The following is a 56,893-nucleotide window of genomic DNA, read 5'->3' on the forward strand; positions in this document are numbered from 1 at the left end:
CCGCCAAGGCAGCGTAGGTGGATAATTGTCCAACCTTCGGGGGTCACACCACTCCAGCGTGGGAATGCAGTTCTCGACGCTCTGCGTCGCCAGGAGGGCGCAGAACGTCGCACGATAGTTAGAGCACGCCCAGCGCCGCGCCAATGCTGGCATCTGTTGCGAAGACATCAGAAAGCGTAATCTGCCGGGTCACACGTCAACCCTCCAGGAGATCCCACATGTACTGGGCAGAATTTCTTACCGTTGCGCTGATTCACTTGCTGGCGGTGGCCAGCCCCGGTCCGGATTTCGCGGTGGTGGTGCGTGAAAGCGTCACTCATGGGCGCAAGGCAGGGACCTGGGCGGCGTTGGGCGTCGGCTCGGCGATCTTTCTGCATGTGGGCTATTCGCTGCTGGGGATCGGGATTATCGTCTCCCAGTCCATCGTGCTGTTCAACGCGCTGAAATGGGCAGCCGCGGCCTATCTGCTGTACATCGGCATCAAGGCGTTGCGCGCCAAACCAGCCGCTGCAACGGGGGATACCGCCATCAAGGCCACTCCCGGCGAGCGCACGGCACGCGGTGCCTACATCAGCGGTTTCGTCACCAATGGCCTGAATCCCAAGGCGACGCTGTTCTTCCTCTCGCTGTTCACCGTGGTGATCAATCCGCACACGCCACTGCTGGTGCAGGGCGGTTACGGCGTGTACCTCGCAGTGGCGACGGCGGTATGGTTCTGTCTGGTGGCGCGACTGTTCAGCCAGGCCCGGGTGCGCGCAGGATTCGCGCGCATGGGGCACTGGTTCGACCGGGCCATGGGCGGCGTGCTGATCGCGCTGGGCATCAAGCTGGCGCTGACCGAAGTGCGCTGAAACCTGAGTTCAGTACGCCGCTTACCGAACACATGCAGCAGTCCGGACGCCCCTTGCAGACAGCGCGGGGCGTCTCGAAAAATCATCCCTTTTACTGATTTCACTGGCAGCCCGAAGCCCTAGAGTGCATATTTTTCAGCACGCTTATGGACTTTGAAAAAGGGCTTCATATGTTACAGACTCGCGTTCTTCCGCCCGCCGATGGCGCGTATCAGTGCCCTCTGTTGATCAAGCGCCTGCTGCTGTCGGGCGGTCGTTATGAAAAGACGCGCGAAATCATCTACCGTGATTCGGTCCGCTACACCTACGCGACCCTCAACGAACGCATCTGTCGCCTGGCCAACGTACTGACAGCGGCGGGCGTGAAGGCTGGCGATACCGTGGCGGTGATGGACTGGGACAGCCACCGCTACCTGGAATGCATGTTCGCCATCCCGATGATTGGCGCGGTCATCCACACCGTCAATGTGCGACTTTCTCCCGAGCAGATCGCCTACACCATCAACCACGCCGACGACCGTCTGGTGCTGGTGAATAGCGAGTTCACGGGACTCTATCAGGCGATGTCCGGACACCTGAGCACGGTCGAGAAGACCCTGTTGCTGACGGATTTGCCAGACAAGACTGCCGAGCTGCCCAACCTAGTGGGCGAGTACGAGACCCTGCTGGCGGCGGCCAGCCCCGAATACGTGTTCGAGGATTTCGACGAAAACTCGGTCGCCACCACGTTCTACACCACCGGCACCACTGGCAACCCCAAAGGGGTGTATTTCACCCACCGCCAACTGGTGCTGCACACCATGGGCGTGGCGACCATCATGGGCTGTATCGACAGCACCCGGCTGCTGGGCACCGATGACGTCTACATGCCCATCACGCCGATGTTTCACGTGCACGCCTGGGGCATTCCCTATGCGGCAACCATGCTCGGTCTGAAACAGGTGTATCCGGGCCGCTACGATCCCGAGTTGCTGGTGGAGCTCTGGCGCAGGGAGAACGTCACCTTTTCCCATTGCGTGCCGACCATCTTGCAAATGCTGCTCAACGCCAAGTCTGCCCAGAACGTCGATTTCGGTGGCTGGAAGATCATCATTGGCGGCAGCTCCCTGACCCGCAGTCTGTATCAGGCCGCCAAATCCCGCGGCATCCAGCTCACTGCCGCCTACGGCATGTCTGAAACCGGACCACTCATATCCGTAGCGCACATCAACGAAGAGTTGAAAGCCGGCAGTGAAGACGAGCGCATCACCTATCGGATCAAGGCCGGCGTGCCGGGAATGCTGGTGGAAGCCGCCATCATCGATCAACAGGGCAACTTCCTCCCGGCCGACGGCGAAACCCAGGGAGAGCTGGTGCTGCGTGCGCCCTGGCTGACCGGAAGCTATTTTCGCGAGCCCGAAAAAGGCGCCGAGCTGTGGGCGGGCGGCTGGCTGCACACCGGCGATGTGGCGACGCTGGACGGCATGGGCTTCATCGACATTCGCGACCGCATCAAGGACGTGATCAAGACCGGTGGCGAATGGGTTTCGTCGCTGGAACTCGAAGATTTGTGCAGCCGCCATCCGGCAGTGCGCGAAGTGGCAGTGGTCGGCATCGCCGATCCGCAATGGGGAGAACGGCCGTTTGCCTTGCTGGTGATTCGCGATGGCCACCAGCTCGACGCCAAGGGTTTGAAGGAGCACCTCAAGCCGTTTGTCGAGCAAGGTCACATCAATAAGTGGGCGATTCCCAGCCAGATCGCGCTTGTTACCGAAATTCCCAAGACCAGCGTCGGCAAGCTGGACAAGAAACGCATGCGCCTGGACATCGTGGAGTGGCAAAGCAGCAACAGTGCCTTTCTCTCGACCCTCTGACACCTCGGGCATGGCGTATCCGTTGGCGACGGCACGTGTCTGCGCTGCAGGTCCTGCTCTGTGACTTGCCAAATTTGCAAATTACGCCATCCTCCCCGCCACATGTTTTTTGGCGGCTTCCCGGAAACGGTCGGTCCAGAGGCGTTGGTCGTGCAAATCACACTTTAGAGGGATCTAGCGTCAGAGCGTGCTGGCTATAGTCAGCACCGGGAATGGCAAGAACGGACCTGGCGCGTGTGTTGATTCGATGACTGATTCGTTTCTGGATTTCCCCACCGCCATAACAATAAAACACAAGGAGTAGCGTCGATGACAAGCACATCCCCCTTCTGGCGTCGGGCCAGGCTGCCTCTGGCCGTCAGCCTTGCCTCGTCGCTCGCCGGCCCGGCCTTTGCCGTGACCTTCAATGTCGGCGAGATCGAAGGCAGTTTCGACTCGTCGCTGTCAGTGGGGGCGAGCTGGTCGACGGCCAATCCCAACAAGAACCTGATCGGCGCCAACAACGGCGGGCGTGGTCTGTCGCAGACGTCCGATGACGGTCACTTGAACTTCAAGCGTGGGGAGACGTTTTCGAAGATCTTCAAGGGCATTCATGATCTGGAACTGAAGTACGGTGATACCGGTGTGTTCCTGCGCGGCAAATACTGGTACGACTTCGAACTCAAGGATGAAAACCGCGAGTTCAAGGACATCAGCGACTCGGGCCGCAAGGAGGGCGCCAAGTCGTCCGGGTTCCAGCTGCTCGACGCCTTCGTCTATCACAACTATTCGATTGCCGATCAGCCGGGCGCGGTGCGCTTCGGCAAGCAGGTCATCAGTTGGGGGGAAAGTACCTTCATTCAGGGCGGCATCAACAGCGTCAACCCGGTCGATGTTTCGGCCTTCCGGCGACCCGGTTCGGAAATCAAGGAAGGCCTGATTCCGGTCAACATGTTCTACCTGTCCCAGAGCCTGACCGACAACCTGTCTGCCGAAGGTTTCTACCAGCTGGAATGGGATCAGACGGTCGTCGACAACTGCGGCACTTTCTTTTCGCAACCCGATGTGATTGCCGATGGCTGCAACAACAACCTCGCGGTCTTGCGCAGCCGCAGCGGCCTGAACAGCTCGCTGACGGCGGCCGGTCTGCCAGCTGGCGCGCGCGGTGCGGTGTTCAATTCGCTGTCGCAGCAGGGCGTGGTGTTCGGCAACCCGGATGAGGGCGCGGTGGTGCGCCGAGGCCCTGACCGCGATGCGCGCGACAGCGGCCAGTTCGGTTTTGCCTTGCGTTACAACTTCGAACCGCTGGACACCGAGTTCGGCGCGTACATGATGAATTACCACAGCCGTGCACCGATTTTCAGCGGGCGGGGCGGCTCGGCTGCTTCGTTCAGCCCGCAAGGGCTGGTCGGTTCGCTGGTGCGCAACGGCATTCCTGCCAGCACTGCCGCCGCGCTGGCCCCCAGCCTGCTGCCGGTGGTGGTGGCGGGCAACTCCAGTTACTACGTCGAATACCCCGAAGACATTCGTCTGTACGGCCTGAGCTTCTCGACCACGCTGCCCACCGGCACGGCGTGGAGCGGCGAGATCAGCTACCGCCCCAACGCGCCGATCCAGGTCAATACCACCGACATCCTCTATTCGGGCATTTCGCCGCTCAACCCCAACGTGTCGCTGCTCAGCGGGCAGCCGAATACGGATCAAGCCGGTTATCGCCGCAAAGAAATCACCCAGATGCAGACCACATTTACCCAGTTCTTCGATCAGGTCATGGGCGCCGAGCGTCTGACGGTGGTCGGTGAAGTGGGCTGGACTCATGTGGGCGGGCTCGAAAGCACATCCAAAATCCGTTACGGCCGCGATCCGGTGTACGGCCCCGGGCCGCTGCCTGGCGGCCAATGCGCAACGTTGAACGCTGGCACGCTGACCGGTGCCGAGCAGAACAACCTGACCCGCTATTGCGAAGACGACGGCTTTACCACGGCCAACTCCTGGGGCTATCGCGCCCGCGCCATCTGGGATTACAACAGCGTGTTCGCCGGGGTCAACCTCAAGCCGAGCGTGGCTTGGTCGCATGACGTCAAAGGCTATTCACCCGGCCCTGGCGGCAACTTCGAAGAGGGGCGCAAGGCGGTCAGCCTGGGGCTCGATGCCGAGTACCAGAACACCTACACCGCGAACCTTTCCTACACCAACTTCTTTGATGGCAAGTACACCACGGTCGATGACCGGGACTTCGTGGCGCTGAGCTTCGGCATGAACTTCTAAGAACATGGTTTTCAGGATGACGATGAACATGAAAATAACAAAAAGTCTGTTGCAGGCCGGGGTTCTGGGGATGTCGCTGCTGGCGACCGGTGTGATGGCGGCGGTGTCCGAGTCCGAAGCGGCAAAGCTGGGCACCTCGCTGACGCCGATGGGCGCGGAAAAGGCCGGTAATGCGGCCAACACCATCCCGGCCTGGAGCCCGATGCCGAAAAACGCCGGGGCGGTGGACAGCAAGGGTTTTCTTGCCAACCCGTACGCCAGTGAAAAACCGCTGTTCATCATCACCGCGGCCAACGTCGAGCAGTACAAGGACAAGCTGGCGCCGGGCCAATACGCGATGTTCAAGCGCTACCCGGACAGCTACCGGATTCCGGTCTACCCGACCCATCGCGGTGCCACCGTGCCGGATGACGTGTTCGCCGCGATCAAAAAAAACGCCACCACCAGCAAGCTGGTCGGTGGCGGCAGTGGCCTGGAAAACTTCGATACGGCCATTCCGTTCCCGATCCCGGCCAGTGGCGTCGAGGTCATCTGGAACCACATCACCCGCTACCGCGGCGGCAGCGTCAAACGTCTGGTCACCCAGGCCACGCCACAGCCCAACGGCTCTTACAGCCTGGTGTATTTCTCCGATCAGTTCGTGTTTCGCGACAAGATGAGGGATTTCGACCCGAAAAATCCGGGCAACGTGCTGTTCTACTTCAAGCAGGAAGTCACCGCTCCGGCGCGTCTGGCCGGTGGCGTGTTGCTGGTGCATGAAACCCTGGACCAAGTGGCCGAACCACGCTCGGCGTGGCTGTACAACGCCGGTCAGCGCCGCGTGCGTCGTGCGCCGCAGGTGTCCTACGACGGCCCCGGTACTGCCTCCGACGGCCTGCGCACTTCCGACAACCTTGACATGTACAACGGCGCGCCGGATCGCTATGACTGGAAACTGATCGGCAAGCAGGAAATGTACATCGCCTCCAACAGCCACAAGCTGGACGATCCGACGCTCAAGTACGCCGACATCATCAAGGCCGGCCATATCAACCAGGACCTGACCCGCTACGAGCTGCGCCGCGTCTGGCACGTGACCGCCACCCTCAAGGAAGGGCAGCGTCATATCTATGCCAAGCGTGACTTCTTCATCGACGAAGACACCTGGCAGGCTGCGGTCATCGACCATTACGACGGGCGTGGTCAGCTGTGGCGCGTGGCCGAGGCGCACTCGGAAAACTACTACGACAAGCAAGTACCGTGGTACGCGGTAGAGACGCTGTACGACCTGCAATCGGGTCGCTATGTGGCGCTGGGCATGAAAAACGAAGAGAAGAAGGCCTACGAGTTCGGCTTCACGGCCGGCACCAGCGACTTCACCCCCAACGCGCTGCGTCAGGAAGGGGTGCGTTGATACCTGACCGATACACGCTGTAAATCAACGTCTCGGTTATGTGCCTGAAAGACCATTGATTGGATAATGTTGTTCACTTATAAGCGGAGCAGTCTTACGGTTCACTGGAAACCGGGTCTTTGAAAATTGCCACCGTCCTTGGTCTTGAAGGCCAAGGACGGTGGTCCAGGGCAGCCCTCCCGACGCGAGTTCAATCGGAGTGCTCATTTACAACACTAGAGTCGAACGCGCGCCGCCGCTGTTTCTCGCCTGTTTTTGCCCTGCCTGACCTTCTCTAGCCGACGTTTCGTACAGAGCCACGGGCGCTTCTGGCTGAAATGCTTGGTTATATTGATTCCGCTAGCCCACGGTGCTCCATGTATTCGCAAGTCGACGAGGAGGCTTATTGGACAACACTATCGGGGGTTGAAATCCTATGTTTGATGGTGCTTTATAATATTGGAAGGTTTTGCATCAGTTTATATTCCTTGTTGTTATGTCTCACTGTTAGTTTTGACAGTTGTCTGTGGGGGCGGGAGGGGTTATTTTGAACGCTTGTTATCCATGGATGGAGTAGTATGAAATGAAGAGCGTCGAGTTTAGTTGTTTAATGTGGGACAGGGTAAGCGGGAGCTTGGCTAGTGGTTTTGATGCTGTTTTAATTGAGGAGATTGTAAACGGCGTCTTAGCTGCTTCGACACCCCCTCTTGATAAAACGGATGTAAGAAATACGTTAAGGGATGAGGGGGTTGATGGGGTAATTGGACTCTTACAATTGGACACGGATGCAAATAGCGTGGATGGTAAAAAACGGGCGACGCTCATGAAGTCTGTTGCGGGTAAAGTTATTGAAAGATGTCGAGGTCCGATTTACCAAAAATGCACGAGTCTGAGTAGGCTTTCAATTGGTTCAGAGGCGGAATTGAAGAAACTGGCGGATGAATACCTGTCTGATTTTGATACTCGCATCACTAATGGCAGTAGGTCTGTCGAAGACATCGTACCCGTCTGTGAGGTGATCGGTAAAAGTGAGCTGGTTAGAGAGGTTGCTCGACGCAGCGAAGCGTTATCCGCTATTCTTCGTGAGCCTTCATTAGACGGCATCATGGGCAATCACTATGGCGAGGTTTTCAAAAGTGTAAGGATGCTTATGGCCTCTGCTTGTGACCCCTTGATCGTCGACGGAGAATTTCATAAGGAATTGGCAACGGACTCATCTACCGATGTTTATGTCGTAAAATTAAGAGAGTCTATATTTAGAAGCTGGGAGCCACAAAAAAAACTTGTTGACTGTTTTCCAGAGATGGTCGATGTGTGGACTAGTGCGCGAAAAGGTGACGCTGGTTGGCTCTGGAAGCTGGTAGGAGATGGCGTTGCTGTAGAGGTGTTGATTACGTATGGTCATTCTACCTGGGATCCGAAAAAAGGAGGCGGACCTTTGCAAGTATGGTCGAATGGGAGTTTAATTACTTATTAATTAAAGCTTATTAATGAAATCCGCCAATTAGCGTAATGTTCACTCAGGCGGAGCAGCCTTACTGTTCACTGGAAACCGGATCTTTGATATTTTCACCGTCCTTGGCCTTGAGGGGCTGGGACGGTAATCCAGAACAGCCGCCCCCCAGCTCTAAGAGCCGTCTTTCGGTCGCGGAAACAGGATTGGCTGCGGCCATCACAATCAACTGCACCGCGATGTATTGGTATGCGGGTTTGCAGCGGATATCTGACGGTGCTCGTCAGAACGCCATCGCGGCCTGACTGGCCTCTCGACGGATCACGTCGTAAGTCAGTAATCGCCTCCACGCCTCTTGATAGATCAAGTCGATTTTCTTGCGATGCAGCGTCACTGCGTTCTTCTGCATCAAACTTTTGATGTCCCTGAACCCCGGTTCAATTTCCCGTCGTCGGTTCAAATGCTTGAGTGAACAATATTACCTCGGATCGGGGCTTTTTTGCGCGTACGCAATCGCCTCATAATCTGTAGGAATTTTGTTACAGTCTTTTCCGTGATGACCTTCAAAAGCAGCGATTTACCCGCTAGTCTCCGAACACCGTGACGCCGTACCAATGATTCCCGCACGGATTCCCACACGAGCCGGCCATGACTGATCTGTCCCGAATGCAAGGGTTTGCAGACGGCGCGATTCCTGCGTTGGAAGGGCGGTTTTTCCGTCCACCTCTGCCTGAGGGTTATGTTCCCCGTGCGCGCCTGTGTCAGCGTCTCGATGCCGGGCTTGGCGGCCGACTGCTGCTGGTCTGCGCCCCGGCCGGGTTCGGCAAGAGTTCGCTGGCTGTCGAGTTCTGTCAGGGGTTGCCGGACAACTGGCAAAACGTATGGCTGGGTCTGAGCGCGCGGGACAGCGACCCGGGTCGTTTTCTCGAGCGTTTGCTGGCCAGCCTTCAACAGTTCTTCCCGCAACTGGGTACTCAGGCGATGGCTTTGCTGAAGATGCGCCAGCGCCACCAGCCGTTTGCCTTCGAGGAGTGGCTCGACGGCCTGCTCGACGAGTTGGCCATGCACCTGATGCTGAGCAAGCCGCTGTTGCTGGTGCTCGATGACTATCATCTGGCCCAGGGGCCGGTACTCGATCGCTGCCTGCAGTTCCTTCTCAACCATCTACCGGCCGGGCTGGTGGTCATGGTGACCAGCCGGCAGCGCCCGGACTGGCATCTGGCACGCTTGCGTCTGACGCGGCAGTTGCTGGAAATCAACGAACAGGACCTGCGCCTCACGCACGCCGAATCCATGGCAGTGCTGGAGCGGCACAGCGGATCGCTCGACAGCGAGGCGTTGCAAAGCCTGATTCAGCGCAGCGAAGGCTGGGTCGCCGGGCTGCGCTTCTGGTTGCTGGCGGCGTCCGAAGCCGGTGATGAAAGCGCCTTGCCCCAGACGCTGCGCGGCAGTGAGGTGCTGATTCGCGAGTACCTGCTGGAAGAAGTGATCGACTGCCTGCCGGCCGATGTTCAGGCGTTTCTCTACGACACCGCCTGCCTGGAGCGTTTTTGCGCCGAGCTGTGCGACGCCGCGCGGGATGGTCACGACAGCGCCGGGATGCTGGGTTATCTGCAGGCGCATCAGGTCTTTCTGGTACCGCTGGACGAGCAGGGCCACTGGTTTCGCTATCACCATCTGTTTTCCGATCTGTTGCGCGCTCGGCAGGCGGCCGGTGCACCACCGACCCGCCTGCACCTCAATGCCTGCCGCTGGTTCAGCGCTCAGGGCCAGCTCGACGAAGCGGTCGAGCAGGCGTTGCGCGCCGGGCATCTGGATGTGGCGGCCAATCTGGTGCAGAACCTCTCCGAAGAACAGCTGCTGGCCGAACAGAATGTCGGCATGTTGCTGCGCTGGAAGATGGACTTGCCGGACGACCTGTTGACCAGCACGCCACGCCTGATCGTGCTTTACGCTTGGGCGTTGGGGCTGGCCTGCCAGCTGGATGCCGCCGAAGAGCTGGCCAATCAACTGAGCCGGTTTCTGCCGGCACCCTCGGCAACCGCTCAGAAATCCATGCTCGCCCAATGGCTGGCGCTCAGCGGCATCATCGCCCGTGGCCGCGGAGACAGTGAAAAGACTCAACATTATTGCACCGAAGCCCTGCTGAGCCTGCCGGAAAAACGCTATGGCCAGCGGCTGGTGTGCCTGTCGACACTGGCCAACCTCGCGGTCGCCAGCGGTGATCTGTGGCGCGCCCGCGTGTTGAATCGCGATGCGCTGGAGCTGGCGCAGCGGGTCGCCAATCCGTTGTTCGAGGCGCTGGCGCATTACGACCGCGCCAGAGTTCTGCAGGCGCGTGGCGAAATTCTCCGCGCGCTGGAGGAAGTGCGGCAGGGGCAGCAACGCCTCAAAGGCTTGTCCACCGTTCGGCTCTACGCGGTCCGCGCGCGCCTGACGCTGTATGAAGGCTACTTGCTGACCCTGCGTCTGCAGGTGGACGAAGGGCGGGTGTTATTGCTGGCCGGTCTGGCCGAGGCACGCGCCTGCCGCGACATCAGCGTGCTGATCGGTCACTGTGTAATAGCCACCATGGAAGGCTGCACCGGCCGCTTTGCCGAAGCCTTCGCCGAACTCGCCGAGGCCGAACGGCTGATGCACATCTGGGACGTGCCGCCGATCTACTACCTGGCGATGATTACCCTGGTCAAATGCGAGCTGTGGCTGTTGCAGGGGCGCATGGACCTTGCCGAAGCGTGGCTGCTGCGCCTGACGCAGACCTACAACGGCGGTCTCGGTGCTGCGGCCCCCGAGTGCCATCCGCAACTGCCGCAATACATTGAGTTGCAGCGTGCCGTACTCGAACGACAGCAGGGTGACGGCGTTGCCTGCGAGCAGCGCTTGCAGGCGCTCGAGCGGCGCGCTCAGGAGGTGGGGGCGAAACTGCTTGGACTGATCGCCATGACCCAGCAGATCGGCTTGCTGCTGAGTCAGGCGCGACGCGACGAGGCGCGGGCATTGTTGCTGCGCAGCCTGCCCGCAGCGTCCGGCGGTGCATTGATGCCGTTCAAGGCGCTGCTGGGCGAGCACCCCGAGTGGCTGCATGAGCAACTTGTGCAACTGCCACCCTGCCGGGTTCAAGCTGCATTGCTGGAAAAGCTTCCGGCCTGTTGCACGCCGTCGCCCGAGGCGGCACATGGCGGCGATTGCCTCAGCGTGCGCGAACTGGGTGTGCTGCAACTGATTGCACAGGGCTGTTCCAATCAGGAAATCAGCGAGCAGCTGTTCATCTCCCTGCACACCGTCAAGACTCACGCCAGTCACATCAACAGCAAACTGGGGGTCGAGCGTCGCACTCAAGCGGTGGCGAGGGCCAAGACACTGGGCTTGCTGGGTTGACGTCAACGGCGTTCACCGGGCCACTCAGGCCGGGCTGCCCGCCCACAGCGTATCGACTTCTTCCAGCCCCCAGTCGGTGGTTTTTTCGATTCTGGCGATCCTGTCCGGGTCGGAAGGGCAGTCCAGGTCGATGACTTGTGCGGCGAACGTCTTGCCGGTGCGCGCTGACATGAAAACCTTCACTTTCGGTTTCAACAGCGACGCTTGACCTTGTTCGACCACCACGCCGAGGCGCCCGCTTTCCAGGCGTACCAGTGTGCCGATCGGGTAAATACCCACGGTCTTGACGAAGCTTTGAAAGACCACGTCGTCAAAATGTCCCTGCCACGACGCCATCTCGCGAATCGAATGGGCAACGCCCCAGCCCTTTTTGTAGGGGCGGTCGGAGGTGATGGCGTCATACACGTCGCAGACCGCGCCCATGCGCGCGAAGATGCTGATCTGGTCGCCTTTCAGGCCGTGCGGGTAGCCCGAGCCGTCGACCTTTTCGTGGTGATGCAGGCAGACGTCAATCACCGACGCGGCCACGGGCTGCGTGTCCATGAGGATCTTCACGCCCAGTTCGGGGTGGGCCTTCATGATCTCGAATTCGTCGCGGGTCAGGCGGCCCGGTTTGTTGAGCACCGCCGGGGCAATCATCATTTTGCCGACATCGTGCATCAGCCCGGCCACGCCAGCTTCACGGATCTGATCGTCAGGCATGCCCATGCGTTTGGCCAGCGCGACCATCAACGCGCAGACCGCCACCGAGTGCATGTAGGTGTACTCGTCGGACGTTTTCAGGCGTGACAGGCTGATCAGCGCGTGCGGATGGCGCAGGATCGAGTTGGAGATTTCCTCCACCAGCAACTGCACATTGTCGACATCCATGGCCCGGCCCATGCGCGCTTCGGTAAACATGCACATGACCGCATCCCTGGCCCGTCCGCAGATCAGCCTGGCGCGCAGCATTTCCTTTTCGAGGCTGGCCGGCGTTGTATCGTCGCTGGCCGATGGCGCTGAGGGCCGGGGGGCCAGGACGCGGCTTTTGCCGGTTTCGATCCAGACTTCTTTGGTGCCTGATTGCTGAATGCGCTCGAGCACTTCAACGTCATCGAGCATGACTTCGACCAGGCCTATCCAGAATGGATCATTGCTCCAGCGGCGGCAGATTTTGTGGATATACATGCCCAGGGCAAGATCAGCCACCGGTATTTTCTTCAGCATGCTCAGCCACCTGCGTGCGTAGGCATGCCAGGTGGCGGGTAAGCGCAACGAGCATACGATGGACTGCTGGCGGCTATCAGCAGAATGCAGGCGCTGTTGATCGACATGACTTCACCTCGTTGACTGCAAGGATTGTTCTGATCTCACAGTGCCAGTATACGGGGCTGTCGCAAAAAATCATGTCTATTTGGTACATTCCGGCGGGCTCATTCTGGCTGGTTCATTCTGGAAGTCTGCAGTCAACCGGCAAAGCCCTCAGGCCGCTGGCGTTTCGCTCGGCAGGTGATGATAGCGACGGCCGAAGTAGACCAATGCATCTGCACCGCTCTGATGCCTGATATCCACCACCTCGCAGAACAGAATGTCATGCGTGCCGACGCTGACTGACTGGCTCACTTTGCAGTCGAGCGCCAGTTTTGCACTGTCCAGGACCGGTGCGCCGGTCACGCCGGCCTCCCACTGCCCGCAGGCAAAGCGCTCCTGCTGGGAGCTCTTGCCGCCGAACAGGTTGGACAAGTCCTGCTGACCGTTGCCCAGCGTATTCACGCACAACGTGCCGTTCTCGATGAAGGCGTCATACACCGACGCACTGCGGTTGATACAGACCAGCAGCGTCGGCGGTTGATCCGTCACGCTGCACACGGCGGTCGCGGTAAAGCCGGCGCGTCCGCCAGGGCCGTCGGTGGTGATGAGGTTGACGGCGGCTGCCAGGCCGGACATCGCATCGCGAAACGCCAGCTGGCTGACAGCGGCGATGGGCAGAATGGCGGGAGTTGTAGAGGAAGTAGGCATGGGATGAGTCCTTTCAGGGTTGTGTGTCAGGGTTGTGTGCTGAGAAAAGCGCGCAGGGCGCGTTGGAAGGGCAGTGGATCGGTAATGTTCGAGGCATGGCCGCCATATTCCAGCAGCACCAGCGTTGCATTCGGCAGGGCGTTGGCCAGGTGCCGGGATTGCTGCCAGGGCACCAGCATGTCGTCGCGGTTGGCAATCAGCAGGGTCGGGGTGTGAATGCGTGAAAGCTCGGCCGCCACGTCGAAGGTTTCCAGCGCATGGATGCGCCGCAGCAGGTTGTCGGTGTCGGGGAAATGCGCCAGAGCGTGGGCTTCGTCGTCGGCCAGCCGCGGGCCGTTGGCGGCGATCCAGTCTGCCGGGTAGAGGAACAGCGCCTGAGCCTGTACGTAGGCCTCCGGTCCGCTGTTCAGCAGCAGTTTTTTGCGCACTGAAAAGCAGCGCGCGCTGTGCGGGTTCGGATTGCTCCAGGCATTGATCAGTACCTGGCTTTGCAGCAGTTCCGGGCGCAGCAGGGCCAGTTCCAGACCCACCAGGCCGCCCAGTGCATGGCCCATGAAATGGCAGCGCTGGATATCGAGTGAGTCGAGCAGGGCCAGCAACTCGATAGCCATGTGCCGGATCGAGTAATCCGCCGGCAACACCGCAGGGCTGCGCCCGGTTCCGGCATGGTCATAGACGAGCACGCGGTAGTCGCGGGTCAGCAGTGCCAGGTCATCCGCCCAATAGCGGCCAGACCCGCCCAGCCCGGAACTGAGCACCAGGGTCGGTGCATCGGCATGCTGGCAGGCATGAAACTCATGGAACATGGGTTTTCTCCGGGTGGGCGTCAACTGCCCACGGTCGCGATTCAGCCGATGTGGGCGATGCTGGCGATTTCGATCAGCGCCTCGGGTTTGACCAGACCGCACTGGATGCAGTAACGGGCTGGCTTCTCGCCCGCGAAATACTCGGCATACACCTCGTTGACCTTGGCGTAGTCGGCCCAGTCACGAATCATGATCATGTTGAAGGTGACATCGTCCAGCGTCCCGCCCGCGGTCTCGACCACACTTTTGATGGCTTCCAGCACGTGACGGGTCTGCGCGGTGGCGTCGCCGACGTGCACCACGTTGTTGTCCTTGTCGAACGGCAGCGTGCCCGAGACATAGAGCACGCCGTCGGCCATGGAGCCCGGTACGAACGGCGCGATGGGTTTGCTGGTGCCGGCAGGGATGATCGCTTTCTTGGTCATGCTGGTGTCCTCACGAAGGTTGCCCGACAGGGCTGAAAGTGGTGCAGAAGTCATCGACGCTGGAAACCCAGCCAAAGAAGGTTTCGATGTTGAACAGCGCGGCTTGCTGAGCGAATTCGGGGCCTGCCTGATGGGTCGCGTCAGCCAGCACCACGCCGAAATATTCCAGGTGAAAGCCGTCGCGCAGGGTCGACTCGACACAGACATTGGTGGCGATGCCGGTGAACACCAGATTGCGAATGCCGCGGCTGCGCAGCACGCTGTCGAAGCTGGAATTGAAGAAGCCGCTGTAGCGGATTTTCGGCACCACGATGTCGCCAGGCTGTGGCGTCAGTTCGTCTACCAGCTGGTAATCCCAACCGCCCTTGGCGAGCAGTTGCCCTTCGAGTTCCGGGCGCTTGCGCATGGTTTTCAGGGCGTTGGACTTGTGCCAGTTCGGTGAACCGGGGCCACCGGCTTCGACATAGGCCGGGTCCCAGCCATTCTGGAAAAAGATCACCGGAATGCCTGCTGCACGCGCGGCGGTACAGGCCTTGTTGATATTGGCGATAACCGGCCCGGTGCTGCTGACATCGAACCCGGCCAGATCCAGGTACCCACCGAGCGAGGCGTAGGCGTTCTGCATGTCGACCACCACCAGCGCGGTTTCGCCGGGTTTCATGCGCAGCGGCTCGGGACGGGCGGGCAGCTCGCGGGCGGGCTGCAGGTCCGGCAGGTCAACGCCTGCGACGGTTGTCGGGGTTGTCATCAGATCACCTCCCTGAGCTGCGCGATGTGCTTGCGGCTGGTCATCAGTGGCTGGATCTTCTCGCCGAAATCCTCGACCCCTTTGACGAAATCATCGAACGTCAGCATCACGCCCTGAGTCCCCGGCACACTGGCCACCTCGTCGAGCATTCTCGCCACCGTGGCCCACGAGCCCACCAGCGTGCCCATGTTGATGTTGACCGCCGAGGTCGGGTCGGCCATCTGTCGCAGGTTGGAGCCGGCACTTTTATCCGCCGAGCCTTTTTCGCTCAGCCAGGCAATGGCTTCTTCGTCGGCACCGTCCTTGATGTGCTCCCAGCGAGCGCGTGCGGCTTCGTCGGTATCGTCGGCGATGATCATGAACAGCACGCAGGAGGTGACATTGCGGCCGGTCTTTTCATTGGCTTCGAGCAGTTTCTGTGCGGTCGGCGCGAAGGCCGTGGGCGTGTTGACGCCTTTGCCGAAGCAGAAGTTGTAGTCGGCGTATTGCGCCGAGAACGCCATGCCCGCTTCACTTTGACCGGCGCAGATCAGCTTCATGTCGGCCTGTGGGCGAGGGCTGACGCGGCAGTCCTGCATGCTGAAATGTTCGCCCTTGAAGTCGCTGCTGCCGGTGGCCCACAGGTCGCGCAGAACCTGAGCGTACTCGGCCAGGTATTCATAGCGGGTGTGGAAGAACTCGTCGCCCGGCCACAGCCCCATCTGCTCGTATTCCGGCTTCTGCCAGCCGGTGACGAGGTTGATCCCGAAGCGGCCATTGGAGATCGAGTCGATGGTCGAGGCCATGCGCGCGGCAATGGCAGGCGGGATGGTCAGAGTGGCAACGGTGGCGAACAGCTGGATCCGGCTGGTGACTGCGGCCAGGCCGGCCATCAGCGTGAACGACTCCAGGTTGTGTTCCCAGAACTGCGTCTTGCCGCCGAAGCCACGCAGTTTGATCATCGACAGCGCAAAGTCGAAGCCATAGCCCTCGGCCTTCTGCACGATCTGTTTGTTCAGCTCGAAGGTCGGCATGTACTGCGGAGCATTGCTGGAAATCAGCCAGCCGTTATTGCCGATGGGGATGAAGATTCCAATGTCCATATGAGGCCTCTCTGCGTGGGTCGATGCGTGCCAAAGCGCGACTGGCGGCACTTGAATCGTCGTTCAATCGCCTTTCAATCGTCTCTCAATAAGCTTTTGCATTAAGCGGGCCATAAATTTTTATTGTTTTTATTCAGTAGCTTGTGAATTTTTCCTGTTTATTTCAGACCATTTGGTCCGAATCAGAGCACTTGGTTTGTGCGCGGCGCACGCAGATGGGGCAGGGCGGACGGCGCAGGCAATCCGTATCGACAAAACAGCTGCGCCCGTTAAGATGCCCGCTCATTTCGGCATCACTGGATGGATGTGCGTGAACAAGAAACCTCCCCTGGCTGACCCGGCGAACAAACGCGTGCGCAAGGCCAAGCCAGAGACCGTGGTCAAGACGACCCGCGAACCCAGTGCGACGTCCCTGAAGCGGCGCATGCGCCTGATGGAAAGCAAGCGCACGCTGATTCTCGATGCGGCGCTGGAGATATTTTCCCGCTATGGCGTGCATGGCAGCAGCCTGGATCAGGTCGCGAGCCTGGCGGATGTCTCCAAGACCAACCTGCTGTATTACTTCAGCAGCAAGGACGACCTGTACCTGAACGTGCTGCGCCAGCTGCTCGAGGTATGGCTGAGCCCGCTGGTGCACTTCACCGCCGACAAGGAGCCGGTGCAGGCGATCAGCGCCTACATCAAGGCCAAGCTGGAGATGTCCCGCGATCACCCGGCCGAATCCCGGCTGTTCTGCATGGAAGTGATGCAAGGCGCACCGCTGATTCAGGGCGAGTTGCAGCACCCGTTGCGTGACACGGTGCAGGCCAAGGTGGCGGTGATTCAGCACTGGATCGACAGCGGTCAGCTGGCGCCCATCAATCCGCACCACCTGATTTTCACCCTATGGGCGACCACCCAGCATTACGCCGACTTCCGTACTCAGGTCGAGGCCGTGACCGGCAAGACCCTGGATGATCCGGCGTTTTTCGACGAGGTGCTGACGAGCCTGCGCAGCATGGTTCTGGACGGGATCCTGCCGCGCAAGGCGTGAATGGACCTCGCCGGGCCTGACCCGCGCACCCCGCTCGCGCAGTGCGCGGGCGTCCTGCACAAACCAAGTGCTCCGATTCAGACCATTTGATCTGCTTTCTTCGTCTCGATGGCGTCAGGTCGTTGTTCCATAGCGCTTTTCCTGTACTGGCATGGATGCTGCTAATGCCTGCCTGTGCGGTCCTCATCGGCCATTACCCTCAGGAAAACGTCTATGTACAAGAAACTGTTGCCCGGGACATTGTGTGCGGCCGTAGCGTTGGGAGCGGTCAGCCTTGCTCAGGCTGAAGGGTTGACCCTCGAAGGGAAGCCGAAAATCGCCATGGTGTATATCAGCCCGCGCAATGATGGCGGCTGGACTCAGGCCTTCGACGAAGCGCGCGTGAAGCTGGAGAAGGATCTGGACACAAAAATCCAGTACGTCGAGAGCGTGCCCGAGAACGCTGCGGCGATTACGCCGGTGGTCGACCGACTCATCGCACGCGGTGCCAACATCATCGTCGGTACTGCATTCGGCTATTCCGACACCTTTCTTGCACTGGCCAGGAAATACCCGAAAGTCGCGTTCCTGAATGGCTCGGGCACCACCAATGCGCCCAACCTCGAATCGTTTTACGGGCGTACCTACGAGAGCCAGTACCTGTGCGGTATGGCCGCAGGCGCGGCCTCGAAGACCGGCAAGCTGGGCTTCGTCGCCGCCAACCCGTTCGGCCAGGTCAACTGGACCATCAACGCCTATGAACTGGGCGCCCGGCAGATCAATCCGAAGGCCACCGTCACCGTGGTCTATACCGGTGCCTGGAACGACCCGGTCAAGGAACGCGCAGCAACCATGGCGCTGATCGACAATGGTGCCGACGTGGTCGGTCAGCACGTCGACAGCCCGACACCGCAGATTGTCGCTCAGGAGCGCGGCATTCATGGCACCGGCCACCATCGCGACCTGAGCGAGTTCGCCCCCAAGGCGACGGTCTGTTCTTCGCTGTGGGTCTGGGATCGCTTCCTCGGGCCTGAGCTGAAGAACATCATTGCCGGCAACTGGACGCCGCCCGCCAACGGCGCGCTGCTGTCGATGCAGCAGGGCGGCACCGATATCAAGCTGACTGCGGACACGATCATTTCCGATGCGGACCGCAAGAAGATCGAGGCCGAGCGCGCCGAGCTGCTGGCCGGCCGGAAAATCATCTACAGCGGCCCGCTGGCCGATCGTGACGGCAAGGAGCGGGTGGCGGCCGGTCAGCAGTTGTCTGACCCGGATCTGTGGAAAATGGACTGGTTCGTCGAAGGCGTGAAGACTCAGCAATGAGTCAGGTCAATGCGCTGCAACTCACCGGCATCAGCAAATCGTTCGATGGCTTCAAGGCGCTGATCGACGCCGACTTCACCGCCTGTTGGGGTGAAGTGCATGCGCTGCTGGGCGAGAACGGTGCAGGCAAGTCCTCGCTGATGAACATCGCCGCCGGGCTGTATGCACCGGAAACCGGCACCCTGCTGCTGGACGACAATCCGGTTCAGCTTCAGGGCCCGAGGGACGCCAGCCGCTACCGGATCGGCATGGTTCACCAGCACTTCAAGCTGGTGAAACCGTTCACGGTGGCGCAGAACATTCTCCTGGCACTGCCCGAGCAACCCGGCGAAGGCAGCTATCGCAAGCGGCTGCGTACGCTGGAGCAGGAGATTATCGGCAAGGCCGAGGCGCTGGGTTTTGCGATTGACCCGGCGCGCACCGTCGACAGCCTGTCGGTCGCCGAGCAGCAGCGCGTCGAGATTCTCAAGGTGCTGCTGGCCGGTGCGCGGATTCTGATCCTCGACGAGCCCACTGCAGTGCTGACCGACCAGGAAGCCGAGCGTCTGCTGCTGACCGTTCAGGCATTCGCCCGGCAGGGTGCGGCGGTGGTTCTGGTTACGCACAAGATGGCTGACGTCAAACGCTATGCCGACCGGGTAACGGTCATGCGCGGCGGGCGCACGATACAGACCCTTGACCCGCAGCGTGTCAGCGTCGAGCAACTGGTGCAGTTGACGGTGGGCGAATCGGTGCCGGTTGCCGAGTATCAACCGGCGACACCCGGTGAGGTGCGTTTGCAGGTCAAGGACTTGCGCAGCGTCGGCAGCAGTACGCTCAACGGCGTCAACCTGACCCTGCACGCCGGGCAGATTTACGGCATCGCAGGCGTGGGTGGCAATGGTCAGGCCGAGCTGGCCAACGCGCTGATGGGGTTGGCGCAAGCGACCGAGGGTGAAATCCACATGACCGGGTTTGGCGATTTGCGCGACGCGTCGGCCGATCAGCGTCGGCAGTTGCGCATCGCCTCAATCCCGGCCGACCGCTACGGCGCGGCGCTGGCCGGGTCGCTGTCGGTGGCCGAGAACTTTGCTATCGGCAACATCCACAGCGGGCAATACGGCTCTTTCTGGCGTCTGGGCTACAAGCGTCTGAAGCAGGACGCGCAGCGCGCCGTGGCGGACTTCGACGTACAGGGCGTGCGCTCTCTCGATCAGAAAGCTGCGCTGTTGTCGGGAGGCAATGCCCAGAAGCTGGTGATCGCCCGCGAATTCAGCCGCGACCCGCAATTGGTGCTGGTGCACAGCCCGAGCCGCGGCCTGGATGTGCGTGCCACCCAGGCGGTGCACGCCCGTTTGCGAGCAGCACGGGACGCGGGTGCTGCGGTGCTGGTGATCAGCGAGGATCTGGACGAGGTATTGGCCCTGGCTGACCGTGTTGGCGTGATGAACGGCGGGCGCATCGTCGCCGAGTTCTCGCACCCTGCCGACCGGCAAGCCATCGGCAAAGCGATGGTGAGCCATGACTGAATCAGTACAACCGATGAAATCCGCACGGCAACCCTTGCTGGTGCGGCGCTACACCCTGGAGCTTCGTCAGCAGACCGGCTGGCTATTGCAGGCGCTGATCATTGCTCTGGCGTTGCTGATCGGACTGACGATCTGCACCGTGATTCTGATTCTTGCCGGCGTGCCTGCTGACGAGCTGCTCAACGAGTTCGTCGTGCAGACGGTGTTCGATGGGCAAAACTTCAAGGCAGTGCTGTTTCAGGCATCGCCGATGATCATGGTCGGGCTCGCCGGGTGCATGGCGTTTCGGGCGCGCTTCTGGAACCTGGGTCTGGAAGGCCAGATGATCTGGGGCGCGATTGGCGCTACGGCGATTTCGCTGTTTCAAGTGGGCCCGGAGGCGTTGCGTCTGCCGCTGATGATGGCGGCAGCCGTGATCTGCGGATTGTTGTGGAGCCTGGGGCCGGTGCTGCTGAAGCTCAAGTGGCAGGTCAACGAGATCATCTCGACGCTGATGCTCAATTACATCGCCGCCAATTTCCTCCTGCACCTGGTGTACGGCAGTTGGAAGGACCCGCGAGACAACTTTCCCTATTCCCCCGCGTTCCAGAGCTTCGAGCGGCTGCCCGACCTGTTTGCCGGGTATAACGCGGCGATCCCTCTGGCGCTGCTGGTCACTGGTCTGACCCTGTGGTTCGTCGGTGTTTCGCGGGCCGGGCTGTACCTGCGCTTTGTCGATGCCAACCCGAAAGTTGCCGGAGCGGTGGGCGTACCGGTGCGCAAGATGATCATCGGCACCGTGCTGCTGTCGGGCGCGCTGGCCGGGCTTGCAGGTTTTGTCGTGACCTCGGGGCAGGAAGGGCGCCTTACTCAATCGTTCTATCAGGGCTACGGTTTTTCCGGGATTCTCATCGCCTTTCTGGCCCGCAACAACCCGGTGGCCGCCACCGTGGTCGCGTTGCTGATCGCCATGTTGTTCGTGGCCGGGCGCAACCTGCAGGTGTTCTATCAGATTCCGTTTTCGATGGTGCAACTGATCCAGGCGATCCTGGTGATCTGCGTCGCGTCGTCGGACTTTTTCATCCGCCATCGCCTGCGGCGCATTCAGGCAGGAGAACGTTGATGGAGCTTATTTCCCACTGGCTGGGCAGCGCACCGGATTTTGCCGTGCCGTTCGCCCTGGCAGCGCTGGGCCTGATCCTCATCGAGCGCAGCGGTGTACTGGCGCTGGGCGTCGAAGGGCTGATGCTGGTCGGCGCACTGGCGGGCATCGGCATGCAGTTGAGCCTCGGCTCGCCGGGCCTTTCGCTGCTGGCGTCGATGGCGGCGGCAGGTCTGGTGTCGTTGCTGTTTGCGCTGATGGTGCTGGTGTTGCGGATCAACCAGGTGATCGCCGGGCTGGCGCTGGTGTTCTTTTGTCAGGGCTTGACCGGGCTGCTGGGCACGCTGCTGGGCTGGACCAATCGTCCGGTCAGCGGCCTTCAGGCGGTCGAGCTGTGGCCGTTGTCCGAGCTGCCTGTAGTGGGCCGGGTATTTGTGCAGAACCCGTTGGTGTACCTGACCGTGGTGATTTTCATCGCGGTGGTCTGGCTGCTCGATCGCACGCGTACCGGGCTGCGTTTGCGCGCGGTGGGCGAGAACCCGCAGGCCGCCGATGCCGCAGGTATTTCCGTGCTCGGTTACCGCCTGGCGGCGATTGTCGCCGGCTCCGCGTTGATGGGGCTGGCCGGCGGTTTCATTGCCGTGCTCAGCACCAAGATGTGGATCGCCGACATGACCGGCGGACGCGGCTGGATCGCGGTTTCACTGGTGATCTTCGCGCGCTGGTCGCCGTGGCGTGCGCTGGCCGGTGCCTTGCTGTTCGGCGGTATCGAGGCGCTGATTCCGCAGTTGGCGGCAACCGGCGTGCGCCTGCCTCAGTATTTCGTCTTGATGACGCCCTATGCGGTCACCCTGTTGGTCATGGTCTGGGTGGCGAGCGGCAAGCGTCAATCGAGCAGCCAGCCCGGTGCGCTGGGCGAACCCTACATTCGCGAGGAGCGCCGCTGAGCGCAGAAGCCCGCAAGACGGGCGGTTCAGCACGGGTTAAGGAATTTTTGATAGCGGGTATGCTCTAATCCGGTTACCAGCGTTCGTCAAAACCAGGAGCACCTGAATGTTTACCTCGCGTCGTTTGATCATTGTTGCCACCGCCGTAGCCATGCTTTCCGGCTGTGCAACATCCAATCCCTATGACAATCAAGGCCAGGCGCAAAGCTCCGGTGGTATGAGCAAAACGGCCAAGTACGGCGGACTCGGCGCATTGGCCGGTGCGGTAGCCGGCGCGGCCATCGATCACAATCATCGCGGCAAGGGTGCCCTGATCGGCGCAGCAGTGGCAGGTGCCGCATCGGCGGGTTATGGCTACTACGCAGACAAGCAGGAAGCTGCGCTGCGCGAGAGTATGGCCAACACCGGTGTCGAGGTACAGCGTCAGGGTGACCAGATCAAACTGATCATGCCGGGTAACATCACGTTCGCGACGGACTCTTCGGCCATTGCCAGCAGCTTCTATTCGCCGCTCAACAATCTGGCCAGCTCGCTCAAGCAGTTCAACCAGAACAACATTGAAATCGTCGGTTACACCGACAGCACCGGCAGCCGCCAGCACAACATGGACCTGTCGCAACAGCGCGCCCAGAGCGTCGCGACTTACCTGACCTCGCAAGGCGTCGATCAAGCGCACCTGTCAGTGCGCGGTGCAGGGCCTGATCAACCGATTGCCAGCAACGCCGACGTCAACGGCCGCGCCCAGAACCGCCGCGTAGAGGTTAACCTCAAGCCGATTCCGGGTCAGCAGTACTGATAAATGCCGCTGCGTCCGCCTGAATGCGGACGCAGAGTATCATCACGATAGTTGAGATCATCGTTCCTCACGCTCCAGCGTGGCAATGCAGTTCGCGACGCTCTGCGTCGCAAAGAGGACGCAGAGCGTCCAGAACGGCATGCCAACGCGGAGCATTGGCACGATGGATGGCTGAAACGTCAGGCTTGCGGCGGCCTTGATGGCCTCTTCGCGAGCAAGCTCGCTTCCACTTCCCACAAGTCAATATCAATGCGGCGCCGGATACTGCTCATGCAGGCTGTCCAGCAGTCGGTCTTTCTCTTCCCATAGCGTATTGATCCACTGCTGGAATTCCAGGCGGTATTCGCCGTCCTGGTCGTAATTCTTGCCGAGAAACTGCTGCGGGATTTTGATCTCTTCGAAGTGCGCAACCACTTCCTTCACATTCCCACACAGCAGGTCCCAGTAGCCGGGTTGTCCGCCAGGGTAGTGGATGGTCACGTTGATGATCGATTCCAGCTGTTCGCCCATCGCATCGAGCACGAAGGCAATGCCGCCGGCCTTGGGTTTGAGCAGGTGGCGGAAGGGTGAGTTCTGTTGCGCGTGTTTGCCGGCCGTGAAGCGCGTGCCTTCTGCGAAGTTGAAAATCCCCACCGGGTTATGGCGAAACTTCGCGCAGGTGCGGCGAGTGGTTTCCAGGTCCTTGCCTTTCTTTTCCGGGTGTTTGGCAAGGTACGCCTTGGAGTAGCGCTTCATGAACGGAAAGCCCAGCGCCCACCACGCCAGACCGATCACCGGGACCCAGATCAACTCCTGCTTGAGGAAAAACTTCAATGGGCGAATACGTCGGTTGAGCACGTACTGCAAGACCATGATGTCGACCCAGCTCTGGTGATTGCTGGTGACCAGATACGAGTGCTGGTAATCCAGCCCTTCCAGGCCGCTCAGGTGCCAGCGGGTGTGGCACAGCAGTCTGATCCAGGCATTGTTGTTGCCGATCCAGGTTTCATGGATGTGGCTCATCAGCCAGTCGGTGAAGCGCTGTGCCGCAGAGAAGGGCAGGCAGATCTTGAGGATCGTGACCGCGAACAGCACCGTGCAGCAGACGATGGTGTTCAGCGCCAGCAACAGCGAGGCAATGACGCCGCGTAACGGGGCAGGCAGAAAATCCATTAGGAAGATGGCTCCGCAAGTTATCGGAAGCCGCAGACTGCTCTGCGGCACTCGGGTCAGGTATCAGGACAGCGTGTCGGCCTGTATGGCTGTCAGCGCGATGGTGTAGACAATGTCGTCGACCTGCGCGCCGCGCGGCAGATCGTTTACCGGTTTGCGCAGGCCCTGCAGCATCGGGCCGATGCTCACACAGTCGGCACTGCGTTGCACCGCCTTGTACGTGGTATTGCCGGTGTTCAGGTCGGGGAACACGAACACGTTGGCGCGTCCTGCGACCGCGCTGTCTGGAGCCAGCTGCCGGGCGACCTGTTCGTTGGCGGCCGCATCATACTGCAGCGGCCCGTCGATCAATAGATCGCGGCGGGTTTCGCGTGCCAGTTGCGTGGCTTCGCGGACCTTCTCGACTTCTTCGCCGCTGGCCGAGTTGCCGCTGGAATAGCTGATCATCGCCACGCGTGGCGAGATGCCGAACGCAGTGGCCGAGTCGGCGCTTTGCAAGGCAATCTCGGACAGTTCGCTGGCGCTCGGATGCGGGTTCATGATGCAGTCGCCGTACATCAGCACCTGCTCGGGAAAGAGCATGAAGAACACTGAAGACACCAGCGTGCAGCCTGGCGCGGTCTTGATCAGTTGCAGGGCCGGGCGGATGGTGTTGGCGGTGGAGTGAATGACGCCGGACACCAGCCCGTCGACCTCGTCCAGCGCCAGCATCACCGTGCCGATGACCACCGGGTCTTCGAGCTGTTGCTCGGCCATGGGCGCGTTCAGGCTTTTGCTTTTGCGCAGTTCCACCATCGGCGCAACGTAGCGTTCACGAATCAGGTCCGGGTCAAGAATTTCCAGCCCCTGCGGCAGCTCGATGCCGTGCGCCTGCGCAACGGCATGCACTTCCTCGGGCCTGGCCAGCAACACGCAACGCGCGATACCGCGCGCCTGGCAGATGGCGGCAGCCTGAATGGTCAGCGGTTCGTTGCCTTCAGGCAGCACGATGCGCTTGTTGGCCGCCTGCGCGCGCTGGATCAACTGATAGCGAAACACCGCGGGCGACAGGCGCAGCTCACGGGGTGTGCCGCAGCGCTGGTGCAGCCAGTTGGCGTCCAGATGACTGGCAACGAAGTCGGTGATGTTTTCCGCGCGCTCGCGGTCATCGATGGGGATTTCCTTGTTCAACTGATTCAGGCGATTGGCCGTGTCATACGAACCGCTGCTGACCGACAGCACCGGCAGCCCCGCCTGCAGTGCGCCGCGGCACAGCTCCATGATGCGTGGGTCGGGCACGGTATCGCTGGTCAGCAGCAGGCCGGCCAGCGGTACGCCGTTGATTGCCGCAAGGCTCACCGCCAGGATGATGTCGTCGCGGTCGCCCGGCGTCACCACCAGCACCCCCGGCTTGAGCAGTGGAACCGTATTGAGCACGGTCCGCGCACAAATGATGATTCTGGTCATGCGGCGCTGATCATAGTCGCCTGCGTTCAGCACCTGCGCGCCGAGCAGCTCGGCCACATCGCGGGTACGCGGCGCGTTGAGTTCGGCGCGATACGGAATGCAGCCCAGCAGGCGAAAGTCGCCGCTGCGCAGCAAGGGGGAGTGCTCTTTCAGGCGCGAGGCGAAGACTTCCATGCTTTCTTCGGTGCGCACCTTGTTGAGTATCACGCCCAGCACCTTGGGATCCTTGGGGCCGCCAAACAGCTGGGCCTGCAATTCGACCCTGCCCGACAGATCGGCGAGCACTTCGTTTTCCGGAGCAGAGACCAGAATGACTTCGGCATCCAGGCTCTTGGCCAAATGCAGATTGACCCGTGCGGCATAGCTCGCGCTGCGGGTCGGGACCATGCCTTCGACGACCAGCACGTCCTTGCCGACAGCTGCCTGCTGATAAAGATTGATGATCTCTTCGAGCAGTTCATCCAGTTGACCATCACCGAGCATGCGCTCGACATGCGCCAGTCCCAGAGGCTTGGGCGGCTTGAGGCCATGGGTGCGAGCCATCAGTTCGGTCGAGCGCTCGGGGCCCAGATCGCCGGGATGTGGCTGGGCGATCGGTTTGAAAAAGCCTACTTTCAAACCAGCGCGCTCCAGCGTGCGCACCAGTCCCAGGCTGATGGAGGTCAACCCCACGCCAAAGTCAGTGGGGGCGATAAAAAAAGTCTGCATACTGGCTTCTCGATTGAGCAGTGCAAGGGTCGCAGCACATAGGGAACCGCTGCCGACCGAAAAAGTCCGGAAACCGTCTAACGCGATTTCTCTGCCGCAAGACTATCGTTATCCGCAGCGTTCGCACACCAGCCGCAACGAAAGGCTTTACCGGTCATCTGTTGACGCTGTGCAGGGTCCAGTACCCAGGCGCGTGACTGCCAGGGAGGCTGATGACGCAGGTGCTGAGTGTGGCCGCAGGACAGTAGCGCAATCCAGTGCCCTTCTTCATCCTGGCTGAAACCGATAACGGTTGAACTTTCCAATCAGGGCCGTCCGTCAGAGTTGCGTTCGCTTTCGGGCGATTGCTTGGTTAAACTTGCCCGTTCTTCAATCTTAAGCAAAAGGTCTTGTCCCCATGCCGATCGCCGCCAATAAGGCTGTCTCCATTGACTATACCCTGACCAACGACGCTGGTGAGGTCATCGACAGTTCTGCCGGTGGTGCGCCGCTGGTTTACCTGCAAGGTGCAGGCAACATCATCCCGGGCCTGGAAAAGGCACTGGAAGGCAAGGAAGTAGGCGAGCAGGTGAAAGTCGCCGTCGAGCCCGAAGACGCCTACGGCGAGTACTCGGCCGAACTGGTCAGCACCCTGAGCAGCAGCATGTTCGAAGGCGTCGACAAGCTTGAAGTCGGCATGCAGTTTCACGCTTCCGGCCCGGATGGCGGCATGCAGATCGTGACCATCCGTGATCTGGATGGCGACGACGTCACTGTTGACGGCAACCATCCGCTCGCGGGTCAGCGCCTGAACTTCGACGTGAAGGTTGTGGCCATCCGTGATGCCAGTGAAGAAGAAATGGCTCACGGCCATGTTCACGGCGAAGGCGGTCATCAACACTGATTTGTGCTGCTAAGCTCAGGCACTGAAAAGGCGCCCTGGCTGTTCTGCGATGACGACTTTCGTTACGCGTGCGGTCACGGTGCCTTTTTTCGGGTTGTAGCCTGGGGCGACTTGTTTCAAAAGGGGTTCTCATGAGTGCTTTTCACGACATCAAATTGAAAGCGCTGGGTGGCCAGGAACTGCCGCTGGCGAATTTCAGAAAAAAAGTGGTTCTGGTAGTCAACGTCGCGTCCAAATGCGGGCTGACACCGCAGTACGCGGCACTTGAAAACCTCTATCAGCAGTACAAGGACCAGGGCCTGGAGATACTGGGTCTGCCGTGCAACCAGTTTGCCGGGCAGGAACCGGGTACCGAGCAAGACATCGCCGAATTTTGCCAACTCAACTATGGCGTGACGTTTACGCTGGGTGAAAAACTCGACGTCAACGGCCCCAACCGGCACTCGCTTTACCGTTTGCTGGCGGGCGAGGGTGCCGAGTTTCCCGGGGATATCACCTGGAACTTCGAAAAGTTTCTGGTTGGCAAGAACGGCGGTGTAAGCGCACGTTTTTCTCCGCGTACCACTCCGGATGATCCTGCGGTGATCCAGGCCATCGAAAAGGCCCTGGCGCAAAGCTGATCGTAGAGCCGGGGTAGCATTTAGCATTCGCCCGGCTTTCTTGCGCGCTCGTCGCTTCTGAACTCAAATCAGCCAGATCAATAGTACTGGGCCGCCGCTGACGCCCGGCGATATTCTGCGCGCCTGATGGCAATCGACCATTTCACAGGAGTTGCGCATGTCGGCAGAAGCCTTGTTCACGCCTTTCCGTCTGGGCAGCCTGGAGCTGTCCTCGCGTGTGGTCATGGCCCCCATGACCCGCTCGTTCTCGCCAGGGCACGTGCCCAACTCGAATGTCGTCGAGTACTACCGGCGGCGCGCTGCTGCAGGCGTCGGGCTGATTATCACCGAAGGTACGACGGTCAATCACAAGGCCTCCAACGGTTATCCGAACGTCCCGCAGTTTTTCGGCGAAGCGCCGCTGGCCGGCTGGCGCAAGGTGGTCGAGGCGGTGCATGCGGAGGGCGGCAAGATCGTCCCGCAACTCTGGCACGTCGGCGCAGTTCGCCGTCCTGGCACCGAGCCGGACGGCAGCGTGCCTGCCTACGGGCCGATGGAGAAGGTCAAGGACGGTCAGGTGCTGGTGCATGGCATGAGCAAGCAGGACATCGACGAGGTCGTAGCGGCCTTTGCCCAGGCTGCCGCCGATGCCAGGGCGATTGGCATGGACGGTGTCGAAATTCATGGGGCTCACGGTTACCTGGTCGATCAGTTCTTTTGGGAGGGCAGCAATCAGCGTAGCGACGAGTACGGCGGCAGCCTCGCCAACCGCTCACGGTTTGCTCTCGAACTGATCAAGGCCGTGCGCGGCGCAGTAGGCCCGGACTACCCGATCATTTTCCGTTTCTCACAATGGAAACAGCAGGATTACACCGCGCGCCTGGTGCAAACGCCCGAGGCGCTGGGCGAGTTCCTGCAGCCTCTGGCTGATGCAGGTGTGGATATCTTTCATTGCTCTACCCGGCGTTTCTGGGAGCCTGAGTTTGAAGGCTCCGACCTGAACCTGGCGGGCTGGACGCGCAAGCTGACCGGCAAACCGACCATTACTGTCGGCAGCGTCGGACTGGACGGCGAGTTCCTGCAATTCATGGTCAACACCGACAAGGTCGCTCAACCGGCCAGCCTGGAAAATCTGCTGAAGCGACTGGGCAACGACGAGTTCGATCTGGTGGCGGTGGGGCGCGCGCTGCTGGTCGATCCTGATTGGGCACTGAAAGTGCGCGAGGGGCGCGAGCAGGACATCCTGCCCTTCAGTCGAGACGCACTGACGACACTGGTCTGATTTTCTTGCTGGCTACCGACTTGATCTCTTTGACGCTTGCAGCGTTCTGGCTCGGGCAGGCCTCGCGCAATTGACGCTCGAACTGATCGATGACCGCTGTCCAGCCCTGGCGGCTGGCATGCTGCCGGGCGTTGAGACGCACGCGGCGCAGCGTCTCACTGTCCTCCAGCAACCAGCGTGCCGCGTCGATGAACGCCGCCTCGTCACCCGGCATGGCCAACGCACCGTTGTGGCCATGGCGGATATGCTGCCCGGCTGCGGCTTCATCGTAGGCGACCACCCCCAGGCCTGAGGCCAGTGCTTCGAGAACCACATTGCCGAAGGTTTCGGTGAGGCTGGGAAACAGAAACATATCGGCCGAGGCATAGTGCGTCGCCAGCACCTCGCCGCGCTGGGTGCCGCAGAAAATCGCCTCCGGAATTTGCTGCTCCAGCTGCGCGCGTTGAGGCCCGTCGCCAACGACCACCAATTTCAGATTACGCTGCGGGTAACTGTCCTTGAGCGCCTCGAAACAGGCTTTGAGCAGGCTCAGGTTTTTTTCGGGGGCAAGGCGGCCGACATGCAGGACCGCGACATCATCGGCTTGCAGACCCCAATTCTCTCGCAAAGGCTGCGAGCGTCTGGACGGGCTGAACAATTGACTGTCGACGCCACGTGACAACAGCTCGATCCTCTCAAAGCCACGCCGCTCCAGCTCGACCTTCTGACTGATGCTCGGCACCAGCGTCATGCGCGAGCGATTGTGGAACCAGCGCAGGTAGTGCGTCAGCAAGCGGGTGATGAACCCCATGCCGTACTGCTGCGTGTACTGCGGGAAGTTGGTATGGAAGCCACTGATCACCGCAATCCCCAGGCGCCGCGCTGCGCGCAGTGCCGAGAGCCCCAGCGGCCCTTCCGTGGCGATGTACAGCACATCCGGCCGACGCCGCTGCCAGCGCCGCAGCAGCTTGTGCATCGAAGACTGACCCCACTGCAACCCCGGGTAACCCGGTATCGGCCAGCCCCGGCAGAGCAGCAGATCCTCTGCAGTGCCCGCGCCGATCTCGTCGTTCTGACGTGGCCGGACCAGCTCGACCCGATGCCCACGCAACCGCAACCCTTCACACAGCCGCCCCAGGGTATTGGCGACGCCGTTGATCTCGGGAGTAAAGGTTTCAGTGATCAGGGTGACATTAAGAATTTGGCTCATGAGAGCAGTGTCGACTGATTACATTTCGGTTATGTGGCGGTTGTGTGATGGATTGGTGATAGGGCGTCGGTAAGGTGAGCAAGTTGGCGTGAGACTGCGCGGAATAGTTAATAGGTAAACGCATAGGCTGTACAACCCAATGGGGTTACATTAGGAAATGGCGAAACATTGTCGGTATGGGTCATTTGAAAATCCCTCGCGCACGTTCCATTGCCGCAGGCATAGGCACGAAGTCTTTATCCTCCACACTGGATCTGCGTTGTTCGATAGTCATGCTATCCATGAAGCGAGTCGAGCGGGGCATTGCCGAGTGTTGCGGGTGCTGCGGCTGGAGGTTTTTTCTCTGTCTGTGTGATGGCATCGTTCAACAGGTTTGCAAACCGACCTGAACGGTTTTCCGGTAGTCTTTCGAGGGATGCCGGTCGGTAGGAGGAGAGTTGTTCTGCGACAGATTCTGTTTTTATTTCCATAGCGATTACTCCTGTTTTTTTTAATCAGGAGAGCAAGGATGATGCCATATTTAATATATTGCTTGTTCCTGCACCGTTGCGATCTTGTATTAGAGGTCGGGAAGATATGTCCTACGCAATATTCCTACGTGTAATGTTTTTTCATATCTCGGCAAATAGTGTCTGCTTGCGGCAAGCTGTTGCCGTTACACGGAATGGAGTTATATAAGCTGGTTGTGGGAATACTGATATATAGCTGTAAGAAGCCTCCCTTTTAACGCCGAAGTGCCGAACAGATAACTCGTTATCTGTTCGGCACGCTCTCAGGCGTAGTCGTCACTCAGCCGGTCAAGCGGGGCACTCAGCCCAGATCACGAACCAGTTGGCCGATCACTTCGCCCACTTTGGCCAGATCCGGTGCCGCCAGACGATGTTCATCGGCATACGAATACGCCACGGTGAACAGGCCGGCGGTGCGGGTGGAGTAGGCAGGGGCGTCTTTCTCGAAAACACGGTTTTCAGCTTCGGCAGTCAGCGAAGTGGAGCTGATGACGATGCGCTCTTCGGGGTCGTTCACACCGTTGATGTACACGTTGTCCGGGTTGATCGACCATTCGGCCAGTTCACTGACCAGAAAGGCGCGGATCTTTTCCTGAACGGTAGCGTTGTCAGCGGCCAGTGCAGCAGGATTTACTTGAGCATTCATGATTTAACTTCCTTGTTAAGTTCATGTGTCGCCTGGTTTCATGGAAGGTGGCTTCACATGAACGGGTTGGTTGAGGCCCCATTTAGCCCCAACTGGCAGGTTGAGTTGCGGTGCATATTTATATGTGTGTGATTTTTTTCTTCGGGTGTGCCGAACCGCATGGCGCGGTCCGGCATGTCTTCATTCAGCCGCGTGTCAGCCGCGTGCGTGAGTCACCGGCAACGCATCCGCGCCGCGCTCGCGCACCCAGAACAGCGTTGCACCGGCCACTGCAGCAGGCATCATCAGCAGGTTGACCACCGGGATCAGCAAGGCAACGTAGACGATGCCGCCGAAGCTCAGGCTCTGCCAGCGTTTGCTCTTCAGCCAGCCGAGCATTTCGTTCCAGCCCAGTTTGTGGTTATCGGCGGGGTAGTCGATGTACTGGATCGCCATCATCCACACCCCGAACAATAGCCATAGCGGGGCGGCGATGATGTTGGCGACCGGGATGAACGACAGGATGAACAGGCCGAGCATGCGCGGCAACATGTAGCCCAGCTTGCGTGCTTCGCGGGCCAGGGTGCGGGGCACCATGGCGACCAGTTCGGCCCAGCTGAAATCGGGCGATTCGTCTACGCCACGAACCACGGCTTCGACCTTTTCGGACAGAAACCCGTTGAATGGCGCGGCGATGATGTTGGCGACTACGGTGAAGGTGAAAAACACCATCAGCAGCACCAGCGCCACGAACAGTGGCCAGAGGATGTAACTGAGAAAGCTCAGCCAATGAGGCAGGGTCGGCATGAAGGTGTCGACCCACAGCTCGAACTGATGCACCGCCAGATAGATCAGGCCGCAGAACAACACCACATTGATGCTCAATGGCAGTAGAACGAACAAGCGCAAGCCTGGGCTGAGGACCAGTTTCAGGCCCTCTCTCAGGTATTGCGGGCCGGTAAGGGCGGGAGCGGGCATGGGAGTCTCCGAGTGCTTGAAAGGCGTGACCTTACCGGCTTTGTGATGGCCATGAAAGAGCTGAGCGCCGACGGTTTTTGAGCATGCCAGACTTGTGGCGTATCCTTGGCGAAGGAAGATTATCCGAATGGCTCGTCACCCATGCGCTGCTTTCAGGCGCCCACGCTATAGAAGTGACCTATAGGGTGGATTGTGAAACGATATTTCCTTAACCTCTGCGGCCCCGATAGGCTGTTCGGCAATCCAGGACCTGTCCTTCAGGTCAGAATTTTCAGGACCCGCCGAAGCAAATGACGCTTCCCCAAGCGTTTCGGTGGTCCTTTTTATCCAGCCGTCCCGACCGCGGCGTAAACGGTCGGTCGATAGGAGTGTGTCATGTCAGACGTACGTCATTCCCGAGTGATCATTCTCGGTTCCGGCCCTGCCGGTTACAGCGCTGCGGTCTACGCCGCTCGCGCCAACCTCAAGCCCCTGCTGATCACCGGCATGCAGGCTGGCGGCCAATTGACCACGACTACAGAAGTTGATAACTGGCCAGGCGACCCGCACGGCCTGACCGGTCCTGCCCTGATGGAACGCATGCGTGAGCATGCCGAGCGTTTCGAGACTGAAATCGTCTTCGACCACATCAATTCGGTTGATCTGGCCGGCAAGCCGTTCAGCCTGCAGGGCGATAGCGCGACCTACACCTGCGACGCCCTGATCATTGCCACCGGCGCCAGCGCCCGCTACCTGGGCCTGCCTTCAGAAGAAGCGTTCATGGGCAAGGGTGTTTCTGCCTGCGCCACCTGCGACGGTTTCTTCTATCGCAACCGTGAAGTCGCGGTGGTCGGTGGGGGTAACACCGCGGTGGAAGAGGCGCTGTATCTGGCCAACATCGCCAGCAAGGTGACCCTGGTTCACCGTCGCGAAACCTTCCGTGCCGAGAAGATCCTGATCGACAAGCTGCACGCGCGTGTCGCCGAGGGCAAGATCGAACTCAAGCTCAACGCCACGCTGGACGAGGTCCTGGGTGACAACATGGGCGTGACCGGTGCGCGCCTGAAGAACAACGACGGCAGCAGCAGCGAGCTGAAAGTCGACGGCGTGTTCATCGCGATCGGCCACACGCCGAACACCTCGTTGTTCGACGGCCAGCTGGCCTTGAAGGACGGTTACATGGTTGTGCAGGGTGGCCGTGAAGGCAACGCCACAGCGACCAGCGTCGAAGGCGTATTCGCTGCCGGCGACGTGGCCGACCACGTGTATCGCCAGGCCATTACCTCGGCCGGTGCCGGCTGCATGGCGGCACTCGATGTCGAGCGCTACCTGGACGGGCTGGCTGACGTATCGTTCTGATCGTTGCCGTCTGATTCACTTCGTGCCAATGCTTTGCATTGGCACGAAGTTCGCTGCGTTCTGCTGGATATATCTGCGCCGCGCGACAAGGAGCAGCGGTGCTCAAGCTCTGATCAAGCCTTGCGCTTGAGCGGCTCGCCTGCAAACTTCACACCCGCCAGACCATTCGCCATCAGCGCACGGATATTGCCGTGGTCGCTGCCTTCAGGTGTGGCTTGCACCGAGCGGTAATGCTCGCCGAACGCCAGCAGTGCCTCTTCGTCAGTCAAGCCTTCCAGCAATGCCAGGCCCAGGGTCTTGCACGACCCTTCGTTTTGCCCGGCAGCATTGTCGACGTCGCCGTTTCTGAAGGCCTGAGGCTGATAGTCATAGCCGTCGGCGATGAATGCCAGGGTGTCGGCAAACGCATGCTCGCCGCTGCTCAGGCTGGTGCGCAGGGAATTCAGATCAGTCATTTTGTTTGGTTTCCTTGACGAACGCCGCCTGTTGTTCGGCGTTCGCTTCTTTCTGGTAGCGGGCTTTCCACTCGCTGTACGGCATGCCATAAACCACTTCACGCGCATCATCGAGGCTGAGGTCGATGTGCTTTTCGTCAGCAGCGGCCTTGTACCACTTGGACAGGCAGTTGCGGCAGAAGCCGGACAGGTTCATCAGGTCGATGTTCTGGACATCCTTGCGGCTGTCCAGATGCGCGACCAGTCGGCGGAAGGCTGCGGCTTCGAGTTCGAGGCGTTCTTGCTCGGTCATGACGGGCTCTTTTCAGTTGACGGTTGAGGTCATGATAAGAGTTTCAGCGTTGACCGGCGAGCGTGATCGATACCGATTCGGCAAAGCGCAGGGCGTGCGGCTTGTCGACTTCCACTTCAGCGTAGGTTACCGCCTCGTGGCTCATCACCAGGTCCAGCACTTCCTGGGTCAGTCGTTCCAGCAGGGCAAAGCGATTACCCTCGACATGCTGGATGATGGCCTTGGTGATGGTGCGATAGTTGAGGGCATGCTCGATGTCGTTATCCCGCACGGCTTCCTGAGCGGCATACAGAATCGTCAGGTTGATCAGCACGTCCTGTTTGTTGAGGATTTCGTCCTCGTTGATGCCGATGAACGTGCGCAGGCGCAGGTCCTTGACGCGGATGCGTGCGGTGCCAGGTTCGAGTCTTGCCATTATTGTCTGCTCCGTCCGATCAATTGCAGAAACTCCATGCGCGTGGTGCTCGAGTCACGGAAGGCGCCGAGCATCACTGACGTATTCATGGTCGAATTCTGCTTTTCGACGCCGCGCATCATCATGCACATGTGCTGGGCTTCGATGACCACCGCTACACCGGCGGCTCCGGTGACTTTCTGAATCGCATCGGCAATCTGTTTGGTCAGATTTTCCTGAATCTGCAGACGGCGGGCAAACATGTCGACGATGCGTGCGATCTTCGACAGACCCAGCACCTTGCCGGTCGGAATGTAGGCGACATGCGCCTTGCCTATGAACGGCAGCAGGTGGTGCTCGCAAAGCGAGTACAACTCGATGTTCTGGACGATGACCATCTCATCGTTATCGGAGGCGAACAGCGCGCCATTGACGATTTCTTCGACGCTCTGGGTGTAGCCATGACACAGGTACTGCATGGCTTTGGAAGCGCGTTTCGGCGTGTCCAGCAGACCTTCGCGGTCTGGATCTTCACCAAGGCCGAGCAGAATGTCTCGATAGTGCTGGGGCAGGGACGAACTCATCAGAATGATCCTCGGGGCGGCTTACTTGACGTGCCGTCCGCCGTTTACGGTCAGTGTTGTGCCGGTGACATAGGTGCTGTCCAGAAGATAACGCAGGCTCTGGTAAATCACCTCTGCACCAGGCTCTATGCCCAGGGCCGATTTGGCTAGGGCGTTGGCGCGGTAGGCCGCATCATCCTTGGGTTGAAACATCAACAGCGCCGGTGCTATGCCGTTGACTTTGACAAGCGGGGCGAACCTGGCAGCGAAGGACAGCGTCAGGCTTTCCAGGCCGGCCTTGGTTGCGCAGTAGGCGATGTGCTTGCTGCTGCCCTTGCGGGTCACGTCATCGCTGATATGCACGATGTCAGCGACCTCACTGGCGGTCAGCAACGACTCGCAATGCAGATTGATCAGGTAGGGCGCCAGCATGTGCACGTTGAACATGCGGGTGAAGTTGCCGGCTTCATCGCCCGGTGTTTCTGCCAGCCACTCGGAAGCATTGTGGACAATGGCCCGCAGGCTCGAGGTCTGGGTTTTCAACAGCTCGACAAAGGCCATGATCCCAGCCTCGCAAGAAAAATCCCCGTGGATGGCCACCGCTCCAGCCTGGCGCAATTCCGTCACACTTTCGTGCTCGGTGCGGTAACTGATGATCACCCGTTGCCCGTGTTCGAGCAGACGCAAGGCGCAATGCAGACCTACGCGCTGGCTGGCGCCGGTGATCAGGACAGGTGCAGAAGAGATTGCCATCGACAGCTCACGTATCGGTTATCGGGAGTGGACGGGGATTGTACGGTCGATTGTTTCTTCCAGATTACAGGCAAAGTTATACCAGAGAATTTTTTTGTACAACCCTGGGTATCATGAAACTCGTCAAGCCAGCGCGCGCAGCCGCTGGGCACGGGATGGCCGGGGAAATGAGAGGGAGCGAGGAGCGACCAAGACCTGTACCGAAGGGTAGGGGGTGTACAGGTCTTTATGAGCTTAGCGAGGGGAAGGTGATTGCGTCGGGCGTGCCGGTGCCGGCGTGCTCTGTAGCCAGGGTGCCAGCAGGCGCGTGGACAGCGGGATGAACAGGTAGACCATCAGCGGGGTGAGCACCGCGGTGCTGATCATGATGCGCGGCAACAGGTCCAGATGATTGAGCAACGGGCCCAGCAGAAAGTTGAAGATCAGCGACACGGGGAAGAACGCCAGCCAGATCGCGACGGCCTGTTTCCAGCGTGGCGGGCGCTGATCGATTGCGCCGAACCAGCCGTCGATACCGCTGACCCGATGCTCCGAGGGTTGTGCGAAAAGACCGCTGCCGCGCACCAGCCAGGAGCGCCGAGAGGCGGAATGCTCCCAGGCGTGCATGGTGTGCTCATCGGTGAAGCGGAAAATGATCTGAAATTCGTCATCGCCGGGCGGGGGAGCCAGTACCCCTGAACCCAGATACCCCGGAAAGTCCGTGGCCAACTGTTCGCCTTCGTGCAGCCAGGCCATCATTTCATGGTAACGACCCTGCGCCACGCGGCGGGCAACCATCAAGGTGACGGGTGAGGTAGACATTGTATATCTCCGGTAGAGGCGTGAAATTCCCGGGTAGGGAGGTCACATGCCGCGATCCGGGATGGTGGATAGCGACAGCTTCACGTGAACAGCAAGCAAGGATTATTCCTGAAACGCTGAGAGACCGGTAGAGCGTTGCCGGGCAGGCGGGTTACTTGTGCAGGGACGGATGTTTGCGACGATGCTCTTGCAGGATGTACTGACGCAGGCGCTCGGCATCGTCCTTGCCATGCTTGCTGAAGTGATAGGCACCGACGTTTTGCCCGATCATTCGCTCCAGCTTGCCGCGCATTGGAATAGGCGCTTGACCCGGCGGGTTGAACCAGGCTGAAAAGTTTCTCGGCAGCTTGCCTTCCTTGCGGTACTCGAGCAGTACGCCCTTGAACGACAACTCGTGGACCCACAGCGCTCTCAGTGCGCCCTTTTCGGTTTCGAGAGGGATCGGCTCTTCCAGCACGAGTCGCCATGGGCGGATCTTCGGACCTTCTTCGAAGATACTCGGCGCGCCGAGCTCCAGATGCAGTGCGTGGAATTCGTCCTCGACCAGGTGCAGAGGGAAATTCATCTGCTGATTCTCGAACTGCGCATGAATCGTGACCTGCTCATGAGCGGCCAGCTTTGTCAGCAGATCCTGAATCTGGATGCCGCCATTGACCAGCAGACTGCGCGTACTGTCACGTACGTTCAACTGGGGGTTGCGCTGCATGCTCTGGATAAAATCCAGCTCAGCCTGGGTGAGAAGTGAATCAGGTTGCATGGGCGGAGGCTCGGTCTAACCGGTTATTGAGAACACAGACCATTGATTCCGCAAAGTGTTCTGGCCATCCGTCATATTTTTTCATTCAAGTGTTTCAGCTCTGCTGTGCTTCTTCGGGCAGACCGAAGGCAGAATGGTCCGTAGAAAATTCAGACGGCATTCTAAGGCATAATGTTTCACTTTTTTAAGCTGCTGCAGGAATAACCATGAAAGTCGCCATCGTGTGTGGAACGGTCTACGGATCGGCCGAGGAAGTTGCCAGACACGCCGCTGCACTGTTGCGTGCCGCCGGCCATGAGACCCTCGTCAATCCGCGCCTTATGCTGCCGGATCTGCTCGCCTTCGAGCCTCAGGCGCTCCTTGCTGTGACGTCGACCACCGGGATGGGCGAGTTGCCCGACAACCTCATGCCTCTTTATGCAGCGCTGCGCGACGGTCTGCCAGGCGAGCTGCGTGGATTGCCTGGTGGGGTGATCGCACTGGGCGATGCCAGTTACGGCGACACCTTCTGCGCAGGCGGTGAGCAGATGCGCGAACTGTTCGCTGAGTTGGGCGTTAGCGAAGTGCAGGACATGTTGCGTCTGGACGGAAGCGAAAGCGTCACCCCGGAAACCGACGCCGAGCCGTGGCTGGAAGCGTTCATCAAGCATCTGGGCTGAAAATATCGCGCTCCTTTATGGGGAATGATTCAGCACAGCAGGTGTTGATTGTGGCTGTGCAGGGCGTGGACGACACTCATCGCAACGTCTTTCTGAGGCATGGAGCCAGCGATGAGCGAGTCAGTGCGTTTTGACGATAAAGTCGTGATTGTGACCGGCGCAGGGGGTGGGCTGGGTCGGGCTCATGCGCTGCTGTTTGCGAAACATGGTGCGCGAGTGGTGGTCAACGATCTGGGCGGTTCTGCGCATGGCGAAGGGGCCAGCGCGTCTGCCGCCGATTGCGTCGTGGCCGAGATTCGCGCGGCAGGCGGCACTGCAATAGCCAACCATGATTCGGTGACCGAGGGCGGCCGCATTGTGCAGCATGCGCTGGACGCATTCGGGCGCATCGATGTGCTGGTCAACAACGCTGGCATTCTGCGTGACAAGACCTTCGCCAAAATGGAGGACGCCGACTGGGACCTGGTCTATCGTGTCCATGTCGAGGGGGCCTATAAGGTCACCCATGCTGCCTGGCCTTATCTGCGCGAGCAGAATGACGGACGGGTGATCTTCACGTCATCGACGTCCGGTATCTACGGCAACTTCGGGCAAGCCAATTATGCGACGGCCAAGCTGGGGCTTTACGGGCTGACCCGCACCCTCGCGCTGGAAGGTCGCAAGCACCGCATCTTCGTCAACGCCATAGCGCCGACGGGCGGTACACGCATGACCGAGGGGCTGATTCCCGCCAATGTCTTCGAGCTGCTCAAGCCCGAGCTGGTCAGCCCGCTGGTGGTGTACCTGTGCAGCGCACAATGCCAGAGCAGTGGCGAGCTGTTCGAAGTGGGCGGTGGCTGGATCGGCAAGGTCCGCTGGCAGCGCAGTCAGGGAGCCTGTTTCGACCCGCAGGCAGGCTTCAGCCCGGAAGACGTCGCGGCGCAGTGGCAGGCGATGGGTGATTTCGCCAACGCAGCGCACCCTGCCGACACTGGCGAGGCGCTGAAGGAAATGATGGCCAACCTGCAGAAGTACGTTAAATAATCAGCCTCTGGCAGTTGCTGCAAGACCGCGGTTATTGGTTGCGCGTGCGCGCTTATTCACGCTGACGGCTTGATTATGTGTGAGAAGTTTCACCGAGTTATGTAAGTGCTGTCTTGTGGCACTGTAGGGCAGGTATGGATTTTTGCACGCCTATTAATCATGCCGTGCTGGCCCCGATATGAAGTTCGAACACATTCATATCTGGAGTGACACATGGCCAAATCAATATGGGGCGACTTTCCGCCGGTAAACGTCGCGGCGCCTCCTGAACGCGTCAAGGTCAAGAAAGCTGCGGCACAGGTGACCCAGGTGCTTCAGGAGGTGGGCGAAAATTCGATTGCGCTCAATTCCCTGGCGATGGAAAAACGCAAGATGAAACCGCTGTTCAAGGGCTTCAATCCTGAACAGATAAGCCCCAAGGATCTCAACAGAGCGGGGATGATCCTGTACAAGTTCGGCATGATCGATAATCACACCGCTGAGTTGATGAGTCGCGCAGGCGACGAGTTCGACAAGAAAGGCAAACTGGTCGACCCCAGCAAGGAAATCAATGCGCTGGAGTTTTTTGCCAGTCGGATCATCGACATGAAAGAGAAAGCGCTGAGCGGCGATCCATACGCCAACGCGCTCTTGCCTGATTACATCAAGACCATCCATATCCTGCAGAATCTTCAGGTGTTTGCCGAGTCGGGTGACAGTTACGAGATGCGCAAGATCAAGGACATGGAAAGCAAGGGGCTGATCAAAAAAACGCCGAATGCCAAGGGCTGAGGCACGCAGCACGCATGAAGGCTGAAGGCGTTAAACCTGCAGGCAATAAAAAAGGCCGCTGCGCAGAGACCTGCACGGCGGCCAAACAAAACGCAGGATCAAGGGAGCTTGCAAATCCACGTCGATTTAACGCGCGCAGGTTAACCGCCATCACGCGTCTGAAAAATCCCCGCGCAGGATATGCAGCATTACCCGGCAGGTAACAATTCGCCGCGAATGAGCAGGATGCTCAATGAACGCGGTGGTTTACCGATAAATGGCTCAGGCGCTCGGCAAGCTGGAGTCTTTGCAGTGGGTCTTCACTGAGCAACAGCGCGCGCTCCAGATCGAAACGTTCGGCCTGCGGGCATTCAAGAAACTGATACAGACTGGCGCGAGCCAGGTGATCGCTGCTGGTGGCCTGGCCCAGTTCGACGATGCGGTCGGCATCCTTGAGCGCCGCGAGGACATTATCGTTGATCTGGTGCAGGTGCCGCAGGTTGCGCGACAACCGTTGCAGCATGCTGGTCGGGGTGGCGCGTGTCATATGTTCGGCGCGCAGCTGCATGGTCGGGCCGAACTGCCGGATCAACAGCTCGCGGCAATCGGCGGGATAGAGCCTGCGCCCGCTGCAGGGGTCGAGCAGGTGATCGGCACCCGGCACGCGCAGCAGGAAGTGACCCGGGAAGTTAACGCCTTCCAGTGCGATATCCAGGCGTCGTGCGATCTCCAGCGCGATCATTGCCAGCCCCAGTGGCTGGCCTCGACGCTGCCGCACGATCTTGTGCAAAAGGGCCGAGTCGGGTTTGGGAGGGTTCCAGTCATCCTGCTGAAAACCCAGGGCGTTGAGATGCCGCAACAGCGGCTGGGCAAGTTCAGGCGCAGGCAGGGCAGGCAGCGCTGAATTTATCTGGCGCTGCAACTGGTCCATTTCGCTCATCACCTCATGCCAGGCGAGGTGCGCGTCATGTTCGCTCGACACCCATAACGCAGCTTCAAACACCGCGGGCGGTGTCTGTTGCAGGCAGGCCAGGCAATGCTGACGTGGCGTCATTGACCACTCCGTGCGGCTCGAAATCCAGTACGAAGACTCTTTGTAGCCCTGTGCGCGAATTTCGTCCAGCGCCACTTGTTTCTACTTGTTCAGAGCTTCTATCAGGTCGGGTGTCACATAGTGCGGACCGTCGAACAGATACAGCGGATAGCCATCGAATGCGGCGATCTGCGGTTTCAGTTCGGCCGCCGTTGCCGGGCGGAAGCCGCCGCCTACCTGCGGACGAAAGGCTTCGACGATGATTCTTACGCGATTCTTGCCCAGCCTGTTGCGCAAGGCATCGGCATAGGTTCGGGCAACCGGGGCGGTGCGGGCATAAACACCCACACCATCCTGAAAGAACACGCCGATATCGTCCGGCAGCCAGGTTTTCAGCCAGTCTGCCGTGGCGGCGGGCCCGATATTGCCGCCATCGTAGACGCTGATCCATAACGGTCTGGGCAGTTTCGCCAACAGTGCGGGTAACTCCTTGGCCCGACTCCAGCTGGGATCGACCTCGGCGGGGAAGTACCAGCCGGTGACATTGAGCGGCGTTTTCACCTTGGCCAATTGCGCCGAAAGCACCGCCAGTTGCTCGATATTGTCCCGTGAGCGGGCTTCGCTGAAGTACCCGGCCAGCCCGAGGATCACCTCCTGCGCCCACGGCTCCTTGCCTATGCGTGTCCAGTCCGGCAACACGGGCACACTGGCCATCGGCGTGCCCGGTATGAACGCCTGATCATCGACCGCCGTCCACTGCACGAGCAATTGCCGTGCGCCGAGCCTGTCCCAGTTGCCGCTTATGCCTACGGTTGCGTTATCCGGTTGCCAGACGATGCCGACCACGCCCGGGCCCTTGGGCTGGATCAGCAGATACAGCTCGCTGGTGCCGAAGGCGATCGCCCCCACCAGCAGGGCGGCCACCGAGGTCTTGATCAATGTTGCCTGTCGCAGCAGTGCGGCCAGAGCCTTCAAACATTACTCCCTGATGGGTGACGGGCGCGGGTCACCACGAGAACGTCATGCGTGCGAAAACGCCTTCTGCGCGGTCATCGCCAAACACTTTCTCGCGATACTGCACGGAGAAGTCGACATACGACTGCGGCGCCTTGTACTTATCCTCGCGGAACCAGTAACGCACGCCCGTACCGACACCAAGCCCGCCAGCATTACCCGATGATGTGCTGCTACGGCCGAGACTGTCGACCTCACTGCGCATCTTCGAATCGTAGTCCACTGCGGCGACCACATGGGGAAACACCACCAGCCGCGGGCTGATGCTGTCCAGACGGAAGCTGCGTCCGACCTGCCACTCGCTGTTGAAATAGTTGCGCTTGTCCTGCAGATAGCGCCCGCCTTCAGCGTACAGCTGCGACGTCCACCAGCTCGGTACATCGACGCGCAGGTCGGTGCCGATGCTCGAGCCGTAGCCCAGGCGCACCAGCCAGTCGCCGTCGGCGTTCGAGTTGCCTAGCGGAAAGGTGCGTTCGAAGGCACCGATCACGTTGACTGCGCTGAACGGCTTGACCCGGATACCGAGCGCGCCCTGCAAAGCGTCCGCGCCTGTGTCGGAGTCGCCTTCCTTGCTCCACAGCGTGTCGGTGACGCGTCCGTAAAGCTCGACGAAGCGCGCATTGCGGTAACCGAAAGGGCGCCAGAACACTTCGGTGCTGTTCTGCACGCTGTCATTGCTGCCGCCGGGTGCGCCGCTCAGGCCGCTGCTGGTGCTGGCACCCCGATAAGTCGTGGTGTTGGTCAATCCCCATTCACGGGACAGATCAGAGACGGCGCGTCGGGTGTCGAACACCTGTTGCGCGGGCATCTGCAAATCGCCGGTCTGCTGATAATCGAGCACGCGTTTGAAGTAGGCGATGGCCTGCGCATCGTTCGACGTGCGCATCGCGCTGTAGGCGGCATCCTGCACTTCGCGGGGCTTGAGGCCGGACTGACGGTCGACACGCTTGAACGTATCCAGCGCACCTTGATCATCGCCCGCCTGGCTGAGGAAATAGGCTATCTGCACTTCATCGCCGGGTCGCAGTTGGCCCGCGTCGCGTGCTTTCTGCAGACGTTGCAGCGCCTCACTCGGCTGGCCCATGGCGGCATACAACGAGGCCTGTTCACGCAGTGGCAGGTTGCCTACCGCCATGGCCTGGGCGAAGTCCTGACGCGCACCGTCCTGATCGCCCAGGCGCTGACGCATTTGTCCGCGCTGGACGAGCAGGGTGGCGTCGTTGCCATTCAGCGCCAGCGCTTCGGTGGCCGCAGAGCGCGCTTCGGCATACTGCCCTTGGGCAATCAGGGCGCTGACCAGTAATTTCCGGTAGGCCATCTGCTTTGGGAAACTGCGGACAGCCTCCCGCGCCTCGCTGACCGCGGTGTCGTTATCTCCGCGAGCCAGTGCCTTGTAGCCGGTGGCCGCCTTGTTGACCGCCACCTGCTCCTGAATCGCCTGCCGACGACGCGTCAGCACCTGTTGCGGCCCCAGTGCCTGCTCGGCATCGTTGATCGCTGCCTGTGCTTCATCCAGATGCTGCTGACGTTGCAGCGCCTCGATCAGCATCATGCGGTAATCGAGGTTCTTCGGTGCCTGGGCAATGGCCTTGCGCGCATGACTGGCCGAGCCGTCGTAGTCGCGGTTGGCGTAGGCGCGCAGCGCCTGATTGCCTTCCAGATAGCCAGGTTGCGGACGTGTCTTGTAAGCGCGTTGCGGATGATCGCGGCGGTACTTGTCGCGTTCGGCCAACGTAATGAGGTCACGCAACTGCTGAGCGTCACCGCGCTGACGCAACGCTTCGTTCGCTTTGGCGATGGCCAGGTCGTAATCCTTGCGGTTGTAGGCCATGTAGGCTTCGTTGGCGATGGCATACGCCGGGCCGGTCAACGGCAAAGGCAGGGTTTCTGCCTGGCTGAACGGCGAAGAAAGACTCAGGCCGGTCACCAGCAGCGACAGGATGAAGGGGCGCTTCATAGTGGCTGCTCCGTTTGATCGTCAGATCGGTAATGGTTGTGCTGACGTGCCACAGCCTGTTCGATGGTTTCTCTGGGCAGCACGCCAATGTCGACCAGGTAGTCGCCGATCCGGCCATGCACATGCGGGCGGTAGCCGAGCATGGCTTTCTGGAACACTTCGCGGTCCAGCAGGCCTTGCTCGATCAGCAGATCGCCCAGCAGTGGCGCTCTGGCTGGAAGCGGCTGACCCTCGACCACCTGAAGCTGACGCAACTGCGCGACGATGTCGCTTTCACGGGCAATCAACTGCACCGGCTCGGCACCCAGCTGTTCGCTAATCTGCTGCAGACCGTCAGGCGGCAGCGGGCTGGCCACTGCGATTTCCTGGCGGCCCAGCGCATTCATTTGCAACGGCACGACACGCCAGCGCAGGCAGAACTCATCCGCCAGCACACTGTTGTCGGCACGCTTGCTGGCGATGTCGAACACCCGCGGCAGGTCATTCTGGAAGGCGATGGCCTCAGCCAGGGTTTCATCGTCGAGCCAGCCGTGGCTAAGCAAAATCCTGCCCAGGGGCACCTGACGGGTTTGCTGTTCAGTCAGTGCGGTCTGCAGTTTTTCGTCGTTGATGGCTTGCCAGGACAACAGCACGCTGCCCAGACGGCGGGGCGCGACGGCAATCAGGTCGGAAGACGGGAAGTCGTGCATGGTCTTGTCCCAGACCAGCTTGCGGTTGAGCACCTTGCCCACCAGAAACATCCGCCATGCCCGAGCCGCAGCCATGAAGTTGACGAAGTTGCCGACCACCATGCGCGGTATCGACAGCAAACCGTGCTGCCAGCCGTAAAGCACGGTGGTGAAGTAGCAGCGATGCAGGATCCGCCACAGCAGTGCGATGCCGTTGGCCACCAGCAGATACTGAATCAGGCCGGTGGTTTCAAAGGGGGTCGGAAAGCTGGTATTCCACAGCCCGCTGGAGCGCAGAACGATCAGTGCCAGCAGCTGGATGAGGATCAGGTAGGCAATGATGCTGATAAACGATGTCACCACACCCTTGCGGTCGCGAAACAGCAGGTAACGGTTTGCCAGCGAGCCGGTCCAGCCCATTTGCTCCCAGCCTTGCAAGCCGATACCCAGCGTCCAGCGCGCTTTCTGGCGAAAGGCAGTGCGGAAGGTGTCCGGGAAGAATTCGCGCACGCACAGCGGCATTTCCAGCGTCGATTCGTAAGGCTTGCGGAACCACGATTTGCGCAGCACCCGAAATTGCACCGGGAAGCGTACGAAGATCGCCTGCATGCCGTACTTCGCCAGTCGCGCGCCGACGTCGTAGTCCTCGGTCAGGCTTTCGGTATTGAACGGCTGGTTCTGGTTTTCATCCGCCAGCACCATCAGCGCACGTCGCGAGAAGCAAGTGCCGACACCGGCCGAAGGCACGGTGTCAGTCATGCTTTCGCGTACCACCAGGTCCTTGCCGTGCCATTCGGCGAACTCGTCCATGTAGGTGCCGGCTACCCATTCGTACCAGTTGCGTTCCAGCGACACGACCGGCAACTGGATCATGTCCTTGCGCGGCAACAGGTAATTGAACAGGCGCAGTTCAAGCGGGTGCAGCACGTCTTCGCTGTCGTGCAGGATAGTCCCGGCGAACTGTACGGCGTGGGTCTTCTCGTACAGGAAAATCGCCTGGATCACCCAGTTCAGGCAGTCGGCCTTGCAGGTCGGGCCGGCGTGCGGCACCTCCACACGGTGCAACTGCTTGTAGCGGCGACGCATGCGCTCCACTTCATCGATGGTGCGCTGGTCGTTGATGTAAGTGCCGACGAACACCACGTAGTTCTGATAGTCGAGCGTCGACACCATGTTTTCGATCATCGGCGCGATGACGTCGTATTCCAGCCAGGCCGGGACCATGATTGCCAGCGGCTGCTCGTCACGGGCAGTCAACTGCTCGGCAGTCAGTGGCCGGTAGCGACGATCGGCGGTGAACTTGCGGTACAGCCGGCGCGACCAGTACCAGATATCGATGAACAGGTCATCGATACTCGATACCAGGATGATCAGCCCGACAACGATCGTCGCGACTTCCAGCACGCTGTAGTAATGGGCCAGCCAGTAAGGCCAATAGAGCGACGTCATTGCGGCGGCCTGTTACGAGCGATTGCGACGGGCGCTACGGCCAGCCAGCAACAGAATGAGAAAAAGTACGATGCCGGCCGGGATCAGCCACAGCAGCGATGGTTTGCGCCAGGCCTCGATGCCGGTGCTTTCCTCCTCCTCGATCATCTGGCTGCCGGTCGGGTCCTTGGCGTCGAAGGTGGCGATCGGGCCGCTGTCAGCCAGCAGCGCGGCGTTGCCACGTTCCAGCAGTAGCGGACGTTCGAACACAGGAGCCTGACCGCCCAGCGAGCGATAGACCATGCCGTGCTGGCCGCCGGCTTCGATCACTTGCAACGAAGCCAGGTGGTTGAGCGACTTGAGGTCGAGCAGCGTCTGCTCTTTATGGTTGATCAGCAGATGCCCGTCGCTGCTGGCCTTGACCGACTCGGCGCCGTCCTTGACGGGCAGTTCGAAGGCCAGGAACGCCTTGGCAGGTGTCACGGCTACGCTGGCGTCATCGCTGACGCTGAGCTGTGCGCGCAGCGGCGAGACGCCGGAGGCGCTGGCGATGCGGATGACTTGCGGCAGGCTGCTGGCCGGGCGCTCGAGGTAGCCCTTGGGCACCATGATCTGCGTGTCGGTGGCGAAGCGTGCCGCCATGCCCGAGAAGTTTTCGTCAGGCGTGACCTTGTCCAGCACGATGTGGCTGGTCGGCAGTACCGAGATCGGGAACGCCTGCGGCGTTTCCAGGCACTGGTTGCTGACCGGCTGACGCTGGAAGGACACGCGCAGGACGTTCTGCGCCGCCAGTGCGTATTGCGGAATGCGGGCTTCGATGCGCTCTTTCTTGCCATCGGGAGTCAGTTGCATCGCACCGATCAGGTAATCGTTGAGGAACAACGTGGCAACCGGCGGGGTACCCGATGCACCGGGGGCGGCAGCGATATCGATCATCGCAGTCACCGGTACGCGACCGTCATAGGCAACGCTGCCCAGCGGGAACGAGGCGCTCCAGTCGGTTTTTGCCAGCACGTCCACCGTGCCGGGCTTGCCGCCCAGACGGGTCAGTGCGACACGACCGTCTTCGCTCAGAGGCATGGCGGCTTCTTCGCCAATGGTCAGCTGGCGATTGCGCGCCAGTTTATTCCACGCCGAGCTGAACAGGCCGATGGCTTTGTTGGCCGACTCCGGCTTGATCATCAGCAGCGCGCGATTGCCCAGCAGGGCCAGACTCACGTCATCCCCGGCGCTGTTGGCAAGCGGCTTCTTGATGTGACGCTCGCGCCACTGGGCCAGTGCACTGGCCGCCGAAGCATCCAGACCCTGCACCTGCGCCTGGAGAGCGTCCATGGCGCCGTCGATAGCCTTGAGCAACTGCGGATCGCTGATCGCCAGGTCGGCCTGCAACGCAGGTGTCTGGCCGAGCATCAGCAATGCACCGATTTCCGCCGGGTCGCGCAGGGTGTACTGGCCCTTGCCTTCGAGCCCTGCAAACGCCGGAATCTGCTTGAGTTCCGCCGGAATAGTCAGGCCGCTCAGGTCTACGCTGTCCTGCACCGCAGGGAACGGCAGGATGCGTGCCTGCTTGCCGATGCGCTCCAGCGCTACGCCCAGACGCCAGGCGGCATCGTAGCTGGCGTTCGACAATGTGCCGGGTGCGACCAGCAGGCCGGGTTTGCCGGGCAGTGCGTTCCATACCGCGCCGACGTCCTGCAACTGGCTGGCGTCATAGCTGTAAGTGAGGCGTGTGTGCGGATCGATGCGCAACACGTTGCCGATCGCGCGTTCATCCTCGCAGAGCGCTTTCGAGATCACCGACGACCAGGCAATCCCCAGCCGCACCGAACCGCTTTCCCGCGCTGCCTTGTCGACGCCCAGCGTTGCACTGGCGTTGCCCTGTTCTTCATTGAGGCCCAGCGCACGTACCGGATAACCGTCCAGCGACAGCAGCAGCGTGTTGCGGCCGGCCTCGCCGTTCAGGTAACTGGCATCGAAATTCAGCGTGGCCTCGGTCAACGGCACATTGGCAGGCACCGGCAGATACAGCTCGCGGCGGGCATCGGAGGCATTGAGGATGATCGGGCGATCGATACCCAGCTCCCTCAACTCGATCACGCGCTCCTGGCGATTGTCGGCAGTGATTCGGTTGATCGCCTGGGTCAGCGGGCTTTCGGCAGCCAGGGCGAATGCAGGCATCAGCGCCAGCAGGCTCATCCCGCAGGCAAGTACGCCAAACGCGCCCATGTTTACGGCAACGGAAGATTTCATCGTGCAGATCTCGGTAAAGGCTCAAGGCCATTGGGTCTTGATACAGGCTGCCGGTCTGCTACAACGTTTTTCGGGCACTCGGTCTGAACCGGGTGCCCGTATCGTTTGCGGACTGCTTCCTGCGGATTTTTTTGGGGTTCGTTTGCGCTACCTGCGCGTCCTTTTGGCTAACTGGCCATCGAGCGCAACTCTGCATGTTCATGCTGGGGCTTGATTCGTGTATCCAGGTGTCTGTCCACCGGGTCCTGGCGCTGACGCGGCAGCTCGGCGACAAACTCATCCACCGGACGGCCCATCAGGGCATCGACGATCCGTGAACTGGCTTTGCCGTCGCCATAGGGGTTGGCTGCACGGGAGGCGTTCTGCCACAGCGCATCATCGTCAAACAGGGCGTTCACACCGCGAATGATGGCGTCCGTCTCGGTGCCCACCAGGCGCACAGTGCCCGCCGCGACCGCTTCCGGGCGCTCGGTGACATCGCGCATGACCAATACCGGTTTGCCCAGCGACGGCGCTTCTTCCTGCACGCCACCGGAATCGGTGAGGATGACGTGAGCGCGTTGCATCAGGCGCACGAACGACAGGTAGTCCAGCGGCTTGATCAGGTGCACGTTGGGCAGATCGCCCAGGTGCTCGGTCACCGGCCCAAGTACATTGGGATTCAGGTGCACCGGGTAAACGATCTGTATGTCGTCGCGTCTGGCCAGTTCGCCCAGCGCCTTGCAGATGTTCAGGAAGCCGTCGCCGAAGTTCTCGCGACGATGACCGGTGACCACCAACACCCGGCGCTCGGGCACCAGGAACGAAAACTGGCGATCAAGTGCATGGCGCAGCTGGCGATTGCTGTCGATTCGCTGTGCCGTCAGGTGCAGGGCGTCGATCACGGTGTTGCCGGTCACGAACGAGATACCCTGCAGGCGCTCGCCCAGCACGTTGCGGCGCGACTCGGCGGTGGGGGCGAACAGGTGATCGGAAATCAGATCGATGCAACGACGGTTCATCTCTTCAGGCCATGGCTGACGGATGTCACCGGTGCGCAGACCTGCTTCGACGTGGCCGATGGGGATCCGGCGATGAAAGGCCGACATGGCCGCCACCATTGCTGATGTGGTGTCGCCGTGAACCAGCACCCTGTCCGGTTTCATCTCGTCCAGAATCGGGTCGATCGCCGCGTAAAGCGCAGCGGTCAGCGAGTTCAGCGTCTGATCCGGGCGCATCACATCAAGGCTGTAGTCGGCTTTGAGCTCGAACATGTCCAGCACCTGTTGCAGCATGCTTTGATGCTGCCCGGTAATGCAGATTCTTGAGTCGATACCCGGCTCTGCAGCCAGTGCTCTGACCAGAGGAGCCATTTTGATGGCCTCCGGACGAGTACCGAAAATGGAAAGGACCTTCATTCTGGGGTGCAGACCAGCCATTATTTCCTCCCGCGCCCTGAGCGCGTCGCACGGCAGCAAAAACCAGACTGAGAACAGCGTGGTCAGCTTGCGAGTTGATGAGTTTCTCGGGCGGAAAGATCGGAGTTTGTGGCTCGATGTTCACTTCAGTGTGAATGTAGCAATATGCCTTGTTACCCGGAGTTGTCGGGATTATTAACAGAACAAGGTAATAAAGCAAAACGTTTATTAAGTATTTTTCAAAGTAACAATGGCCAGGAACTTTGGAATTTCACCACGGTCAGTACAGGGTTAAATTTTTTTATAAATAGCGTTTTGGCCAATGAATACGGGGCTTTCAAGGGGTTTTTGCAACACTTTTCCAGCTGTTTTGAATGCCGGATTTCCAGCGGTAGTTATGGATGATGGCAAAAAGTTCCAACAAAGGCAGCCGCGCTGGGGCGTGCGTCACTACAGCAGAATCCTGACGCCTGTTTAATGACAGGAAGAGAGAAGGGGTTCACAAAAATGACGCTGATATAATGACGGTCGGGAACTTTGATTAGGTATCGAGTTTGACACGCTGACGGGCAAGCGGGAGGTTAGGAGTTGGCTTAGATACTGTTCAAGTTGTGCGGTATATACAGTATTGAGTTGTAGCAGCAATACGGGTGATTGCCCAGCCATTAAATGAGAATGATTGGCGACCCCCTCGCAACGAGGGGAGTCGCAGCCCACAACGGAATCAGTCTTTCGCCTCGGCCGGCTCCGACAGCTCGCTGAGTGCGCTCGCGTTGTTCTTGAACGCCGCTGCGAACACGGCGCGATTCTTGGCCATGTAAATGCTCGCGTCCTCTGCATGCTTCTCCGAGATCCCCGGCACGTTCTTGATCAGGACGTCGGTGAGAAGCTCGGCCAGCTCGAGCATTTGGTCGTGCGCATCGGCGAGTTTACGGTCCACGAAAGTAGTCTCCAGATCGCGGGTACTGCGGTAAAGGGTTTCAACAGCCATTTTGGCCTCGTCGTCTTATCCAGTGTTGAAAGGGCTAGACCCGGACGTTCAGCGCTTTGTGCTCTGACCAGCGGGTATGCAAAGCATTGATCGTGCATGACCAGCGCGCCGGTCAGGTGTAGCGGGGCACTGCGTGAAGGCCTTTAGGGAAACTGGCCTGCGACGCAACAGCGAAAGCGATTTCTCGATTACTGTGTTTTTATACAGTAAAAGCCATGTGCCAATCAAGCCCTGCCTGAATAGTGGCGTTTACGCATCTTTTTTGCGTTGCAAATGTGCCTTGCGACAACCCGCCGCGCTCTCAACCATAGCCTATGGCCCTGTTCCTGCTTTAAAAAGCAGGCCACAACAGTGTCACGCGTACCCGGCATCATCCGGTCGGCATAAACGAAGGTTCAGAGGTAGCGCTTCATGGGAAACAAATGGGCAGTAAAGATAAGACACCGCGTGCATGCGCAGGCCGAGTCGCTGGGCAACCTGTGTGTGGAGAGCTTCCACTTTCTCGCCCTGTTCGCGATCGGCGCGATCACTGCATGGGCGTCAGTGGTTGCATTCCTGGGGATGGTCGAGAAAGGCAACGTCACGGTCGATGACATCCTGCTGCTGTTCATCTATCTCGAGCTGGGGGCGATGACCGGGATTTATTTCAAGACCAACCACATGCCCGTGCGCTTCCTCATCTATGTGGCGATCACTGCACTGACGCGGCTGCTGATTTCCGACGTGTCCCACCACAACCCGCCGGACATCGGCATCATCTACCTGTGTGGCGGCATTCTGTTGCTGGCGTTTGCGATTCTGGTGGTGCGCTATGCGTCTTACAAATACCCTTCAGCGAAGATTCCCGACTCGTCCAGCACCGTCAAAGGCGCGGTGACGGAAGAGAAGGGCGAAATCTGATCGAGGCAATGGCGGCATCTGTGCAAGATGCCGCCAGCACGCTGCTTATAGAAGAAGGCAATCAGTTCAGCCAGACCCCGGCACGCCAGTGCCAGCCATCACCAGCGCTTTCCCAGTGCGGATGCACATAGTGATAGCCGGGTCGCTCGGCTTCCCAGTGGCCATGCACCGGCACGAAACGCTGGCCGTTCCAGTGCCAGTAACCGCGTGCCCATATATAGCCGGGGCGAGGGGCCGGTTCCACCTCGACGACGCGTTCGGGTGGCGGTTGCGGCGCGATCACTTCTTCGACGTATTCATGATGGACGTGCGGTCGTTCATGGACCACACGCTCCTCGACACAGCCTGACGCGATCGCAAGTGATGCGATCAATAACCCATAACGTAAATACATGTTGCCTCCTCGGAATAACCCGCAGGTGCAGTGGCGCTGAACTCAGTGCCCAGTCGCTCGAATGTTTCTGCGCAAGGATTGTTGTAGCAGGATGTATCTGTACTTTTGCTGAAGAGGAGGGAGGGGGGAATGATAGCTAAAGGCCGGTTTTACGGGGGGAGGAGGTCATTCAAGCCGTCTGGAGACGATGGCGTGGCATCAACATATTCTGGCTCTGTGCAGCGCCATTAACGGCGCTGCACAGAGGGGAAGGGCAGGTGTCCATCAAGCTCCGGCATTCACCGTTGCCTGACTCTGCGGCCATGGACCATTGGCCGGGGCAGGTGTCTTTTTCAGGGTCGCGCCGTCGGTCAACGCCGCGAGGATCTTGATAGCGCTGTCGCCACGTTCGATGGCGATGCCAAATTGCACGCTTTCGATTAGCTTGCGCAGGCGTTGTGGGTCATTGCGTTGCGCGGCGCTGATCAGGCGCTTGGCAACGACGCCGCGTTCGTTGGACAAGGTCAGCATGATGCTGCCGTCCAGCCCTTGAATGCTCAGATTCACCCGGTAGTCGGGGTGAAACGTGTCCGTGATCATTTGAAAAGGATTGTCCATATCATTCACCTGCTCAATGGTCTGCATAAGTTGACCGGGTCGTAGTCCTTTTGGTTCTCGACGACTGATCAGCGGTTGCGTTACTCCTGCGCCTGCTGCTGACCGTTTTGCTGTCGTCTTTCGCGTTGATGACAGGTTCGTTTAAGACGCTTTAACGCACTCTCGACATGAGTCCGCGCCAGGAAGTGGCCGTCCTGATGGCCTGCCTCGTGGTGCGTAGTACAGGGCTTTGCATGGTTCGGGCCATATTGCCGGGGCGATACGCTAAAAGCTGCCGAGCGGGAGTGCTGCGCAGCCGCTTTCTGGCTTGCTTTGCGGCAAGACAAGCCAGTCAGTCCGGTTGAAAAAAGCGCTCTCCAAAACGTGCCGGGGGTGCGTCACGGACATGATCTGGTTGTCTCGCGAATGACGTTTTGCAGGGTTTTTTCGAGTGATTGTCTGACACTCGGACAACCGATTCTTGACGCCAGAGATTCGTAACGACGGGGTCGAAACCGTCCTCGCGTGCTGTTCAGGTTCCGGTGTTGAGCGCGGTGCTGCGGAACGGCGAGATGCATATTGAGCGCTTGTGGGCATGCATGGCTGACCAGCACACTCACAGAGGTGAGCGGCGTGCTTTTTTTGCTCGCCGATGGCTTTGCGGTGCCGCTCGACGGGCGCCTGGTGCGGCGTGTTAAATTCGATGGACGGCAACCGGCGATCGAAACGGCTGCAAGGCGAGCGGTGGATCAGGGTGGCCAAAGCTGTGCAGCGACCTTTTGTGGTGCGCACCGATTGGGGCATACAGACGTGTGTCGGCCACGCTGTCGGTGTGCACTGCGCTTGCCGGCCTATGGCGAACAAAAAGGGCGAGCCGTTGCCGGTTCGCCCTTTTTTTGCAAAACGTGTCAGTGGAACATCAGGTCAGACGAGCGGCTTCTTTCTCCTGCTCTTTTTCCAGAAATTCTTCTTCGAGCAGCGCGTCCGGGCTTACCGGATCTTCATCCTGTTCGGCGATGGTCGGTGCGGCGCCTCGTTTGCCGCGCAGTTTGCCAAACAGATGCTCGAGGGCGTGATCGAGTTTTACAGCAGCGCCATCCACAGCCTGATCTACCGTATCGGCCTTGTGGGAAACAGAAATGGGTTGGTGTCCTTTGGGGCGAGCTTCCATCTGGCACTTGATGTCGTGTGGGCCAGGCTTGTCGCCGTTTTCATCGCGGATGTGGACTTCCACGCGGGTCAGGTTTTCATCGTAGTGTTCGAGCGTGCTTTCAACGGTGGTACGAACCCACTCCTCCAGTCGGATACTGCTTTCGATGTGATTATCGCTATTGACCTGGATTTGCATAGTTAATCCTTATTAGGGCTTGCTCGTGCGAGGCTGGACTGCATGATTCCTGTCGGAATCGTTTTCGTTTGCGCTCATTCACAGTGTTGGCGGCAATCGCCTGACAATTCAACCCCAATGTGTAAGAAATATTTCGCAGCAAAAAAGGGCTGCCTTGGCGCGAGGTTACGAATCAGGAGCGGACGCAGAGCGTCCAGAACGGCATTCCCACGCGGAGCGTGAGGAACGAGAGGTGTCCGGGAGAACACTGCTCTCGCGCTCTGGCGTCCGAAACTAGAACGCGACCGATGTCTGTACGTACACCGTGCGTGGTTCGCCGACGTATTTGCCGCGGTTGTTGTCGTCGAACGAGCGGGTGTAGTACTGGCGGTTGAAGATGTTCTTCATCCCGACCGCAACGTTGAGGTCAGACAATTGCGGGCCGAAGTCGTAGTTGGCGCGGGTGCTGAACAGCATGTACCCAGGGATCTTGCCGGTGCTGCCGTCGGCGCTTTCAGCCGAGGTATTAGCGTTGTCGGCAAACTGGTCGCTCTGGAAGGAGCTGTCGAAATTAAGCTTCCACGGCCCTTCGGTGTAGCTGACGCCCATGGTTCCCTTGTGCTTTGACGAGAACGGCACGCGATTGCCCTTGTTCGGGCCGTCTTCGCGAATCGTGGCGTCGACGAAGGCGTAGGTCGCGTAGACATCGTAGCCGGCCAGCACCGGGCTCAGGCCCTCCAGCGCATAGTTGACGCTGGTCTCGATGCCCTGATGACGCGTCTCGCCGCGTGCGATAACCGTGTCATTGGTCTGGTTGCTGTCGTACTGGTTGTCGAAATTGATCAGGAACGCGCCGATCTCGGCCCGCAGGTTGCCGTTGTCGTAGCGTGTGCCCAGTTCCCAGGTGCGGGCTTTTTCCGGTTTGACTTCATCGCCGGTGACGCGGTTGGGCATCTGGCTGTACTGCACACTGCCGAACGAGCCTTCGGTGTTGGCGTACAGGTTCCAGGTGTCGGTCAGGTGGTAAAGCACGTTCAACGCGGGCAGTGCGGTGCTGTAGTCGCCCTGGTAGCGGGCGTTGGTCAGGTTGTTGTTCTGCGCGGTGTCGATCATCTCGTAGCGAATGCCCGGCGTGATGGTCCACTTGCCGATATCGATGCGGTCGTCGATGTAGAACGCATGCGCTTCGGTCGCGCCGCGTGTGTCGCGGTCGTTGCGACTGGCGGTGGTTGGCAGCTCGCCCGTCACCGGTTCGCGATAGCGCAACTCATGACCGGCCTCGTTGACGTAGCGGTAGCCAACGCCGACTTCATGCCAGGTCTCGCCCAGCGCAAAGCCTTGCGAGAAGCGTGTTTCCAGGCCGCGCACCCAGTATTCGCGGGGCGACAGGGAAACGAAGCTGCCCTGATCCAGATAGCCGCTGCGCAAGGTCTTGGTGAAGAACGTGTTGGCGGTGAAGACGCGCGCGTCCTGCTCATAGCGATAGCCGAAATTGAACAGGGTGCGACGGCCCCAGAACTTGTCCTTCAGGCGTGTCGACTGGTACGGGTCGGCATCGTAGTCCGCGACGCTGAGGCCTCCAGGCATCTGTGCTTCGCCATCGTAGTACTGCGCCATGGCGTTGAGGCTGTTGGCGTCGTCGATCTGGTATTTGCCCTTGAGAATCAGGTCGTCGATTTCGGTGTCGCTGTGCTCGCGCCAGTCGCCGCCGCGCACGCCGGAATACAGAATCGCGCCGCCCAGGCCGTTGTCCGCGGTACCGCCTGCCAGCAGGTTGCCGGTGGTCTTGAAGCCGTCGTGGCTGGACGACGGGCTGGTCTCGGTCTGGATGCCGCCCTTGAGAGTGGGGGCGTCGGGGATCGCGCGGGTCACGAAGTTGACGATGCCACCCACGTTCTGCGGACCGTAACGCACTGCGCCACCGCCACGCACCACATCGACTGCGTCCATGTTGCCCATGCTGATCGGCGCAAACGACAGTTGCGGCTGGCCATAGGGCGCGAACGGCACCGGGATACCGTCCATCAGCACGGTAGAGCGCGACGCCAGGCGTGGATTGAGGCCGCGAATGCCGAAGTTCAGCGCCATGTCATGGCTGCCGGTGCCGTTGTTGTCCGGCGCATTGACGCCCGGAATGCGATTGAGCACTTCACGCGCCGATGTCGCACCGACCCGCTCGAATTCCTCACGACGAATCACGTCACGCGCGCCCGGATGCTCGAAAACGTTGGTTTGCTGCGCAGCGCCCAGCCAGTCACCGACCACCGTAGAGACACCCAGTTCGATCGGCGCGCCAGCGGTATTGGCCGGTTGCAGGGTAAAGCCGTTATTGCCATCGGCCATGGCCTGCAGGCCGGTGCCTTCGAGCAAGGCATTCAGGCCCTGCTCGGGCGTGTACTGACCTTCCAGGCCACGGCTTTTCAGGCCGCTGGTGATCTGCGAACCATAGGAAATCAGCACGCCAGACTCACGACCGAACTGGTTCAACGCCGCTTCAAGCTCGCTCGGCGCAATGTGATACACCTTGGGTGCGACCTCGGCGGCCTGCGCCATCGACAGGCTGCCGACCGAGAGGCTGGCGCCGAAAATGACATGGCGCAATGTACGCACCAGCGGCGAAAGTTGGGTAGGGCGGGCTGACATGCAGGAGTCCTTTGACCGGAAGGTTGAGAGAGGCTTTCCCTGTCTGTCACGCGAGGATCAAAAAACGGCTCACGCTTTTTGAAAAATTTTAGCCGGCCAGTGCAAATCTACCTGACATCCCCAAACCGCTGTGTGACGCAGAGCGTCACGAACGGCATTCCCACGCTGGAGCGTGGGGACGATAGTCAAAATCGCGTTCACTACCATCGAAATGCTTTTCGACCACGATGGCACTGACGACGCAGAGTGCGACGTAAGTGACGGCTGAGTCCTGGC

49 protein-coding genes and 3 pseudogenes are annotated in these 56,893 nt (G+C 60.0%); 20 read left to right on the top strand and 32 right to left on the bottom strand.

The genetic code is table 11. The features are described 5' to 3' along the window. Positions 1-218: 218 nt before the first annotated feature. The 5 genes from QRN50_RS17190 (at position 219) to QRN50_RS17210 (ending at position 7,800) form a co-directional block, all read left to right on the top strand. Positions 219-851, top strand: a complete 633-nt coding sequence (locus QRN50_RS17190; protein ID WP_024640141.1) for a LysE family translocator — start codon at positions 219-221, stop codon at positions 849-851. A 170-nt stretch (positions 852-1,021) separates the two neighbouring features. Further along, complete coding sequence (locus tag QRN50_RS17195; RefSeq protein ID WP_004406891.1) at positions 1,022-2,704, top strand: fatty acid--CoA ligase; 1,683 nt, start codon at positions 1,022-1,024, stop codon at positions 2,702-2,704. 309 nt (positions 2,705-3,013) lie between these two features. Further along, a complete protein-coding gene (locus QRN50_RS17200; protein WP_004406890.1) occupies positions 3,014-4,951 on the top strand; it encodes a DUF1302 domain-containing protein in 1,938 nt (645 codons plus the stop codon). Positions 4,952-4,979: 28 nt separating this feature from the next. Continuing rightward, positions 4,980-6,344 carry a DUF1329 domain-containing protein gene (locus QRN50_RS17205; RefSeq protein ID WP_024640903.1) on the top strand — a complete coding sequence of 455 codons (1,365 nt, stop codon included), beginning with the start codon at positions 4,980-4,982 and terminating at the stop codon, positions 6,342-6,344. 562 nt (positions 6,345-6,906) lie between these two features. Beyond that, positions 6,907-7,800 (top strand): hypothetical protein, encoded by an 894-nt coding sequence (locus tag QRN50_RS17210; protein ID WP_004406888.1) that lies wholly within the window; start codon positions 6,907-6,909, stop codon positions 7,798-7,800. A gap of 39 nt (positions 7,801-7,839) precedes the next feature. Here QRN50_RS17210 and QRN50_RS17215 read toward each other — a convergent pair. Continuing rightward, positions 7,840-8,227: pseudogene (locus QRN50_RS17215) on the bottom strand (IS4 family transposase); the annotation flags it as partial. Positions 8,228-8,424: 197 nt separating this feature from the next. On the opposite strand from QRN50_RS17215, the gene QRN50_RS17220 reads away from it, so the two are divergent. Continuing rightward, positions 8,425-11,154 (top strand): winged helix-turn-helix domain-containing protein, encoded by a 2,730-nt coding sequence (locus QRN50_RS17220; RefSeq protein WP_096127125.1) that lies wholly within the window; start codon positions 8,425-8,427, stop codon positions 11,152-11,154. A 24-nt stretch (positions 11,155-11,178) separates the two neighbouring features. On the opposite strand, the gene QRN50_RS17225 is transcribed toward QRN50_RS17220, so the two are convergent. The 6 genes from QRN50_RS17225 to rutA all read right to left on the bottom strand — a co-directional run bounded on the left by QRN50_RS17225 (position 11,179) and on the right by rutA (position 16,213). Next, positions 11,179-12,360 (bottom strand): cyclic di-GMP phosphodiesterase, encoded by a 1,182-nt coding sequence (locus QRN50_RS17225; protein ID WP_096127124.1) that lies wholly within the window; start codon positions 12,358-12,360, stop codon positions 11,179-11,181. A 255-nt stretch (positions 12,361-12,615) separates the two neighbouring features. Next, positions 12,616-13,152 (bottom strand): NADH-dependent FMN reductase RutF, encoded by a 537-nt coding sequence (rutF, locus tag QRN50_RS17230; RefSeq protein WP_004406884.1) that lies wholly within the window; start codon positions 13,150-13,152, stop codon positions 12,616-12,618. A 26-nt stretch (positions 13,153-13,178) separates the two neighbouring features. Further along, complete coding sequence (gene rutD / locus QRN50_RS17235) at positions 13,179-13,958, bottom strand: pyrimidine utilization protein D (protein ID WP_024640135.1); 780 nt, start codon at positions 13,956-13,958, stop codon at positions 13,179-13,181. A 41-nt stretch (positions 13,959-13,999) separates the two neighbouring features. Further along, a complete protein-coding gene (rutC, locus tag QRN50_RS17240; RefSeq protein ID WP_003408714.1) occupies positions 14,000-14,383 on the bottom strand; it encodes a pyrimidine utilization protein C in 384 nt (127 codons plus the stop codon). A 10-nt stretch (positions 14,384-14,393) separates the two neighbouring features. Beyond that, positions 14,394-15,131: a pyrimidine utilization protein B gene (gene rutB / locus QRN50_RS17245; protein WP_004406882.1), complete on the bottom strand. Its 738-nt coding sequence runs from the start codon at positions 15,129-15,131 to the stop codon at positions 14,394-14,396. Next, positions 15,131-16,213, bottom strand: coding sequence for a pyrimidine utilization protein A (gene rutA / locus QRN50_RS17250; RefSeq protein WP_024640134.1), 1,083 nt, complete (start codon positions 16,211-16,213; stop codon positions 15,131-15,133). The genes rutB and rutA overlap by 1 nt, the downstream gene beginning before the upstream one ends. Positions 16,214-16,517: 304 nt before the next feature. On the opposite strand from rutA, the gene rutR reads away from it, so the two are divergent. The 6 genes from rutR (at position 16,518) to QRN50_RS17280 (ending at position 22,883) form a co-directional block, all read left to right on the top strand. Further along, entirely contained in the window at positions 16,518-17,246 is a 729-nt protein-coding gene (gene rutR / locus QRN50_RS17255; RefSeq protein WP_011266761.1) for a pyrimidine utilization regulatory protein R, read from the top strand. Positions 17,247-17,459: 213 nt separating this feature from the next. After that, positions 17,460-18,551, top strand: a complete 1,092-nt coding sequence (locus QRN50_RS17260) for a BMP family ABC transporter substrate-binding protein (protein ID WP_024640132.1) — start codon at positions 17,460-17,462, stop codon at positions 18,549-18,551. Further along, positions 18,548-20,059 (top strand): ABC transporter ATP-binding protein, encoded by a 1,512-nt coding sequence (locus QRN50_RS17265; protein WP_024660935.1) that lies wholly within the window; start codon positions 18,548-18,550, stop codon positions 20,057-20,059. Before QRN50_RS17260 ends, QRN50_RS17265 begins: the two co-directional genes overlap by 4 nt. Next, entirely contained in the window at positions 20,052-21,161 is a 1,110-nt protein-coding gene (locus QRN50_RS17270; RefSeq protein WP_011266763.1) for an ABC transporter permease, read from the top strand. The genes QRN50_RS17265 and QRN50_RS17270 overlap by 8 nt, the downstream gene beginning before the upstream one ends. Next, positions 21,161-22,087, top strand: a complete 927-nt coding sequence (locus QRN50_RS17275) for an ABC transporter permease (RefSeq protein WP_003316999.1) — start codon at positions 21,161-21,163, stop codon at positions 22,085-22,087. Before QRN50_RS17270 ends, QRN50_RS17275 begins: the two co-directional genes overlap by 1 nt. A gap of 106 nt (positions 22,088-22,193) precedes the next feature. Then, positions 22,194-22,883 (top strand): YiaD family glycine zipper/OmpA-like lipoprotein, encoded by a 690-nt coding sequence (locus QRN50_RS17280; protein WP_003319364.1) that lies wholly within the window; start codon positions 22,194-22,196, stop codon positions 22,881-22,883. 246 nt (positions 22,884-23,129) lie between these two features. On the opposite strand, the gene yihG is transcribed toward QRN50_RS17280, so the two are convergent. The 3 genes and pseudogenes from yihG to QRN50_RS17295 form a co-directional block, all read right to left on the bottom strand. Next, the gene (gene yihG, locus QRN50_RS17285; RefSeq protein ID WP_024640129.1) at positions 23,130-24,035 is read right to left on the bottom strand and encodes a 1-acylglycerol-3-phosphate O-acyltransferase, YihG family; all 906 of its coding nucleotides are present in this window, start codon (positions 24,033-24,035) and stop codon (positions 23,130-23,132) included. 63 nt (positions 24,036-24,098) lie between these two features. Continuing rightward, a complete protein-coding gene (gene pta / locus QRN50_RS17290; RefSeq protein ID WP_060400108.1) occupies positions 24,099-26,189 on the bottom strand; it encodes a phosphate acetyltransferase in 2,091 nt (696 codons plus the stop codon). A 77-nt stretch (positions 26,190-26,266) separates the two neighbouring features. Further along, a pseudogene (locus QRN50_RS17295) lies at positions 26,267-26,572 on the bottom strand (DUF3565 domain-containing protein). A 14-nt stretch (positions 26,573-26,586) separates the two neighbouring features. On the opposite strand from QRN50_RS17295, the gene QRN50_RS17300 reads away from it, so the two are divergent. From QRN50_RS17300 to QRN50_RS17310, 3 genes are all read left to right on the top strand, one after another. Continuing rightward, positions 26,587-27,072, top strand: a complete 486-nt coding sequence (locus tag QRN50_RS17300) for an FKBP-type peptidyl-prolyl cis-trans isomerase (RefSeq protein ID WP_004406868.1) — start codon at positions 26,587-26,589, stop codon at positions 27,070-27,072. A gap of 131 nt (positions 27,073-27,203) precedes the next feature. After that, complete coding sequence (locus QRN50_RS17305; RefSeq protein ID WP_024641116.1) at positions 27,204-27,692, top strand: glutathione peroxidase; 489 nt, start codon at positions 27,204-27,206, stop codon at positions 27,690-27,692. 157 nt (positions 27,693-27,849) lie between these two features. Continuing rightward, positions 27,850-28,953 (top strand): NADH:flavin oxidoreductase, encoded by a 1,104-nt coding sequence (locus QRN50_RS17310; protein WP_096127123.1) that lies wholly within the window; start codon positions 27,850-27,852, stop codon positions 28,951-28,953. Here QRN50_RS17310 and QRN50_RS17315 read toward each other — a convergent pair. The 4 genes and pseudogenes from QRN50_RS17315 to cysZ all read right to left on the bottom strand — a co-directional run bounded on the left by QRN50_RS17315 (position 28,922) and on the right by cysZ (position 32,254). Further along, positions 28,922-30,142 (bottom strand): glycosyltransferase family 4 protein, encoded by a 1,221-nt coding sequence (locus QRN50_RS17315; RefSeq protein WP_096127122.1) that lies wholly within the window; start codon positions 30,140-30,142, stop codon positions 28,922-28,924. The two genes, QRN50_RS17310 and QRN50_RS17315, sit on opposite strands and share 32 nt — an antisense overlap. A 181-nt stretch (positions 30,143-30,323) precedes the next feature. Continuing rightward, positions 30,324-30,612: pseudogene (locus QRN50_RS17320) on the bottom strand (hypothetical protein). Positions 30,613-30,952: 340 nt separating this feature from the next. Then, positions 30,953-31,297: a hypothetical protein gene (locus QRN50_RS17325; RefSeq protein WP_024640126.1), complete on the bottom strand. Its 345-nt coding sequence runs from the start codon at positions 31,295-31,297 to the stop codon at positions 30,953-30,955. Between the two features lie 195 nt (positions 31,298-31,492). Continuing rightward, positions 31,493-32,254, bottom strand: a complete 762-nt coding sequence (gene cysZ, locus QRN50_RS17330) for a sulfate transporter CysZ (protein WP_003408742.1) — start codon at positions 32,252-32,254, stop codon at positions 31,493-31,495. 375 nt (positions 32,255-32,629) lie between these two features. Here cysZ and trxB point away from each other — a divergent pair, with 375 nt between their 5' ends. Continuing rightward, positions 32,630-33,592 (top strand): thioredoxin-disulfide reductase, encoded by a 963-nt coding sequence (trxB, locus tag QRN50_RS17335; protein WP_003316986.1) that lies wholly within the window; start codon positions 32,630-32,632, stop codon positions 33,590-33,592. A gap of 113 nt (positions 33,593-33,705) precedes the next feature. Here the strand turns inward: trxB and QRN50_RS17340 are convergent, their stop codons facing one another. From QRN50_RS17340 to QRN50_RS17370, 7 genes are all read right to left on the bottom strand, one after another. After that, positions 33,706-34,047, bottom strand: coding sequence for a HopJ type III effector protein (locus QRN50_RS17340; protein WP_004406855.1), 342 nt, complete (start codon positions 34,045-34,047; stop codon positions 33,706-33,708). Beyond that, on the bottom strand, positions 34,040-34,339 hold the full coding sequence (locus tag QRN50_RS17345) for a DUF1244 domain-containing protein (protein WP_024660895.1): 300 nt from the start codon (positions 34,337-34,339) through the stop codon (positions 34,040-34,042). Before QRN50_RS17345 ends, QRN50_RS17340 begins: the two co-directional genes overlap by 8 nt. A gap of 43 nt (positions 34,340-34,382) precedes the next feature. Then, on the bottom strand, positions 34,383-34,754 hold the full coding sequence (folX, locus tag QRN50_RS17350) for a dihydroneopterin triphosphate 2'-epimerase (RefSeq protein ID WP_003316983.1): 372 nt from the start codon (positions 34,752-34,754) through the stop codon (positions 34,383-34,385). Further along, positions 34,754-35,317 carry a GTP cyclohydrolase I FolE gene (gene folE, locus QRN50_RS17355; RefSeq protein ID WP_003346200.1) on the bottom strand — a complete coding sequence of 188 codons (564 nt, stop codon included), beginning with the start codon at positions 35,315-35,317 and terminating at the stop codon, positions 34,754-34,756. Before folE ends, folX begins: the two co-directional genes overlap by 1 nt. Positions 35,318-35,338: 21 nt before the next feature. Then, positions 35,339-36,049 carry a dihydromonapterin reductase gene (folM, locus tag QRN50_RS17360; RefSeq protein ID WP_024640124.1) on the bottom strand — a complete coding sequence of 237 codons (711 nt, stop codon included), beginning with the start codon at positions 36,047-36,049 and terminating at the stop codon, positions 35,339-35,341. 234 nt (positions 36,050-36,283) lie between these two features. Beyond that, complete coding sequence (locus QRN50_RS17365) at positions 36,284-36,850, bottom strand: putative antibiotic biosynthesis monooxygenase (RefSeq protein ID WP_003346204.1); 567 nt, start codon at positions 36,848-36,850, stop codon at positions 36,284-36,286. Positions 36,851-37,001: 151 nt separating this feature from the next. After that, positions 37,002-37,607 (bottom strand): hypothetical protein, encoded by a 606-nt coding sequence (locus tag QRN50_RS17370; protein ID WP_004406840.1) that lies wholly within the window; start codon positions 37,605-37,607, stop codon positions 37,002-37,004. Between the two features lie 206 nt (positions 37,608-37,813). Here QRN50_RS17370 and QRN50_RS17375 point away from each other — a divergent pair, with 206 nt between their 5' ends. From QRN50_RS17375 to QRN50_RS17385, 3 genes are all read left to right on the top strand, one after another. Then, entirely contained in the window at positions 37,814-38,266 is a 453-nt protein-coding gene (locus QRN50_RS17375; RefSeq protein ID WP_024652336.1) for a flavodoxin, read from the top strand. A gap of 111 nt (positions 38,267-38,377) precedes the next feature. Then, complete coding sequence (locus QRN50_RS17380; protein ID WP_096127121.1) at positions 38,378-39,289, top strand: SDR family oxidoreductase; 912 nt, start codon at positions 38,378-38,380, stop codon at positions 39,287-39,289. 213 nt (positions 39,290-39,502) lie between these two features. After that, positions 39,503-40,060: a hypothetical protein gene (locus QRN50_RS17385; protein ID WP_011266774.1), complete on the top strand. Its 558-nt coding sequence runs from the start codon at positions 39,503-39,505 to the stop codon at positions 40,058-40,060. A 229-nt stretch (positions 40,061-40,289) separates the two neighbouring features. On the opposite strand, the gene QRN50_RS17390 is transcribed toward QRN50_RS17385, so the two are convergent. The 7 genes from QRN50_RS17390 to QRN50_RS17420 all read right to left on the bottom strand — a co-directional run bounded on the left by QRN50_RS17390 (position 40,290) and on the right by QRN50_RS17420 (position 50,777). Beyond that, entirely contained in the window at positions 40,290-41,093 is an 804-nt protein-coding gene (locus QRN50_RS17390) for a SirB1 family protein (RefSeq protein ID WP_004406833.1), read from the bottom strand. Between the two features lie 81 nt (positions 41,094-41,174). Further along, complete coding sequence (locus QRN50_RS17395; RefSeq protein ID WP_024643039.1) at positions 41,175-42,047, bottom strand: alpha-amylase family protein; 873 nt, start codon at positions 42,045-42,047, stop codon at positions 41,175-41,177. Positions 42,048-42,078: 31 nt separating this feature from the next. Next, positions 42,079-44,043, bottom strand: coding sequence for a bacteriophage N4 adsorption protein A (locus tag QRN50_RS17400; protein WP_057458014.1), 1,965 nt, complete (start codon positions 44,041-44,043; stop codon positions 42,079-42,081). Next, positions 44,040-46,160, bottom strand: a complete 2,121-nt coding sequence (locus tag QRN50_RS17405; RefSeq protein WP_058399043.1) for a glycosyl transferase family protein — start codon at positions 46,158-46,160, stop codon at positions 44,040-44,042. The genes QRN50_RS17400 and QRN50_RS17405 overlap by 4 nt, the downstream gene beginning before the upstream one ends. 12 nt (positions 46,161-46,172) lie before the next feature. Next, a complete protein-coding gene (locus QRN50_RS17410) occupies positions 46,173-48,389 on the bottom strand; it encodes a cellulose biosynthesis cyclic di-GMP-binding regulatory protein BcsB (protein WP_024643042.1) in 2,217 nt (738 codons plus the stop codon). A 167-nt stretch (positions 48,390-48,556) separates the two neighbouring features. After that, complete coding sequence (gene wecB / locus QRN50_RS17415; RefSeq protein ID WP_004406828.1) at positions 48,557-49,807, bottom strand: non-hydrolyzing UDP-N-acetylglucosamine 2-epimerase; 1,251 nt, start codon at positions 49,805-49,807, stop codon at positions 48,557-48,559. A gap of 703 nt (positions 49,808-50,510) precedes the next feature. Further along, positions 50,511-50,777 carry a YebG family protein gene (locus tag QRN50_RS17420; protein WP_004406827.1) on the bottom strand — a complete coding sequence of 89 codons (267 nt, stop codon included), beginning with the start codon at positions 50,775-50,777 and terminating at the stop codon, positions 50,511-50,513. A 411-nt stretch (positions 50,778-51,188) separates the two neighbouring features. Between QRN50_RS17420 and QRN50_RS17425 the strand changes: the two genes are divergently transcribed. Then, entirely contained in the window at positions 51,189-51,677 is a 489-nt protein-coding gene (locus tag QRN50_RS17425; RefSeq protein ID WP_003316964.1) for a phosphate-starvation-inducible protein PsiE, read from the top strand. A 61-nt stretch (positions 51,678-51,738) separates the two neighbouring features. On the opposite strand, the gene QRN50_RS17430 is transcribed toward QRN50_RS17425, so the two are convergent. The 4 genes from QRN50_RS17430 to fecA all read right to left on the bottom strand — a co-directional run bounded on the left by QRN50_RS17430 (position 51,739) and on the right by fecA (position 56,617). Beyond that, complete coding sequence (locus tag QRN50_RS17430) at positions 51,739-52,071, bottom strand: YXWGXW repeat-containing protein (RefSeq protein WP_004406825.1); 333 nt, start codon at positions 52,069-52,071, stop codon at positions 51,739-51,741. A gap of 264 nt (positions 52,072-52,335) precedes the next feature. Continuing rightward, entirely contained in the window at positions 52,336-52,668 is a 333-nt protein-coding gene (locus QRN50_RS17435) for a DUF3509 domain-containing protein (protein WP_032619615.1), read from the bottom strand. A gap of 898 nt (positions 52,669-53,566) precedes the next feature. Beyond that, entirely contained in the window at positions 53,567-53,995 is a 429-nt protein-coding gene (locus QRN50_RS17440; RefSeq protein ID WP_003365451.1) for an HPF/RaiA family ribosome-associated protein, read from the bottom strand. A gap of 273 nt (positions 53,996-54,268) precedes the next feature. Then, positions 54,269-56,617, bottom strand: a complete 2,349-nt coding sequence (fecA, locus tag QRN50_RS17445) for a TonB-dependent Fe(3+) dicitrate receptor FecA (RefSeq protein ID WP_096127120.1) — start codon at positions 56,615-56,617, stop codon at positions 54,269-54,271. Between the last annotated feature and the right edge of the window lie 276 nt (positions 56,618-56,893).

Source organism: Pseudomonas sp. MEJ108 (assembly GCF_030208985.1).
GTDB classification, from domain to species: Bacteria; Pseudomonadota; Gammaproteobacteria; order Pseudomonadales; family Pseudomonadaceae; genus Aquipseudomonas; species Aquipseudomonas fragariae.

Coding starts and splice junctions, on each gene's coding strand:
- wecB (WP_004406828.1), bottom strand. CDS start 49,807: ATGGCTGGTCTGCACCCCAGAATGAAGGTCCTTTCCATTTTCGGTACT.
- rutB (WP_004406882.1), bottom strand. CDS start 15,131: ATGACAACCCCGACAACCGTCGCAGGCGTTGACCTGCCGGACCTGCAG.
- QRN50_RS17410 (WP_024643042.1), bottom strand. CDS start 48,389: ATGAAATCTTCCGTTGCCGTAAACATGGGCGCGTTTGGCGTACTTGCC.
- QRN50_RS17375 (WP_024652336.1), top strand. CDS start 37,814: ATGAAAGTCGCCATCGTGTGTGGAACGGTCTACGGATCGGCCGAGGAA.
- rutA (WP_024640134.1), bottom strand. CDS start 16,213: ATGGACATTGGAATCTTCATCCCCATCGGCAATAACGGCTGGCTGATT.
- QRN50_RS17225 (WP_096127124.1), bottom strand. CDS start 12,360: ATGCTGAAGAAAATACCGGTGGCTGATCTTGCCCTGGGCATGTATATC.
- QRN50_RS17265 (WP_024660935.1), top strand. CDS start 18,548: ATGAGTCAGGTCAATGCGCTGCAACTCACCGGCATCAGCAAATCGTTC.
- QRN50_RS17210 (WP_004406888.1), top strand. CDS start 6,907: ATGAAGAGCGTCGAGTTTAGTTGTTTAATGTGGGACAGGGTAAGCGGG.
- QRN50_RS17300 (WP_004406868.1), top strand. CDS start 26,587: ATGCCGATCGCCGCCAATAAGGCTGTCTCCATTGACTATACCCTGACC.
- QRN50_RS17400 (WP_057458014.1), bottom strand. CDS start 44,043: ATGAAGCGCCCCTTCATCCTGTCGCTGCTGGTGACCGGCCTGAGTCTT.
- rutR (WP_011266761.1), top strand. CDS start 16,518: ATGTGCGTGAACAAGAAACCTCCCCTGGCTGACCCGGCGAACAAACGC.
- QRN50_RS17190 (WP_024640141.1), top strand. CDS start 219: ATGTACTGGGCAGAATTTCTTACCGTTGCGCTGATTCACTTGCTGGCG.
- fecA (WP_096127120.1), bottom strand. CDS start 56,617: ATGTCAGCCCGCCCTACCCAACTTTCGCCGCTGGTGCGTACATTGCGC.
- QRN50_RS17195 (WP_004406891.1), top strand. CDS start 1,022: ATGTTACAGACTCGCGTTCTTCCGCCCGCCGATGGCGCGTATCAGTGC.
- QRN50_RS17275 (WP_003316999.1), top strand. CDS start 21,161: ATGGAGCTTATTTCCCACTGGCTGGGCAGCGCACCGGATTTTGCCGTG.
- QRN50_RS17435 (WP_032619615.1), bottom strand. CDS start 52,668: ATGGACAATCCTTTTCAAATGATCACGGACACGTTTCACCCCGACTAC.
- QRN50_RS17390 (WP_004406833.1), bottom strand. CDS start 41,093: ATGACGCCACGTCAGCATTGCCTGGCCTGCCTGCAACAGACACCGCCC.
- QRN50_RS17405 (WP_058399043.1), bottom strand. CDS start 46,160: ATGACGTCGCTCTATTGGCCTTACTGGCTGGCCCATTACTACAGCGTG.
- QRN50_RS17205 (WP_024640903.1), top strand. CDS start 4,980: ATGAAAATAACAAAAAGTCTGTTGCAGGCCGGGGTTCTGGGGATGTCG.
- pta (WP_060400108.1), bottom strand. CDS start 26,189: ATGCAGACTTTTTTTATCGCCCCCACTGACTTTGGCGTGGGGTTGACC.
- folX (WP_003316983.1), bottom strand. CDS start 34,754: ATGGCAAGACTCGAACCTGGCACCGCACGCATCCGCGTCAAGGACCTG.
- QRN50_RS17305 (WP_024641116.1), top strand. CDS start 27,204: ATGAGTGCTTTTCACGACATCAAATTGAAAGCGCTGGGTGGCCAGGAA.
- QRN50_RS17365 (WP_003346204.1), bottom strand. CDS start 36,850: ATGTCTACCTCACCCGTCACCTTGATGGTTGCCCGCCGCGTGGCGCAG.
- cysZ (WP_003408742.1), bottom strand. CDS start 32,254: ATGCCCGCTCCCGCCCTTACCGGCCCGCAATACCTGAGAGAGGGCCTG.
- QRN50_RS17280 (WP_003319364.1), top strand. CDS start 22,194: ATGTTTACCTCGCGTCGTTTGATCATTGTTGCCACCGCCGTAGCCATG.
- QRN50_RS17200 (WP_004406890.1), top strand. CDS start 3,014: ATGACAAGCACATCCCCCTTCTGGCGTCGGGCCAGGCTGCCTCTGGCC.
- QRN50_RS17315 (WP_096127122.1), bottom strand. CDS start 30,142: ATGAGCCAAATTCTTAATGTCACCCTGATCACTGAAACCTTTACTCCC.
- QRN50_RS17345 (WP_024660895.1), bottom strand. CDS start 34,339: ATGACCGAGCAAGAACGCCTCGAACTCGAAGCCGCAGCCTTCCGCCGA.
- QRN50_RS17340 (WP_004406855.1), bottom strand. CDS start 34,047: ATGACTGATCTGAATTCCCTGCGCACCAGCCTGAGCAGCGGCGAGCAT.
- yihG (WP_024640129.1), bottom strand. CDS start 24,035: ATGGATTTTCTGCCTGCCCCGTTACGCGGCGTCATTGCCTCGCTGTTG.
- QRN50_RS17425 (WP_003316964.1), top strand. CDS start 51,189: ATGGGAAACAAATGGGCAGTAAAGATAAGACACCGCGTGCATGCGCAG.
- QRN50_RS17370 (WP_004406840.1), bottom strand. CDS start 37,607: ATGCAACCTGATTCACTTCTCACCCAGGCTGAGCTGGATTTTATCCAG.
- QRN50_RS17385 (WP_011266774.1), top strand. CDS start 39,503: ATGGCCAAATCAATATGGGGCGACTTTCCGCCGGTAAACGTCGCGGCG.
- QRN50_RS17220 (WP_096127125.1), top strand. CDS start 8,425: ATGACTGATCTGTCCCGAATGCAAGGGTTTGCAGACGGCGCGATTCCT.
- QRN50_RS17325 (WP_024640126.1), bottom strand. CDS start 31,297: ATGAATGCTCAAGTAAATCCTGCTGCACTGGCCGCTGACAACGCTACC.
- QRN50_RS17440 (WP_003365451.1), bottom strand. CDS start 53,995: ATGCAAATCCAGGTCAATAGCGATAATCACATCGAAAGCAGTATCCGA.
- rutC (WP_003408714.1), bottom strand. CDS start 14,383: ATGACCAAGAAAGCGATCATCCCTGCCGGCACCAGCAAACCCATCGCG.
- QRN50_RS17420 (WP_004406827.1), bottom strand. CDS start 50,777: ATGGCTGTTGAAACCCTTTACCGCAGTACCCGCGATCTGGAGACTACT.
- folM (WP_024640124.1), bottom strand. CDS start 36,049: ATGGCAATCTCTTCTGCACCTGTCCTGATCACCGGCGCCAGCCAGCGC.
- rutD (WP_024640135.1), bottom strand. CDS start 13,958: ATGTTCCATGAGTTTCATGCCTGCCAGCATGCCGATGCACCGACCCTG.
- trxB (WP_003316986.1), top strand. CDS start 32,630: ATGTCAGACGTACGTCATTCCCGAGTGATCATTCTCGGTTCCGGCCCT.
- folE (WP_003346200.1), bottom strand. CDS start 35,317: ATGAGTTCGTCCCTGCCCCAGCACTATCGAGACATTCTGCTCGGCCTT.
- QRN50_RS17430 (WP_004406825.1), bottom strand. CDS start 52,071: ATGTATTTACGTTATGGGTTATTGATCGCATCACTTGCGATCGCGTCA.
- QRN50_RS17260 (WP_024640132.1), top strand. CDS start 17,460: ATGTACAAGAAACTGTTGCCCGGGACATTGTGTGCGGCCGTAGCGTTG.
- QRN50_RS17270 (WP_011266763.1), top strand. CDS start 20,052: ATGACTGAATCAGTACAACCGATGAAATCCGCACGGCAACCCTTGCTG.
- rutF (WP_004406884.1), bottom strand. CDS start 13,152: ATGCCTACTTCCTCTACAACTCCCGCCATTCTGCCCATCGCCGCTGTC.
- QRN50_RS17380 (WP_096127121.1), top strand. CDS start 38,378: ATGAGCGAGTCAGTGCGTTTTGACGATAAAGTCGTGATTGTGACCGGC.
- QRN50_RS17310 (WP_096127123.1), top strand. CDS start 27,850: ATGTCGGCAGAAGCCTTGTTCACGCCTTTCCGTCTGGGCAGCCTGGAG.